This window comes from Paenibacillus sp. 01T443, assembly GCF_056398325.1.
On record NZ_JBFTPE010000033.1, the window covers coordinates 1 to 46,532 of the forward strand.

Annotated in this window: 40 protein-coding genes, 1 tRNA gene and 1 rRNA gene; 14 read left to right on the forward strand and 28 right to left on the reverse strand. The window is 47.8% G+C overall.

What is annotated here, in order from left to right; genetic code table 11:
* Positions 1-293: 293 nt before the first annotated feature.
* From AC1DLI_RS31535 to AC1DLI_RS31555, 5 genes are all read right to left on the reverse strand, one after another.
* Complete coding sequence (locus AC1DLI_RS31535; RefSeq protein ID WP_477609229.1) at positions 294-797, reverse strand: CYTH domain-containing protein; 504 nt, start codon at positions 795-797, stop codon at positions 294-296.
* A gap of 21 nt (positions 798-818) precedes the next feature.
* Positions 819-1,589, reverse strand: coding sequence for an AAA family ATPase (locus AC1DLI_RS31540; RefSeq protein WP_477609231.1), 771 nt, complete (start codon positions 1,587-1,589; stop codon positions 819-821).
* 50 nt (positions 1,590-1,639) lie between these two features.
* Positions 1,640-2,797: a YecA family protein gene (locus AC1DLI_RS31545; RefSeq protein ID WP_477609233.1), complete on the reverse strand. Its 1,158-nt coding sequence runs from the start codon at positions 2,795-2,797 to the stop codon at positions 1,640-1,642.
* Positions 2,798-3,012: 215 nt separating this feature from the next.
* Complete coding sequence (locus AC1DLI_RS31550; RefSeq protein WP_477609235.1) at positions 3,013-4,128, reverse strand: slipin family protein; 1,116 nt, start codon at positions 4,126-4,128, stop codon at positions 3,013-3,015.
* A gap of 526 nt (positions 4,129-4,654) precedes the next feature.
* On the reverse strand, positions 4,655-6,073 hold the full coding sequence (locus tag AC1DLI_RS31555; RefSeq protein WP_477609237.1) for an RtcB family protein: 1,419 nt from the start codon (positions 6,071-6,073) through the stop codon (positions 4,655-4,657).
* Positions 6,074-6,269: 196 nt separating this feature from the next.
* On the opposite strand from AC1DLI_RS31555, the gene AC1DLI_RS31560 reads away from it, so the two are divergent.
* From AC1DLI_RS31560 to katA, 3 genes are all read left to right on the forward strand, one after another.
* A complete protein-coding gene (locus AC1DLI_RS31560; RefSeq protein ID WP_477609239.1) occupies positions 6,270-7,583 on the forward strand; it encodes a helix-turn-helix transcriptional regulator in 1,314 nt (437 codons plus the stop codon).
* Entirely contained in the window at positions 7,570-8,373 is an 804-nt protein-coding gene (locus AC1DLI_RS31565) for a WYL domain-containing protein (protein ID WP_477609241.1), read from the forward strand. Before AC1DLI_RS31560 ends, AC1DLI_RS31565 begins: the two co-directional genes overlap by 14 nt.
* Positions 8,374-8,492: 119 nt before the next feature.
* Positions 8,493-9,950, forward strand: a complete 1,458-nt coding sequence (katA, locus tag AC1DLI_RS31570) for a catalase KatA (protein ID WP_477609243.1) — start codon at positions 8,493-8,495, stop codon at positions 9,948-9,950.
* Between the two features lie 91 nt (positions 9,951-10,041).
* On the opposite strand, the gene bshB2 is transcribed toward katA, so the two are convergent.
* Both bshB2 and AC1DLI_RS31580 read right to left on the reverse strand, forming a co-directional pair.
* On the reverse strand, positions 10,042-10,698 hold the full coding sequence (gene bshB2, locus AC1DLI_RS31575) for a bacillithiol biosynthesis deacetylase BshB2 (RefSeq protein WP_477609245.1): 657 nt from the start codon (positions 10,696-10,698) through the stop codon (positions 10,042-10,044).
* A 23-nt stretch (positions 10,699-10,721) separates the two neighbouring features.
* Positions 10,722-11,066: a YojF family protein gene (locus AC1DLI_RS31580; protein ID WP_477609247.1), complete on the reverse strand. Its 345-nt coding sequence runs from the start codon at positions 11,064-11,066 to the stop codon at positions 10,722-10,724.
* A gap of 162 nt (positions 11,067-11,228) precedes the next feature.
* Here AC1DLI_RS31580 and AC1DLI_RS31585 point away from each other — a divergent pair, with 162 nt between their 5' ends.
* The 3 genes from AC1DLI_RS31585 to AC1DLI_RS31595 all read left to right on the forward strand — a co-directional run bounded on the left by AC1DLI_RS31585 (position 11,229) and on the right by AC1DLI_RS31595 (position 12,636).
* Positions 11,229-11,453: a hypothetical protein gene (locus AC1DLI_RS31585; RefSeq protein WP_477609249.1), complete on the forward strand. Its 225-nt coding sequence runs from the start codon at positions 11,229-11,231 to the stop codon at positions 11,451-11,453.
* Positions 11,454-11,542: 89 nt separating this feature from the next.
* Positions 11,543-12,382 carry a DUF4358 domain-containing protein gene (locus AC1DLI_RS31590; RefSeq protein WP_477609251.1) on the forward strand — a complete coding sequence of 280 codons (840 nt, stop codon included), beginning with the start codon at positions 11,543-11,545 and terminating at the stop codon, positions 12,380-12,382.
* 116 nt (positions 12,383-12,498) lie between these two features.
* Entirely contained in the window at positions 12,499-12,636 is a 138-nt protein-coding gene (locus AC1DLI_RS31595; RefSeq protein ID WP_477609253.1) for an RNA polymerase sigma factor, read from the forward strand.
* 250 nt (positions 12,637-12,886) lie between these two features.
* On the opposite strand, the gene AC1DLI_RS31600 is transcribed toward AC1DLI_RS31595, so the two are convergent.
* From AC1DLI_RS31600 to AC1DLI_RS31630, 7 genes are all read right to left on the reverse strand, one after another.
* Positions 12,887-13,720 carry a carbohydrate ABC transporter permease gene (locus AC1DLI_RS31600; protein ID WP_477609255.1) on the reverse strand — a complete coding sequence of 278 codons (834 nt, stop codon included), beginning with the start codon at positions 13,718-13,720 and terminating at the stop codon, positions 12,887-12,889.
* A complete protein-coding gene (locus AC1DLI_RS31605; RefSeq protein ID WP_477609257.1) occupies positions 13,710-14,618 on the reverse strand; it encodes a carbohydrate ABC transporter permease in 909 nt (302 codons plus the stop codon). Before AC1DLI_RS31605 ends, AC1DLI_RS31600 begins: the two co-directional genes overlap by 11 nt.
* A 105-nt stretch (positions 14,619-14,723) precedes the next feature.
* Entirely contained in the window at positions 14,724-16,058 is a 1,335-nt protein-coding gene (locus AC1DLI_RS31610; protein ID WP_477609259.1) for an ABC transporter substrate-binding protein, read from the reverse strand.
* A 180-nt stretch (positions 16,059-16,238) separates the two neighbouring features.
* Positions 16,239-19,739 carry a galactose-binding domain-containing protein gene (locus AC1DLI_RS31615; RefSeq protein WP_477609261.1) on the reverse strand — a complete coding sequence of 1,167 codons (3,501 nt, stop codon included), beginning with the start codon at positions 19,737-19,739 and terminating at the stop codon, positions 16,239-16,241.
* A 277-nt stretch (positions 19,740-20,016) separates the two neighbouring features.
* Positions 20,017-20,754, reverse strand: coding sequence for a response regulator transcription factor (locus AC1DLI_RS31620; protein ID WP_477609263.1), 738 nt, complete (start codon positions 20,752-20,754; stop codon positions 20,017-20,019).
* A gap of 11 nt (positions 20,755-20,765) precedes the next feature.
* Positions 20,766-22,520 carry a cache domain-containing sensor histidine kinase gene (locus AC1DLI_RS31625; RefSeq protein WP_477609265.1) on the reverse strand — a complete coding sequence of 585 codons (1,755 nt, stop codon included), beginning with the start codon at positions 22,518-22,520 and terminating at the stop codon, positions 20,766-20,768.
* A 188-nt stretch (positions 22,521-22,708) separates the two neighbouring features.
* On the reverse strand, positions 22,709-24,064 hold the full coding sequence (locus AC1DLI_RS31630) for an FAD-dependent oxidoreductase (protein ID WP_364144984.1): 1,356 nt from the start codon (positions 24,062-24,064) through the stop codon (positions 22,709-22,711).
* Between the two features lie 161 nt (positions 24,065-24,225).
* Between AC1DLI_RS31630 and AC1DLI_RS31635 the strand changes: the two genes are divergently transcribed.
* A complete protein-coding gene (locus AC1DLI_RS31635) occupies positions 24,226-25,248 on the forward strand; it encodes a LacI family DNA-binding transcriptional regulator (protein WP_477609267.1) in 1,023 nt (340 codons plus the stop codon).
* Between the two features lie 122 nt (positions 25,249-25,370).
* Here the strand turns inward: AC1DLI_RS31635 and AC1DLI_RS31640 are convergent, their stop codons facing one another.
* Positions 25,371-26,153 carry a sugar phosphate isomerase/epimerase family protein gene (locus AC1DLI_RS31640; protein ID WP_477609269.1) on the reverse strand — a complete coding sequence of 261 codons (783 nt, stop codon included), beginning with the start codon at positions 26,151-26,153 and terminating at the stop codon, positions 25,371-25,373.
* Positions 26,154-26,296: 143 nt separating this feature from the next.
* Between AC1DLI_RS31640 and AC1DLI_RS31645 the strand changes: the two genes are divergently transcribed.
* The gene (locus AC1DLI_RS31645) at positions 26,297-27,139 is read left to right on the forward strand and encodes an AraC family transcriptional regulator (protein ID WP_477609271.1); all 843 of its coding nucleotides are present in this window, start codon (positions 26,297-26,299) and stop codon (positions 27,137-27,139) included.
* Positions 27,140-27,177: 38 nt separating this feature from the next.
* Here AC1DLI_RS31645 and AC1DLI_RS31650 read toward each other — a convergent pair whose 3' ends face one another.
* Positions 27,178-28,041 carry a helix-turn-helix domain-containing protein gene (locus tag AC1DLI_RS31650; protein WP_477609273.1) on the reverse strand — a complete coding sequence of 288 codons (864 nt, stop codon included), beginning with the start codon at positions 28,039-28,041 and terminating at the stop codon, positions 27,178-27,180.
* Positions 28,042-28,182: 141 nt separating this feature from the next.
* On the opposite strand from AC1DLI_RS31650, the gene AC1DLI_RS31655 reads away from it, so the two are divergent.
* Positions 28,183-29,298 (forward strand): glycoside hydrolase family 88 protein, encoded by a 1,116-nt coding sequence (locus AC1DLI_RS31655; protein WP_477609275.1) that lies wholly within the window; start codon positions 28,183-28,185, stop codon positions 29,296-29,298.
* 15 nt (positions 29,299-29,313) lie between these two features.
* Here the strand turns inward: AC1DLI_RS31655 and AC1DLI_RS31660 are convergent, their stop codons facing one another.
* Positions 29,314-29,523 carry a hypothetical protein gene (locus AC1DLI_RS31660; RefSeq protein ID WP_477609277.1) on the reverse strand — a complete coding sequence of 70 codons (210 nt, stop codon included), beginning with the start codon at positions 29,521-29,523 and terminating at the stop codon, positions 29,314-29,316.
* Between the two features lie 26 nt (positions 29,524-29,549).
* Here AC1DLI_RS31660 and AC1DLI_RS31665 point away from each other — a divergent pair, with 26 nt between their 5' ends.
* The 3 genes from AC1DLI_RS31665 (at position 29,550) to AC1DLI_RS31675 (ending at position 30,446) form a co-directional block, all read left to right on the forward strand.
* Positions 29,550-29,843 (forward strand): sigma-70 family RNA polymerase sigma factor, encoded by a 294-nt coding sequence (locus AC1DLI_RS31665; protein ID WP_477609279.1) that lies wholly within the window; start codon positions 29,550-29,552, stop codon positions 29,841-29,843.
* Positions 29,836-30,198: a hypothetical protein gene (locus AC1DLI_RS31670; protein ID WP_477609281.1), complete on the forward strand. Its 363-nt coding sequence runs from the start codon at positions 29,836-29,838 to the stop codon at positions 30,196-30,198. Before AC1DLI_RS31665 ends, AC1DLI_RS31670 begins: the two co-directional genes overlap by 8 nt.
* Before the next feature lie 62 nt (positions 30,199-30,260).
* Positions 30,261-30,446: a hypothetical protein gene (locus AC1DLI_RS31675; protein ID WP_477609283.1), complete on the forward strand. Its 186-nt coding sequence runs from the start codon at positions 30,261-30,263 to the stop codon at positions 30,444-30,446.
* 2 nt (positions 30,447-30,448) lie between these two features.
* Here AC1DLI_RS31675 and AC1DLI_RS31680 read toward each other — a convergent pair whose 3' ends face one another.
* From AC1DLI_RS31680 to AC1DLI_RS31690, 3 genes are all read right to left on the reverse strand, one after another.
* Complete coding sequence (locus tag AC1DLI_RS31680; protein WP_477609285.1) at positions 30,449-31,528, reverse strand: acyltransferase family protein; 1,080 nt, start codon at positions 31,526-31,528, stop codon at positions 30,449-30,451.
* Positions 31,521-33,290 carry a class I adenylate-forming enzyme family protein gene (locus AC1DLI_RS31685; RefSeq protein ID WP_477609287.1) on the reverse strand — a complete coding sequence of 590 codons (1,770 nt, stop codon included), beginning with the start codon at positions 33,288-33,290 and terminating at the stop codon, positions 31,521-31,523. The genes AC1DLI_RS31680 and AC1DLI_RS31685 overlap by 8 nt, the downstream gene beginning before the upstream one ends.
* 315 nt (positions 33,291-33,605) lie before the next feature.
* A complete protein-coding gene (locus AC1DLI_RS31690; protein ID WP_477609289.1) occupies positions 33,606-35,105 on the reverse strand; it encodes a DHA2 family efflux MFS transporter permease subunit in 1,500 nt (499 codons plus the stop codon).
* A 184-nt stretch (positions 35,106-35,289) separates the two neighbouring features.
* On the opposite strand from AC1DLI_RS31690, the gene AC1DLI_RS31695 reads away from it, so the two are divergent.
* Entirely contained in the window at positions 35,290-37,596 is a 2,307-nt protein-coding gene (locus AC1DLI_RS31695) for a hypothetical protein (protein WP_477609291.1), read from the forward strand.
* A gap of 53 nt (positions 37,597-37,649) precedes the next feature.
* Here the strand turns inward: AC1DLI_RS31695 and AC1DLI_RS31700 are convergent, their stop codons facing one another.
* The 6 genes from AC1DLI_RS31700 to AC1DLI_RS31725 form a co-directional block, all read right to left on the reverse strand.
* The gene (locus tag AC1DLI_RS31700) at positions 37,650-39,092 is read right to left on the reverse strand and encodes a family 43 glycosylhydrolase (protein WP_477609293.1); all 1,443 of its coding nucleotides are present in this window, start codon (positions 39,090-39,092) and stop codon (positions 37,650-37,652) included.
* A 20-nt stretch (positions 39,093-39,112) separates the two neighbouring features.
* Positions 39,113-39,955 carry a carbohydrate ABC transporter permease gene (locus AC1DLI_RS31705; RefSeq protein WP_309000034.1) on the reverse strand — a complete coding sequence of 281 codons (843 nt, stop codon included), beginning with the start codon at positions 39,953-39,955 and terminating at the stop codon, positions 39,113-39,115.
* Positions 39,956-39,985: 30 nt separating this feature from the next.
* Positions 39,986-40,876, reverse strand: coding sequence for a carbohydrate ABC transporter permease (locus AC1DLI_RS31710; protein WP_309000035.1), 891 nt, complete (start codon positions 40,874-40,876; stop codon positions 39,986-39,988).
* A gap of 92 nt (positions 40,877-40,968) precedes the next feature.
* On the reverse strand, positions 40,969-42,336 hold the full coding sequence (locus AC1DLI_RS31715) for an ABC transporter substrate-binding protein (protein ID WP_477609296.1): 1,368 nt from the start codon (positions 42,334-42,336) through the stop codon (positions 40,969-40,971).
* 282 nt (positions 42,337-42,618) lie between these two features.
* Entirely contained in the window at positions 42,619-43,608 is a 990-nt protein-coding gene (locus AC1DLI_RS31720) for a glycoside hydrolase family 43 protein (RefSeq protein ID WP_477609298.1), read from the reverse strand.
* Positions 43,609-43,636: 28 nt separating this feature from the next.
* Positions 43,637-45,016, reverse strand: coding sequence for a family 43 glycosylhydrolase (locus AC1DLI_RS31725; RefSeq protein WP_477609300.1), 1,380 nt, complete (start codon positions 45,014-45,016; stop codon positions 43,637-43,639).
* 167 nt (positions 45,017-45,183) lie between these two features.
* On the opposite strand from AC1DLI_RS31725, the gene AC1DLI_RS31730 reads away from it, so the two are divergent.
* Positions 45,184-45,918 carry a cache domain-containing protein gene (locus AC1DLI_RS31730; RefSeq protein ID WP_477609302.1) on the forward strand — a complete coding sequence of 245 codons (735 nt, stop codon included), beginning with the start codon at positions 45,184-45,186 and terminating at the stop codon, positions 45,916-45,918.
* A 282-nt stretch (positions 45,919-46,200) separates the two neighbouring features.
* Here AC1DLI_RS31730 and AC1DLI_RS31735 read toward each other — a convergent pair.
* Both AC1DLI_RS31735 and AC1DLI_RS31740 read right to left on the reverse strand, forming a co-directional pair.
* Positions 46,201-46,276 (reverse strand) — tRNA-Val (locus tag AC1DLI_RS31735).
* A gap of 146 nt (positions 46,277-46,422) precedes the next feature.
* Positions 46,423-46,532: ribosomal RNA gene (locus AC1DLI_RS31740) — 23S ribosomal RNA — on the reverse strand; the annotation flags it as partial.

A 46,532-nucleotide genomic window follows, 5' to 3' on the forward strand; every position in this document is an offset into this window, starting at 1 on the left:
TTAGGCACGCCGCCAGCGTTCGTCCTGAGCCAGGATCAAACTCTCCAAATTGGTGTTTGAAATGCTCATTACTTTTTATCGCTTTTCTAACGATCCGTTAGGATCGTAAGGGCAGTTATTACTCGTTGTTCAGTTTTCAAAGAGCAATCTTTTCTTTCGTTTGTTTCGCTTGTTTTGCTTGTCGTCCGCATGTTTCTCTCGGCCGGAATTAGAATATACCATGTATACGCCCAGAAGGTCAAGCGTTTTTTAAATTATTTTGAAAGTTAATGTTCGAATCTGTCGATTCATGTTTATAGGACTCGATTTTCTTGCAGCTCTCGCCATACTTTTTTGTTGCTATACTGCCGTTCGGAGCTGATATCCTTGCCAAACCAATCCGGCGCCTGGAATGTATTCGCAGCTTCTTCTGAGTCGAATTCAACCTCAAGGACAGAGAGCTCGATTTGATCATATGTATCTATCTCGATAACACGCCCATTCCACTCCGCCGTTATCCGGTTTTTCGTCAGCGGCACGAAACCAAAGGCTTTGATGACCTGTCCATAAATGCTTTCCGATATGGAGTACTCAATCTCCTCACGGAGCAAACCATTGCCGAGTTTAAACGTATGCGTATACGTAACCTCGCCGCTATCCAAATCAACGATGCGCCGAACGCGCAGCTCCTGGTTTTCGTCGATGGCTAAATAGGTTTGTTCGATTCGCTGCTCGGAGAGCACCTTCAACTTTGCTTCTTCTACTAAAGGACTTGGAAATTCCGGCAGCAGAAACTTGCGTTCAATTTCTAATGACATCCTGTGCAGCTCCTTTATTGTTTAGTGTTCATCCTCTTCCAAGAAAAGCTCATTCAGCATTCTTTCCCGGTTGTTAATAAATTGCTTCATCAATATAAAGTGATCGGTTTCCTCTAATGATGTACGCTCTATGCCCTCTGAGGTTAAATTATAAATCACCGCGTCGGGATAAGCCATTAGAATTGGCGAGTGTGTGGCAATAATGAACTGAGAGTTTTGCAAGGCCAACTGGTTAATCCGAGAAAGCATGGCCATTTGGCGAAAAGGAGAAAGGGCCGCCTCCGGCTCATCCATCATATAGAGACCATTCCCGCTAAAACGATGAAGGAACGCTGCAAAAAAAGATTCGCCGTGCGATTGCTGATGAAGCGACTTTCCGCCATAGGAATCGACTAATCTTGGCCCTCTTCTTGTCTCGCGGTCCATTTGATCAATATTGGTCGCCACATTATAGTAGCTCTCCGCACGAAAGAAAAAGCCGTCTCTCGGTTTATTCACGCTGCGGATTAGTCTCAAATAACGATGGAGCTCGGAATGCGTCGGTTCGGTAGAGAAATTGAAATTAATCGTCCCGCCCTCCGGATTAAACCCGAGACCAATCGCGATCGCTTCCAGCAGCGTTGATTTTCCCATGCCATTCTCGCCAACAATATAGGTTACCTTCGGATGAAATTCCAGCTCATCCAAGGTACGTATGGCATTTAAATGAAAAGGGTACGCATCGAAGGAGGGTACCGACTCCCGGAGGAGCTTTACGCCTCTTAAATAAAGTCCTTGTTGGCTTTGTCTCACGGCGCACACCCCCCAGCCCGATTAAATCTTGCTTTGCGCTGGCTGCTCTATTAACCGCAGCATTTTTTGAACTTTTTACCGCTTTCGCAAGGACAAGGGTCATTGCGTCCGATTTTTTTCTTCGACTGAAGATCGATAACCTCAGCTTGACGCACTTGATTAGGAACATGGTTCAGCAGCATGCTGGCGCTTGCTCTCTTCGCGGACAGCTCTTCAGGGGAGTACCCTTTGATGGCCCACTGCTTTGTGCTGTTCATTAAAGGAACCAACAAATTCGTTACCGCATTCACCGTTTCCAAGTTCGGCATATCGATAAATTCCTGCGCCAATTCGATTACGCCTGCCAGTGAGCTTCCGTTTTTGGTGGCATCCACAATTTCCTCTGCCATTAAATCCGCTTGTTCCCGGTCAATCTCATAACGATGAAGGACATAACGTACGAGATTCATATAGTGGCTGTTCCGCTCAACATACTCGGGCTCTCCGGCTTTGAGCAGCTGCTGCTTCGTAAAAGGACAAAAATCCAAATCATGTCTTAACGAACGCTCTTTCATAATCGCTTGGGGGTCTACAACCCGAGAGTCGGAGATGATATCGTCTGCATGGATTTCGAATTGCCCATAATATTGAGATGCGTCGATTACGACATTCATAAAATCCGTAGACGCTTCCTTACCGTCCTCCTCGGAAACGACAAACGATTTTAATTGTTCAACCGTCAACGTTCCATAATAGTAGAGCAATCCCTGCGTTATCCGAATCCATTCCATGCTGCGGCTGACGTTCGGCTGGTCTTGTACCGCATTGCCCTCTTTCAACGTCTCCAGTAATTCCATAGGCATGAGGACGACCTGCTTCCCCTCTACCGTTCCGGGAAAAAGAAGCCCGCGCTCGCGGAAATATTCATACTGCTTAAGCTCCAGCAGCGGCTTATCCCAAATACCGTCGTTCTTCGCTATTTTTTGAAGGAGCTTGATCCTGTTTTGGTCAAAGCCGCGTACAGCTTCCGAGAGATGCTCGGGAATCTTCACAGCCAGCTTTTCTACCAAGCCCTGCTTATTAAGCGAGCTTAGGTTGCTAATTTGCAAATTCGTACGAATACTAGTTAATTGCTGCTTTGATAATGTGCCCAGCGCATCCGCAAACGATAAGGGATAAGTTAGCTGCGGCCAAAATTTATCCAATGCTTTATCCTGCTTTGTAGTCATGGTATTCTCCTAAATCGTAGATGTATTTCATGCTTTTCTAGCAAATTAAAAGGTAACCCCAAAAGACATGCAGGTTCAAAGATAACAAAAATCGAAGCTGGAATCAAACAAAATAATTTAATCTATCCTCCATAATATGTAGGATCAACCTAAAAGTAGAGGCTGTCTCCGAAGGCAATCAAGCCTTTTCGAGACAGCCTCTTCAGCTGGTTCTGTCATGGTTTTTCCACGCTTTTTAAGCTAAGCAGCGAGTTTAACTGCTCTAGTAAATTACCGCCGCCCGTAAGTGAAATCGTGCCGATCTTCTCGCAAATTTTCTCAAGAAATTCAAGCTCCTTTAACCGGAACAGCGTAACATTCTCATCCATCAGCTTGGCGGTATTAAGGAGACTTCGGGTGGAGGCCGTTTCCTCGCGGCGCGTAATGAGATTAGCCTGTGCTTTCTTCTCTGCAAGCAGCACCGTATTCAATATATCCTTGATGTCGCCCGGCAAAATAATGTCTTTGAGGCCCGCAGATATAAACTGCACGCCGTAATGCTCCTTCTGCTCATTCAAACGAGAGAGCACAAACGTCGCGATTTCCTGCTTCATGCGCAGCAAATCATCCAGCTTCAGCGTTCCGACATACTCCCGCAAAATAAGCTGCAGCATAATGTACACCTGCTCCTCGAACGACTTGATTTGGAACGCTTTGAGCGGATTGACAACCTTATATTGGCATACAAAGTTGAGCCGCAGCGTGACCTTGTCCTCCGTCATGATTTCTTGGCCGGTCATGTCAAGCTGAAGCTGGCGCAAATCGACTGTTTTCACCTGCACGCTCGTCGGACCCTTCCAGAAATAATATCTGCCGGGACGAAGCTCCCTCTGCAATACATTATTGTAGAAAAGCAGGCCGGATTCGTGGCTGGCAACCTCGAACATCTGGATATAGCCTTGAAGCTTCGAGAGCAAAGAGCGGTCGATCTCCTCCGATATTTCGGGATTTCTAATATCAACGCGTATAAACGAGTGCTTCTTGATCGCATTCCAGAAAGCATACACCCCTGCTGACAGAAGCGAATTGAACTTCCCGTCCTCGAAATGAAGCGCGTACTCGTAATCCTGTACGTCTGCAACCGTTAGTTCTTCCAGCAGCTGCTTATCCTGAAGAAACATGCTAAGCTCCTTGTTCGGAACTGCGAAGCGCTTCGCTATATTTTGCAAAATAACGCTGTCATCTGAGAAGGAAGTATGCCGGTACACGCCCGGCTGCAATAGCTTGGTATAGCTGCCTTTTTTGAAAAGAAGACCGCGTTCATCGTTTTTGATAATTACTTTTTTGAACATGGATAAACACCTCTTTGCGGGTTTGGTAGCCTTGGTAACAGGAGCTCTCCTGCGGCTGGGCCGGAATCAGGCTTGAGTAAGGAGCGTGGCTGCTTTATGGCTTCGGCATGCTTAGACGAATTCGAATGCATGATCCATTCGTTTGCGGTCTATGCCCTGCTTGACAATAAGAGACAGCCGGCTCCGGACGGTATCCGCCGATTGCATAGGCTTTGCTGCAGCAAGCATGCCTAGGCATGCTTTGAGAGCTTCTGTTAAAAGGCAGAGTCTACAGAAAGTTCTCCTTGGAAGGGAGTTAGGGTGCTCCGAAGAGCATCGTCGCTTTGGAGGCGATTGTCAAAGAGAGGGGGATAAGCCCTGCTCCTTCATATGGGAGATTTTGCCGAAATGGACGATACAGCATACAGGCGCATAGGATGCGCGAGCACTGCGGGATTTTCGAAAATCCCAGCCAAGGTACGCCATTCGTACATGAACCTCATCTATTATTGAAGTTATCTTTAATAGCGAAAGTGATAGAGATAGATTAGATGCCTTTTATGGCTGCCATCGGCTTGCATTTGGCTACCACGGCAGCTAAGGATGCGCCAACGACGCTGTCAATGATTTGATCCACATCCTTGTAGGCTTGCGGGCAATCATCGAGAATCGTCTGCAAGGAAGCGTGGTTCACGAGAATTTCGTCATCGGTGCCAACCTTCAGCGATTGCTCGAACTCATCGACGGTCACCAGCTGCTTCGTTGCTTTACGGGATCTTGCCCGGCCTGCCCCATGGCAAATGGAATAGAAGTTTTTCAACCCTTCATCCTTCCCTACCATAATGTAGGACGACGTTCCCATAGAGCCGGGAATGAGTGCCGGATGCCCCGTTTTCTTATAGACCGCCGTATTCAAAAAATGTCCCGGCGGAAGCGCCCGCGTTGCTCCTTTACGATGAACGAGCATTGGCTGGTTGCGGTGAAATTCCTTCAGCGCGTAATTATGCATCAGGTCATAGAGAACGGGCATTTCCATGCCCGCTCCGAATAGGTCCCGGAAGGCTTCACGCACGCCGAAGGCAATCATATGCCGATTGCTTACGGCAAAGTTGAGCGCGGAATACATGAGATTCAAATAGGTTTGCCCTTCTTGGCTCGTAATCGGCGCATAAATCAAATTCGGGTCAGGATTGGTTACGCCCCACTGATTCATGGCTTCCTTTATGGCCTTGTTATGCTCCCGACCGACCATGCCGCCCCAAGAGCGGGAGCCGGAGTGGATCATGACGACAACCTGGCCGTCAAACAGGCCCCATTTTGCTGCTAATTCTGCATATTCCTCATTGATCTCCAGATACTGAATTTCAATGAAATGGTTCCCGCTTCCGAGCGAACCGAGCTGGCCCCGCGCATACTTCAAAATTTTCGGAGGAAGCTGCTTCAGATAAGCGGTATCGAATGCAAAATGCGATTGCTCCACATGCGTCAGCCACTGCTCATCAGGCACGTACTTTTCAGGAAGGCCCTTCAGGCCATGCTCCACTACGCTCATCACATCGATGTCGTCGTAGTTCGTATTTTTGCGCTCGTTCGTCGGCACGTATTTCTCAATGGCCGCAATCAGCGCTCTGCGAACATCCTTCTCCTTAAGATCCCGCTTATGAAGCGGAGTGGTGTGAACACGCATCCCGCAGCCGATATCCGAGCCAACGATCGAAGGCGAGACGCAGCCGTCCTTCATATTCCATACCGCCGTTGTCCCTATGCAAGTTCCGATACCGACATGCGCATCTGGGGTGTAGCTCATATATTGATTCCGCGGAATTTGCAGGTTATTGTTTGCCATTTCATATACTTTATCTCCGAACGTTTGGAATACCTCATCATTTGCGAAAACATGGAGTGGACCATGCTGCAGCTCCAGCTCATGGTGATTGCCGCCAAGCTTCTTATGCTTCAACAGCATTGTAAAACCTCCCTTAATTATTGCTATATTTCTTCCGGCGTGCCGTCTTCTTATGAGCCTTATTTTGCATGTTTTTGGAGACCGTGAACATGGTGAAAGTATGACGACAAAGGAAAATTTTCCTTTTTGTTCAAATACGTAATCTTCCTGATAAGATAGATAAAGAATATCGTTCAGGAACGGAGGAACCCCCTACATGGCGAGAGAAAGCTTCGATAAGGAAATCCAGTTTTTGCGCATGCTTGTCCTTACGAGCGGGGCATATAATCGTCAACAATACGCAGACAGACTCGGCATCTCTATTCATACCTTCGATAAAACCATCAAACGTTTGAAAGAAATCGCAAATGCGGTTTATCAGCAGCTCCCTGCGGACAAAGGAAAAGAGTTTGCGGATACGGTCCGCTACAGCTACCTCGGTTCTTCGGATCCCATGCTGCTGTTTTTATTCCGGGCCAAATCGCTAAAGGAATCGGAAAGCCAGCGGCTTTCTCTGCTGCTTGCTGCTATGCACGAGCAAGCTTTAACGGCCATGGAGCTTCTCGATCTCTGCTGCGGCAGTATGCCGGCGGAGCTCTCGCTTCCCGACGAGAAGACCATACGCGGCGATCTCAAATATTTGGAGCAGGTTGGGGTAATCAAAAGAGAGCCGGGAACGCGCCCGTTCCGGTACCGGACATACAATGATTTGGTCCGGGAGCTGTCCCCGGAGGAGCTGCTGGATTTATATGATTTTGTAGACATTATGGCCAATACGCAGCTGCCCTCGGTGCAGGGGTATTTGCTCCGCGACGGGTTGAAGAAGCATATGGCCCGCAAGCAGAATGATTACCGCCATCAGGAGTCCTTCTTATATAAGTACCACTACTATTCGCGCATATTGGACGAGGCTCATCTCTTTACGCTGCTCGGTGCGATCCGCAATCGGCGTTTCGTTCGTTTCCTTTATTTTTCGCCAAAAAAAGAAACAAGCTACGCCTCCAAAAACACTAATCCCTTGTTTGAAAGGGATACCGAAGGCCAGGAGGAGATGACGCTCCCGCTGAAGGTTGTCTATGATCATCAATACGGCAGATGGTACTTGCTTGGCCACCACGCCCGCTATGGCATAAAGAAATACCGCCTGGAAGGATTAACCCAAATTTCCGAAGAGGATCCCGCTGCCGAAGACGATTACGAAGCCAAAAAATCCGAGCTTGAGCAGCGTATCCAGCACAGCTGGCTGATCGATACAGGCAAGCTCGTTACGGTAAAGGTCCGCTTCTTCCATCCCGGGCCCGGCATATCTAATTTCGTCAAGGAGCGTGTGCTTCTGCAGGGGCAATGGGGAAGCATTACGGAAGAGACTGAGGACTCCTTTATTTACGAAATAGAAGTGAACGGCACGATTGAGATCAAGCCCTGGATTCGGAGCTTCGGCTCCAGCTGCGAGGTGCTGGCCCCCTTGAAATTCAGAGAAGAAATGATTGCGGAATGGAAGGAGATTAGAGGCTACTATGAATCCCTTTGAGAAAATATTCAATTACCAGATTCTATCCCGGCTGGAGGAGTCGGGCACCTTCATTATTACGGCGCATGAGCGGGGCTGGCTGAAGATGATGCTTCAGCATCCGGCTTCTGCCCATGCTTTTGCCCCGGAAACCCTTCGCAAACTGAACGAAGTATTAGTGCAAGATCAAAGCTTGGAAACAGACGGATTGTTGCACAAAGCCGCAAGCAAGGAACGTCATGTCTATCATCCGAACGTCCGGCTGCTAAGGCAAGCCATAACGAATAAGGCGATCCTGCGGTTAAGCTACCGTATGAAAAACGGACGAACATCCACGCTGCAAGGCGGCTTTCCCTACAAGCTTGAATATTCGATGGTTAAACGGGAATGGTATTTGCTCTGGTATCATATAAATAATCGGATGCTGATGAGTACAAGGCTGGAGAAGATCATAGAAGTTAGCGAGCAAGCGTGCCCCGTGGAAGATTTCGAGCAGTTGACCGCCGTGGTTCATGCTTTAATGAACAATCGAGGCATGAGTGCGGATATTCTCGTCGTGCCTGAATACAACGGGGAGCTTTCACGCATTTTATACGCTTTCTCTTGCTTTGAGAAGGAAGTGACCTATGCTCCGGAAGAGAACGAATACACGATTCGCTTATACTTTAACAGCAGCGACAGCGAATTCGTGCTTTCAAAAACCCGCTTCCTCGGTAAACGGGTTCGGATATTGGAGGGTGAGCAGCTAAGGCGCCGCATGCTGGAATCCGCGACAAAGTCGCTTGAGCGCTATGCGGAATCGCACAATTAATCACATTTTGACGAAAAATTTTATTTATAATGATTCCAAAATAATATTGATTTCCCTCCGGAAAGCGGTAACATATTAGTTGAGGTGCAATCATACAAAATCAATGAGGTGAAGCTATTATGAGTACAGAGAAGAACAAGCTTACGACTAGCTCTGGCGCTCCAGTTGGAGATAACCAAAACTCGATGACAGCCGGCTCACGCGGTCCCACGTTAATTCAGGATGTTCACCTTTTGGAGAAACTAGCGCATTTCAATAGAGAACGTGTTCCAGAACGCGTTGTTCATGCGAAGGGCGCAGGCGCACATGGTTATTTCCAGGTTACGCATGATGTCACCCCTTTTACCAAAGCCAGCTTCCTATCCGAGGTAGGCAAACGCACGCCGATGTTCATCCGTTTCTCCACCGTAGCCGGTGAGCTTGGCTCTGCCGACACGGTTCGCGATCCCCGCGGATTCGCCGTGAAGTTCTACACCGAAGAAGGAAATTATGATTTGGTCGGCAATAACACACCTGTTTTTTTCATCCGTGATGCCATTAAATTCCCTGATTTCATTCATACGCAGAAGCGCCATCCGCAAACCCATCTCAAAAATCCGAATGCGGTATGGGATTTCTGGTCCTTATCCCCTGAATCCTTGCACCAGGTTACCATTCTAATGTCTGACCGCGGCATTCCGGCTACGCTTAGACATATGCACGGCTTTGGCAGCCATACCTTCAAATGGGTAAATGATGAAGGGCAAGCCGTATGGGTCAAATACCACTTCAAAACCGAGCAAGGCGTAAAAAACTTAGCTCCCGAGGTTGCTGCGCAAATTGCCGGCGATAACCCTGACTATCATACCGAGGATTTATTTAATGCCATTGCAAATGGCGATTTCCCGGCTTGGAAGCTTTATGTGCAAATTATGCCGATTGAGGATGCAAATACATATCGTTTCGATCCGTTTGACGTGACAAAGGTATGGTCGCAAAAAGACTACCCGTTGATCGAGGTTGGACGTATGGTGTTGGATCGCAACCCAGAAAACTATTTTGCCGAGGTTGAACAGGCTACTTTCTCCCCAGGTTCGTTTGTACCAGGCATCGAGGCTTCTCCTGACAAAATGCTGCAAGGCCGTCTCTTTGCCTATTCTGATGCTCATCGCTATCGGGTTGGCGCCAACCACAACCAGCTGCCGATCAACCGTCCCAAATCTGAAGTGAACAACCATCAGCGCGATGGGCAAATGCGTGCCGACGGCAATGGCGGTGCATCGATTTACTACGAGCCGAACAGCTATGGCGGACCGACGGAGTCGCCTGAGAACAAGCCTGCCCCATTCGAGGTTTCCGGCCAGGCAGACAGCGTCTCTTTTGACCATAACGACCATTATACGCAAGCCGGCGATTTATACCGTCTGTTGAACGAAGAGGAACGAGTACGCCTCGTCGACATGATCGTCGGTGCCATGAAGCCCGTAGAGAAGGATGAAATTAAGCTTCGTCAAATCGGCCATTTCTACAAAGCGGATCCCGAATACGGACAGCGGGTCGCTGAAGGCCTTGGCTTATCCGTGTCACAGCAATCATAGACTTTTATTATTTGCAGCTTTTCTTCAGTTTTATATAGTGAAAATGACAAGGGGACGGCTATTATAGCCGTCCCCTTCTCGTTTGAATGCTTTAATTAAACGGATAAATCCAGAAGCGCTCTGTTCCAAACCGCTCTCTAATTTCCTCGTCCTCCAGCTTTTTATTACCAACCAATTCAGCAGCCTGGAACTGGGAACGGTGTGCTTCTATAGAGGCCATTTTTTGCCGCAAGTAATCCTTAACGTCATTCACTAGATGAGGCTTGCCTAATACTTGTTGATGATTTTTAGAAAAAGCTACGCAGTAGACCGTCGGCCTCTCCTCCGGAGGAAGCTTGCTGATGACTCGAATGACAGCCGCTCCGCATGCATCATGATCCGGATGTACGCTGAAGCCCGGATAGAAAGTATAGACAAGTGTCGGACGGAGTTCTTTAAGGAGCGCATCGATCTGGCCATCCAGCTGTACCTGATCCTCAAACTCAATCATTTTATCGTGAAAGCCGAGTTTTCTTAGATCCTGTATGCCAATAGCCTCACAAGACCTCTCCAGCTCCAATTTCCGTATATGCGGAAGGGTTACCCGATTTGCAAACGGCGGAATCCCCATATTTCGGCCCATCTCTCCTAGCGTTAAACAAGCATAGGTAACATGGGCTCCACTTTCTATATGCTTAGCCAGCGTTCCTGATACCGTAAAGGCTTCATCATCAGGATGCGGAAATATAACCAAAATATTTTGACTCATAGCTTCTCTTGTCTCCTCTCTCATCAAAAGGGTTCCCTGCTTAATTGCAGCGAAACGATCAGCTTTCCTTGACCGTCGTGACCGGCAAGAAGCAGCCTATCCGTCTCATTCTCTTCCCAGTGCGTCAAGCCTTCTGTATAAACCCAGCCCTGCTTCATCTTCAACCCTACCCGGTATGGCCCATTCCCTGCAATCGATCCATGGGAATAACGAATCATCGCATTGGTAATGAAGTTTGCTGCCGGATGCTTTGTGCTATCGAGATGGGAAGCATAGGCTCCCGTTGTCATTTCAAGATGAACGTAAAGCTCTTGCTCCTGCAAGCTATCAATAATATGCTGCACTTTCTCTACATGAATAAGCTGCATCAGTATCCCTCCTCTATCTCCTCAAGACCCTTAATATTTATAAGAATGCAATCATTTTAACACACTCAGCCAATTCAAAATACGTTAAGCCTTTTTGCACTGCTGCTCGTTCGGGATTTTGTGGTATACTGCTACAATATTAATATGCAGGAGGATCAGACAATGAAAATTTACGTCATTCAATCGTTTAATGAAGACGGCTTGGAAAATGTGTATGTAGGCTCAGATGAGGAAAAAGCGCTGTCGTTGAAGTCAGCCGACTTCGACCATTGCGACGCCCTGTTTGTTGAAATATGGGAGGATGGCGAGAAAACGGATGACTTCCGTCTCGTGGAGTCTCCTGAGGACGCTGAAGAGGAAGAGGAAGTCATTGWAAACGAGCAATAAGCTCCTTTTTAAATAATAGGTAAAATAAAGTCGAACACTAGACGGCAGTGTTCGACAAAAGGTTGCAAGGCTATAAGGAGAGAAATTAGATGTTACATATGAAAAAATCACTATCCAAAATGGCAGTGCTCGCGCTCACCGTTGCATTGCTCGCTGCAGGCTGCAACAATACTGAAAAAGAGCCTGCCAATAACTCATCGGCAGGAAATGCGACGAATGAGGCCGAGGTTACGGAGCAGCCTACCGTAAATCCTGCAACAGATGAACCTGCTGTTACGGAAGAACCTGCTATCACCGAGGAGCCTGCGACAGACACTGCAACGAGTGAACCGGCTGCTACGGAAGAAGCAGAAGTAGAGCCTGCTGCCACCTCGAAGCCTATAGGCAGACCATCCGGCGGTAAGCCTGCTCAGACAACGGCGCCAAAAGAAAAGCCAGCACTAAAGCCGGCCGCTACAGCAAAACCTACACAAAAACCAACCCAAAAACCGACGCAAAAGCCAAACCCAACGCCTAAGCCTACGGTTAAGCCGTCAGAGGATGTGAAGGTATCCGATATTTCCGATAAAATCTTAGCCGATATAGAGATGCCGCCCATGATCACTGCGGACGGAGAGCTCGTTAAGGATATATACGGAATTGAGGCAGGCGCTTTGCTGTCAGAAAGTATCTTCCTGCAAGCTATGATGAATACTAAAGCTACCGAACTTGTTATCGTAAAGCTGAAATCGGAGAAAAACTACGATGAGGTGGCTGAAGCTTTGGAAGCCCGCGCCGCACAAATTCAAAAAACATTTGAAACTTATTTGCAGGATCAATACGAGGATGCAAAAAACTATAAAATTATCCGTCACGGCAATTACGTAATGCTGTCCATCTCTCATGATCAGGACAAGGTTGTTGAGATTTTTAACGGTTTCTTTAAATAAACGGTACTCATTCTTATAAACAAAAAAAGTTCTGACCTTCGCCGGTCAGGATTTTTTTTTACCGTTGAAACATTTTGACCTGTAGGAACGTGTTACGGATGAAGGAGTCGACGCTAATGCCGAGTGAGACGCTATTTTCGAGAGAGGATTTAGCTGAGCTGGTCCATCGTTACGCGGATATGATGCTGCGTATTGCTTTCACCTATGTTAAAAACCGTGCTGACGCGGAGGATATTTGCCAAGAGGTTTTATAAAAATTGCTAAACAGCATAAAACCTTTCAGCATGCCGAGCATGAAAAAGCATGGATCATTCGCATAACGATTAATGCCAGTAAGGATACAAAAGACCTTAGTAAAACAGCTGAAAATGTAAATAAACCAATAATGAGTCCGATCTCCGCATCCGATCCGCCTTTATTTGCCGCAAACATAGGAAGCGTAAGAAGCAGCATCTCGAGCTACAAACGTCAGTCCATTAATGGGCTGACGTTCGCATGTGAAAATTATTTCAAGCCCGTATTGGCAATGCCTTCAATAAACTTATTTTGAGCTAGGAAGAAAACGACCAGAATCGGGACAGTTGCTATGGTCGAAGCGGCAAGCAGCAGCGGCCAGTCCACGCCGGCATCCGTAGTCAGTAGCGATAAGCCGATCGGCAGCGTGAACAATTCCTTCGTATTTAAATAAATAAGCGGTTCAAAAAACTCGTTCCAGCTATTCATGAATGTAAAGATGCTTACGGTTGCCAATGCGGGCGTGGCGATCGGGAGCATAATCGACCTGAACGTGCGCCACGGCGAACACCCGTCTACTTTGGCTGCTTCATCCAGTTCAATAGGAACTGTAATTAGAAACTGGCGTACGAGAAATACGCCGAACATCCCTCCCGCTCCAAGCATTGGCGGAAGAATCAGAGGAATATGCGTATCAATGAATCCGAGCTTTGATATCCAGCTGAATAAAGGAATGGCCGTAACTTCTGTAGGAATCATCATCCCGCTGAGCAGGAACAGAAAGATCACGTTTTTGAATGGAAAGTGCAATCTGGCAAACGCATAGCCTGCCAATGCGGACAAGAAACAAGTGCCTGCCGTGACGAGCACCGCGATATATATACTATTAAAAAAGTAGAGATGAAACGGCATTTCCGTAAACACACGAATATAATTGATCCATTCCCAAGCTTCGGGTATCCACAGGGGCGGAAATAGAAACACCTCKGAATCCGTCTTCAAGGATGTGCTGACCATCCAAAAAAAAGGGAACAACACGATGAAGGAAACGATTGTTAGAACCAGATAGGATGCAAGGTTGGATGTTATCTTTTTATTGTTCATAATGTACCCATCTCTTTCTCAGTTTCCACTGTATCAAAGTCAGAACCAGGATAATGCTGAACAAAATAAATGCCAGTGCCGATGCATAACCGAATTCGTAGGATCGGAACGCTTGTTTGAAAATGTAGAAGACCATCACGTACGTGCTTGTTCCCGGCCCTCCGCCTGTCATCACATAGATTTGTCCGAACACTTTTAGAGAACCGATAACGGTTATTATCGTTATCATGAATACGGCTGGCGTGATCATTGGCAGTGTAATGGATTTAAAGGTTTCCCAGCGCGAAGCACCGTCAATTTTGGAAGCTTCGTAATAATCCTTCGGCACATCGTGCAGAGCGGCCAGAAAGATGACCATGTTCATGCCCACGCCTTTAAGCGCACTGACCACTATAACGGTAGGCATCGTCCAAGTTTCCGAGAAAAGCCAGGAAATCTCCGTTCCGCCAAACGTTCGGATCAGCAGATTGACTAATCCGCCGTCCGTAGAGAAAATAAATTTCCATACGATCCCCCAAACCACGAGGGAAACGACTACCGGCGTAAAGATCGCGGTCCGAAACAAGCCGATGCCCCATATTTTCCGTTTCAACAGCATGGCCAGCAAAAGCGATAAAACAATGTTCAGCGGGACCAACCCCGCAGAGAAATACACGGTATTCACGACCGTATCCCAGAAGACGGGATCATCGCGCATGGCGTAAATATAGTTATCTAAACCAATATACGCTGTATTTCCAAATAACGACCAATTCGTAAAGCTCATCACGAAAGCGTAAACGATCGGGCCAAACAGAAAGATTATATATCCCGCCACAATAGGCAGTATAAATAAATATCCCATCCACATTTCTTTTGATTTCAAAGATGCTAAACCTGCAGACTTACCTCCGGCCATTCGCGCCTACCTCCTGTTGTCAATATGACGCAACCCTCCCTATAATTTACGAGATCGCCCTATTGTTCATATGGCGATCTCGCAATGCTCCATCGTTCTGGAGGGTTATTTCAATAGAGGATTAATGCTGTCTTCCATAATTTTCAACGCTTGCTCGGTTGTCGTGGAACCGAGCAAAATCGCATCCATGTTTAATGTCACCTGCTCGTCAATCTTGACCCAGTTCGGATGGGAAGGCCGGATTGTACCTTCGGCCAACCGATCGTACGCAGCCACTTTCATCGTTTCAACAGTCGGGAACGGGAACTTGTTAAGATACTCATCGGAGTACAGGACAGACTCTCTCTGCGGCACAAAAAACTGGGCTACTTTAGCTGCATTTTCCTTATTACTAATAAATTTTAAATATTCCAATGCTTCTTCCGGATACTCCGCGTCTTTGAAGATCGAATAGCCTCCAAAACCGATAGGTACCGTGACGCCATGGTCGCCTTTCGGAAGCGGAGCAATATCCCATTCGAAATCGACTTTGTCACGGTAAGCGCTTGTACGGGTAACGTTCTCAAACGCCATACCCAGCTTACCTGTATCGAAAGTTAACTGCTCACCGACGCTTGGATGCGCTTTCTTATCGAGCAGCCCTTTAAAGAGATTGATCGCTTTGGCCGTCTCCGGCGTGTTCATAGCGAATTGCGTTGTGTCTTCGTTGAAGACTTCGCCACCCATCGCCCAAATCAATGGAATCAGATTGTCGGACCAGTTGGAGGAACTTTGTATGAACTTCACGCCGTATACCCCTTCTTGCGGTTTGGAGATCGCTTCGGACGCTTTGACCATCTCATCGTAAGTCCAGTTGCCCTCTTCATAAAGCTGCATTGGCGACTTCAATCCATTCGCTTCAAACAGTTTTTTATTGTAGAAAACGACCAGAGGCGGCGTAGAGAATGGAATGCCGTAGAGTTTGCCGTCCTTTTCAAATGCAGTGAGCGTGGATGGTATTATATCATCGAACGCATAAGCCGCGTCCTCTTTCACGGACGAAATATCCAGCAGCTGGCCCCCATTCATAAATTGCGGAATCATGCGCTCTGAGATCCATACGATATCAGGCGAGGTTTTGGTCGCTGCCATGATCGCCAGTTTCTGCTGGTAGTCCGCCCACGGAATCACGGAAGTTTTGACTGTCACATTCGGATGGAGCTTCTTGTATTCCTCAGCAAGCTCGTCATACAACGCCACCTGGGCATCACTGCCCCAAACGGACATCTCAAGCTCTATAGGGTCTTTTGACTCAGCAGCAACTTTCGCACTCGGCGTATTGTTCGTATTTTCCTTGTTTGCCTTTGCGGCGCCATTATTGTTATTTCCTTTTCCTCCGCATGCGCTCAGCAAGCCGAGCAGCAATACAATAGACAGCAAGACTAACCCGTATTTCTTCATTTTTATGCCCCTCTCAATGTATGTAATCGCTTTCTATTACTAGTATAGATTTGATTGCTTCCAGAAAAAATAACACGAAATCGAGAAAAACTATGTAAATTCGAGTACTTTAATAGAACCAGCTGTATAACAGAATTTCGGCCTAAGCCCGCGTGACAAGGACTTAGGCCGAGATGGTTCCTAATCGTTGACGAAGCCGACAAACACCTCATTGATTCTGGCCATCATATCGTTTGAATTGCCATTGCCCCATGACGGACGGACAAAATGGAAGCGCAAGGCAGTCGTCACGACGGGGTTTTCCAAATTCAACGTCGTATACTGACCCAAAAAAGCGTCCTGATCATTATCTCGGACTTCGGCTATCGTCTTCCATTCTCCGTCTTCCAAGATCTGCAGATCAAAATCTCTGACATGCCAGTTGGCCGAGCCTATAACCGGCACATGTCCGCTCCACAGCTTCACTTGGTTGATCGTTTGCTCCGTTGTCCAGTCCAGCATCAGATAAGGCGTTTGAGAGCCGTTTGATATCCACCGGGTTTCCAAGCTTCCGTCAAGTACTCTATCTTTTGTATTTGTACCCAACGTGGAGTCGACCGACAACTGCGCAGTAATCGCCAGATTATTGGTTACATTAAGAACGAACGTTCCAGTGCGAGCAACGCCATCCAAGACGACAGTTGCCTGCAATGTTGCTTCTCCAGCTTGAAGCGCGGTAACCACGCCCGTATTATCAACAGTCACTAGATCCGGCGTCAGACTTATGAAAGATATGTCCGCATTTTCCAACGAAACGTCCGATCCTGTATTGTATGTGCCGGTCACATGCAGTTGGGTAGTCATGCCCGGCACCAGCTGCGAACGATCCGCCGTTACCGCTACGGCCTCAAGTTCGACGGGAGGGTAAGTTTCAACCCGCAGGTAAGGCCTATAGCTGGAGTCGGATCCATTGTATAAATGCGTCAAGTAACCGGTTTGATTGGCATTCTGGGCATAAGCAAGCGATATCGTCCGATCACCATCCAGACGTTCTTGCACGAGCACAGTCGCATCGAATACATACCAGGCGTACTCGCCTTTATTTTTCAGCTGCACAGTCGAGAGCTTCTGACCAAGCTCTGGCGGAGACTGGTACGTATTCCATTGCATTGTATCGCTGTCCCAGTCATTGCTATCCACTGCATAGAGAGAAGTTGCAGCTCCCGTCTCTCCAGCAGGGCTCTCCAGCGCTTGTCCATACACGTAGAGCCATGCGGTAGCCAGATTGCCTTCAATGGAATTCAGATCAAATTGCTGATAGCTTCTCACCGATTCGCTATCTTTTCCGCCTTTAATCTGTAAGAGATTCGCAACCGGGGCGTTCTGAGCATTTTGCTGTACGCTTGCCGCCCTGGTTGCCGGTATCAGTTCGGAAACCACCACTTGATTCTCATAATCCGTCCCGGTATTTCCACTGATCTCATTGCCGAAGAGACGAATATTCGTGCCGTGTGAGATCATAACGCCATTCGTATTCCCCGTAACATGATTGTCCTGAATGACAATATTCTCGGGTATGCCTGCGCCGTTCCCGGCGTTGGTCGGATCGCCGTCGTCTTTCATGGCAATTATACCCCAGAAGTCGGAAGCCGTATTGTTCACGATCTGATTGCCCTTCACAATCGTTCCGGGTGCATTTTTCAGACGTATTCCCTGGCTCCCCGCGTTCGTAAATCCGGTAATGGTATTATTCTCGATAATCGTATCGGGAGATCCCAAATACACCTGTACCCCATACCGTTTAACATTCTCGATTAAATTGTTATGAATGTAATTGCCTGGTCCAGCGGCATCATGCGTAGCGCCAGGATTGCCGACGCCGACAGCCGCTTCGCCGCCGCCAACGATATGATTGTAGCTTACTTCATTCATATACTCGTCTTCTCCGTGGAAATCGATAGCGTCTAATGCCGAGTTCAAGTAGTAGTTGTTTTCAATGAGATTGTTATGCGTGTAAGAATGCGCCATCGTTCCGTGACGCAGATAAGGACCGATAAACTCGTTGTTGCGAACGACATTGAAACGAGAGTCGTCCTCTCTGCCGAGCCGGCTTTCCTTGGACTTGCCTTCGATAGAAACGCCATATCCGTTTCCGCCCTCGGCTAAGTTCGTCGCGTTGCGAAAAAGCGAATTTTCCACAATAACATCATGACTGTTCGTAATGACAACGCCGATCCGTTGAAACTTCTCGATCGTCAGTCCGTCCAGCGTAATGTTATAGGACGGTTTGCCGGAAGCGGCGGTAATCATGATCACCTGCTTAGGTCCGCCCCGATCCGGATTCGCAACCGACGTATTCGTTGAATAATTCAAGTCCCAGCTGGACGTAATTGTCATGTTGCTGATCTTAATATTGTTTTGTCCGGCCATACGGAATACGATGCCTTCAACCGTGGCATATTCTTCCTGTTCATTAGCATGGTCGGAGACCAGCAGAACGCCATCCTGGCTCTCGCCGCGCATCTGCACGCCGGATTTCATAATGAAATGGGTAACTCCGTCCATATCTGTGCTCGTTAATTGATAGTGTCCGTTCGGAAGATACACTTCGTCCCCAAGCGCCGCTGCAGCCAGTGCAGCCCGGATAGCTTGAGCGTCATCTATTCCGTTGTCGGCAGGATCGGCGCCGAAGTCCAGGACATTATACGTAGAGCCGGTCACTGTCTGAGCCTCATGCGGCACATGAGGTGTGCCATCCGCATAATAGAGACCTGCTTTTGTCGGAATTGGGGAATCCGGATCCGGTCCCGTTGGCGGAATCTCCACATCACTTAATATAAACCCGTCCACATGGGGAGGGTAAACCTGAATTTCTGAAATGCTTGTCCATTCGCTTGCTCCGCGCCCGACCACCCGTACATAACGGGCGGTGACGGCTTCAAAACCAAAGGCCTCAACCTGGATCGTAGTGCCGCTGCTATCGCCGCTGTATACGCGGGTCCAGATGTTCTGGTCGTTCGAAACCTCGATATCAATGGTCTTGCTGCGATTGTCTCCCCGGTAGAAAGCGACTCCCAGATAAGAAACCAGYTGTTCCGAGCCCAGATCCAGTTCGACCCATTGCCCGTCATCATACGCCGACCACCTTGTCTGAATATCACCGTCAATGGCATATACCGGAATATTGGAATCGCTGCCGCTGGCCCGATAACCCGCGATCGTCAGCGGAGTTGCTGATTCTCCGCTAAGTGCCGGTGTGGATACGGTCACCTCATTGCTCGGCACAGTGGCAAGCTCAGTCGTCCTATGCGCTTTTATGGTAAAGGCATATTCGGTGCTTGGCTCCAGATTGAACACAAGCGCGCTATATAGACCGCCATTCGCATCATAAGTGGAAGAACTTACGGAAACCGCAGGGCTGTCGCCGTTATAGATCACATATTGGCTCACATCCGAGCTTGGCAACGGATTCCACTGCAGCTTGACAGTTGTGCTCGTCGTCTCCATGACGTGAACAACGAATGGCGGTTCCAGCGCAACACTGTAATCGTCCAGAGCGCCGTTCTCGATATCCTCGAATACGATTCGGTTGGCAGACTCCGCATCGGCTTCGGCCTGCACGCGGCTCGAGCCCATCAAACCCGTGAACAGCATACTCAGGATTAATAATAACGCTGTAGATCTTTTTGTAAGACTAGTCATTATCCACCACATCCTTTCTTTCATGTCATTTCATTTGCTCTTCACTTACAGCCTTTTTTGTATGCGCTTCCAAAAAAACTAGCCCAAGCTTCCACTTACACCTCCCGAACATCCGAATGTAATCATTCTGTCGCAATACATGAAGTCTCTGCAGCAATTGGAAGCGCTTAACAATAAGTATACAAGTCAGCCTGTCAGTGAAAAACAACGTATTTTCGAGAAAAACTACGATATTCATATCATCTGTTTTGTTTTGTGCTCAATGATCTGGCCGGCCTTAACTCAGCGGCCTTTTTCTATATTCGGTAGGCTTCGCTCCGCAATGCTGCCGAAACACGGCCATAAAGTGATTGGCGCTGGCATAGCCGCAAAGGTTGGCGATCTCGTATATTTTCAGATGTGTATGGGTCAGCAGCTCCCTAGCTTTACTCATCCGGCAGGCCGTCACATAATCAGAATAATTTTGTCCGGTTTTCACTTTAAACAATGTGGATAAATATTGATGATTCAAATGCACCTGCTCCGCGATGAATGGAAGTGAAACATCCTGATCCAGACAAGAGACGACCAGTTCCTTCACTCTTCGAATCGTCAGATCTTCATGGGCCGCTTCGGCGTTAGGCGTCTCTACCGCCCGCTCGCGGTCCAGCCGCGCTTTCAAATTCAATAGAAAATGGGAAAGCTCAATCCGGTCCACCGGCTTCAGGATGTAATCCGACGCATTGTGACGCATCGCCGCCTTAGCATAAGTGAAATCTTCATGCCCGCTAATGATTAATACAGGAAGGTTGGGATACAACCCCCGGACATGCCGCAATAACTCGATTCCGTTCATCTGGGGCATACGGATATCCGTAATCAGCAAATCCACCGATTGCATTCTGAGAAGCTCCAGCGCAGCGAAACCGTGCTCAGCTTCCGCGGTTACCCTGTAACTGCCGATCACTTCCTCGATCATTATCTTTAACCCTTCCTGAATTTTCTTCTCGTCTTCTACTAGCATCACATTGTACATTCCATTTCCCCCTATCGTAATGGCAGCCGGATTCTCCATTGTGTTCCGGAAGCCTCATCGCTCTCCACGCTTAAGCCGTATTCCACGCCATAAAGCAGTTGAATGCGCTGGTGAATATTTTTGATGGCATAGCCTTTCAGCGTATCTCCAAACTTTGGACGGCTGCCGTCCCGCTCCGGCTTGCACAACATCTGCTCTCGAACCTCCAATAAACGTTGCGGCGGCATCCCCACCCCATTATCCTGTACAGTCAGGAGCAAATCCTGATCCAGCACGGATGCCCTAATCGTTATCGTTAATCCGCTATTGCCCATTCCGTGCTCCAATGCATTCTCAACCAGCGGCTGAAGCAGCAGCTTTGGTACAAGACAAGATTCGAACGACGGATCCACATACATTTCCGAACTCAGCTTCTCGCCATGCCTGGATAACTGAATTTGCAAATAAGCGTTAACGAACCGTATCTCCTCCTTCAATTGCACCGGTCGTTCCTGCTTGTCAACCGTGTATCTCAGCATTTTTCCCAAACTGGCAACAATGTCGCTGATTTCGAGATTTCTCTCCTTCAGCGCCTGCATGCTTACCAATTCCAACGTGTTGTACAGAAAATGCGGATTAATCTGGCTTTGCAGAGCCGACAGCTCGGCTTCGCGTTCGCGCAGTTTCGTTTCATATACCTCCTTGACCAGCCGCTCCACTTCCGTCACCATCAGATTGAAACCCAGGGCCAATTGCCCGATTTCATCGCGATTCATCAAGCTCAAATCTGCCCGTTCGCTGAAAGCCCCGTCCTTTACCCGCCGCATGCGCGACTGAAGATAACGGATCGGCCTGACCAGCCGCTCTGACGTGAAAATCGCAAGCAAATAGGCAATGATAAGCGATATGACTGAAATGAGGATCGTAAATCCGACGATTTCCTTGCCGCCCCGTTGCAAATCGGCCATCGGGATAAGTCCGTGAATATTCACTTTCGTTGATTTGGAGTGCATGGTTGTGAACAGATAAGTCTGGCCGTTCCAATCTATCGTTCCGTCCCCCGGACCAATATCCGGGAAATTAACCGGTTCATCCGGAAATAACAGCTCGCCGTTATCCTTTGTCAAGTAAAACTGGCTGTTGTCGCTGAGCCATACTTCTGACAATAACGCTTCGAGCTCTTTCATGTTAAAATCAATTTTGACGACCCCAATGCTTTGGCCCGTTGCAGGGTGATTCAACGCTCTGGCAGCGGAAATAACCCGTTCCGATCGTTTGTAATAAGTCGTCTCGTGAGGTTCGATAATGACAAGCCTACCTTCCGCATCCAGCACCTCCTGCATCCAGCTATTCCCTTTCTCGTTCCAATAACGCTGCGTCAGTTTTTCTTGGACGCTGTACATAATGCCGTCGCGGGTGAAAAAGATCATTCGTTCAATTCCGGGCTGATCCAATGTGAGCGAAGCCGCTACTCTTGCCATTTTGGTAATTTCCGCCGACGGAATAAGCTTCTCCTCGCCTGGTTCTTCATAACTGTGCTTCTCCAAAATCCGCAGCACGTCTTCGTTATACAAGGGAGCCACAGTTATTCTGTCCGCGTCTTTTATCGTATTTTCCAAATTAATTTTCACTTGATTCATAATTTGCATGGAGTACGCCCTAGAGTTTTTTTCGGTTTCCTCCGCAAATTTATTGTAGGTGCTGATTCCGCTTATCAGGAATGGAATGGTGATAAGCAGAACGAACATGGTAATAAATTTGGCTCGTATTGAAATATACCGCTTCATTTCACCGATTCCTCCTGACAGATTCTAAACGCAAACAGGTACTATCACATGGTAAAAAAGGCCGCTCATCCGGTAGAATGTTTGTTTTCCAACAAACTTCCGATACGAGGCGACCTTATGAAAAAGTCTACCATGTCCCAATTATTACTTCAATTGAATTTGGCCGTTATCTTGCTGGCGGATGCGCGCTATACAGTCTGCCCACTACGCAGCAGCGCGCCGTTATGAATTAGCCGCTCCTGCAGCTGTCCAATGTCGATTTTCCCTGGTGATATACCCTGCTCCCATGCCATTGCTGCCGCCGTACCTGCAGCCTGTCCCGTCGCCATGCAGCTAGGTGTCAGACGCGTCGTTGCCAGCGCCTCATGCGTCGTCGAGATGCAACGGCCTGCCACGAGCAGATTGTCAATCCGCTTCGGCAGCAAACAGCGGTAAGGAATATCGTATGCCCCGTCTCCCTGGACCCATGCGGCCTGAACGCCCTTGCCGGACGGATCGTGAATGTCGATGGGATAGCCGCTTCGTGCAATGCAATCGTCGAACGCGCGTCCATCTACAACATCCTGTACCTGGAGTGAATAGCAGCCGTCTATTCTGCGGCTCTCGCGTATGCCGATTTGCGCTCCGACCGAAGAGATGGAAGCGTTCTCGAAGCCTGGCAAGCAGCGGGTCATGAAATCCGCGACCATGCGCACCTGCTTCCTGCCCTGCACCTCTCCTTCCGTCAAATCCTCCAGTTCAGTTCCGTCCAGCCCTTGAACACGAGTCGTATTGACAAGCACTTCGTCCGGTCCCGGACCTGTGAAGAAAAGGACCTGGTCTCTGTTAATGGGCAGGTCAGCCTCCTTCCAATGCTTGAAGTAACCCAATACGCCGGACAATGGCAGTTCCTCCAGCTCATCGAAAGGCGTCTTCTTATAAAACTCGTCCGGATGCTCGATCATATACCGTTTAACTCTCGCCAGGTCAACGCCTCTCATTCGGAACTTCATCGTCATCGGCTGCGTCAAATTATCGCTGTCGCGTCCTTGCAAGCACGGCGCGCCTGAGAGATAGGCCAGATCGGCGTCCCCTGTCGCATCGATGAACTGTTTCGCCGAAATTTCGTACTTCCCGGACTTGGTAGCCAATCGTACCGTTTCAATGAGGCCTTCCCTGGTCTGCACTTCGTCCATGAAGCTGTGCAGCAGCACCTTCACGCCCGCCTCGCGCAGCATATCGATAATTAACACCTTATAAACTTCAGGATCATAAGGGGTGATCGTCTTTACAAAGCCTACCGTATCGCGAACGTGACCGGGCGAAGCTCCCTCGGCCATCAAGCGGTCTACAATTTCCTGCGCCGTTCCGGCAATGACCTGCTTGCCATCCATCGTGTGAAAGGTCATCCATGGATAGACCAGAGCTGCAGTCGACATGCCGCCAAGAAAACCGTATCGTTCAATCAGCAGCGTTCGCGCCCCGCTTCTTCCAGCTGCCAGCGCCGCATTGATCCCCGCCGGCCCTCCGCCGCATACCACAATATCCGTCTCTATTTTTCTCATGCTTAACCCCTCCTCTGAAAGTACTTTCATTATAGGAGCCGGGGGACTTCTAAAGTAGTTTAACTTTAGTTTAAAATAGAGCTGTCAAGTGTTAGCGTGGACGATAGCTTTACGTTCGCATCCCCTAACCAAACAGAGAAAAGAGGAAGGCGGTTTTGAATTTGGGAACTCGTAAATCGATTACTCTGCACGATCTTTCCAAAGAACTTGGTCTTTCGATTCAGACCCTATCCAAGGCGCTGAGCGGACGAGCCGGCATGTCCGAGGAAACGCGGAGCCGCATTATTCGAACTGCCTTCGTACGCGGCTATTTGACTGTATCGCAGGCACGTGAGATGGTCAGCCGCGGCATCGCGCCCTATCCTACCTTCCAATTTCGGTTTGTATTGATACAATCCCGGCAATCTATGAATTACAACGTATTGTTGACAGAGGGGTTAAGAGAGAGGCTCGATCAATTGGAGCATCGACTGGAAAGCTATGTGCTGGATGAGGATGTGCCGGATCACGCATTCTCGGACTGGATGGAGCAGCGTAATTTGCCGACGGCGGACGGTCTGTTCATCGCGCCCCGGCTGCTCTCGGACTCCACGGAGCGCAAGCTGTTCGAGCTGCCTTTACCCAAAGTGCTGATTAATTATCCGAGACCGCTTTCCCGAATCGACAGCGTAATCTGGGATGTGTTCGAAGCCGTCTGCATGGCCGTGGACCGGCTCGCGCAGCTTGGCCATACCCGTATTATGTACGTAGGAGATATTCACAGCCAGCGGGGGTATACAAGAAGATGGCAGGCGTTTGAGGAAATGATGGGTGAGCTTCAGTTGGATCATGACGCAGAACTGCAAATAACGGACGTTTGGGACGAGTGCATGCTGATCGACAAGCTGCGCAGCAGCCAACCAACAGCAATCATTGCCGGCATCGATGAAGATATCGTAAGGCTGTACGACAACCTTACCTCCCTCGGCTATCGCATCCCGGAGGACATCTCCCTAGTCGGCTTGGCCAACGGACCGGTGGCGGCGCTACCGCATTTAAGCCGCCCCCAGCTTCTGATCAGGGAGACCGGATATAAAGCGGCTGACAAAATGCTGTGGCGCCTCGCCAACAATGGCGAGCCTTGCGAGCATATCCGTATTGCCGGCCCTTTCCATAACGGGCAAACCATCCGGCGCTTCAGCTGAGAAGCGCCGTTATCGTTTGATGTTCGGACGAGCTGTCCTCTCTCAACAAAAAAAGCCAGCAAAGCTATACCGGTTGTTCGATTCGCGGCTCACTGAGGTCCACCTTTTCCGCAGTCGCGTTCTTAGGCTTCACCGAACAGATTCGGTTGCAGATTTGACATTAAATGATATAGATTGGTAAAGCTAGTTTGCACGCAGCCCATCGGTGCTGTTCTGCAAACATCCTGTTCTACTACGTACCATTCGACTCCGTTCTCCTCTCCCCAGCGAATAATCGGTTCGAATTCAATCAATCCTGTACCGATTTCCGCATATGCCTGCTCAGCGTCTGCGGTCATATCCTTCATATGGATAATCGGCATCCTGTCCGCATAGGGCTTGAAGAATGATGCAGGCTCAAAACCGCCCTTCTTAAGCCAATATACATCCAGCTCTGCAAGGATTTCATTGTCTGCACCAGCCTCAAGCAAGTACGAAAGCGCATCCTGCCCCTCTATCACCGTTTCAAATTCAAAAGCATGATTGTGATAGCTGATTCGGAAGCCTTCACCCTTCAGATGCTTCGCAATACCGTTCAAATCTTTCTTCAGTTGTTTGTATCCACCTTCATTTCGCAGCTCAGCGGGAATACTCGGGCAAATAATATCCCGTGTGCCAAACAGCCTGGCGTCCGAGACCACTTTGCCCGTGTTCGCAACAATGTCATGGAAACCAACATGCATGCCTGCGGTTTTCAATCCAACTTCGTCCAAAACCGCTTTGAGTTCCTGCGGGTCATAGCCTTGAAAGCCCGCAAACTGTACGCCGCCATAGCCAATTTGACTTATTTTACGAAGAACTCCCGGGAAATCTGCAAGGCATTCCTCGCGAAGCGTATACAATTGAACCGCAATCTTATCCTTCAACAAACTACCATCTCCCTTCACTTCATTAATCCCCAGTATAGTGACAACTGATTTAGAAGTGAATATCCGATTCTCTGCTTGTTGACTTATTTTGCAACATTTATGATAGTAGAAATAGTTTACTCACTAGGAGGTGGCAGCAAATGATGGACGCATCGTGGATCGATTGCCTGTTGATCGGTTATTCTCATCATACTTCTCCGTTCACCGGCTCCTTGCAAAAGGGCACAGCCGACAATCGATTGCTCCTGCGCTTCCAGGTAAAAGGGACATGCCGTGTCGAGATTAATGATGAGACACATGTTGTGCAGCCCGGTGATCTGATCATCCGCAAGCCAGGGGAATATTACCGGTTAGTGGTTGAGGCCAATAAAGACGCTGACGCCTCTCAGCCAATTGAGAGCGCCGATTACTACTTATCCTGCAGCGGAGTATGGGCTCAGCAGTGGTGCAGCAGGAACGATTTTCCAAGCAAGGTTCATCTGGATACGGCGGAAGACTTCTTGGCATTGTGGAGAAAACTGATTTATGAGAAGCGGAATATTCATGGGGATAATGCGGAAATGATGGACGCTTTGATCAAAGTTTTATGTTTAACTATCGAGAGGGATGTAAGGAAGCAGATGGCGGCGGCCTCCAGACCGGAGCTCAACATCCCTTACAAAATGAAGCAGTATTTGGAGAAGCATGCTACCGATCCGCTGACGCTGACCCATATCGCCGAACGTTATGGCATCAGCGTATCGACAGCCTCCCACTTGTTCAAGCAAGCGTTCGGGCAATCTCCAATGCGTTATGTCATTGAGATCAGGCTGTCTATTGCCTCGGAGAGAATTCTATACAGCGACATGAAACTGGAAGATATCGCCGAAGCCTCCGGGTTTCGCAGCTATCCTTATTTCAGCCGCGCCTTCCGGAATCATTTTCACACCAGTCCCAGCAAATACCGCGTTCGGAACCAGCTTCGCAAGGTAGAGAATCCTTAATTGGAACGAAGCATCTATTCTATTACCGCTGCTCCCCGCTACAGCCTTAGGCGGTATTGATGCGGAGACACGCCCATAATCCGTTTGAACAGGCTAATAAAATAAGAGGTGCTCGTAAACCCTACCTGCTCGCCGATCACTTCTACGGATTTGTTCGTCGTTTGAAGCAGACTGCAAGCCTGCTGCATTCTGCGGGCTGTCAAATAACCGGTAATGCTGCTACCCGTCTCTTGCCGAAACAGCCGGGACAAATAAGATTTTGACATATGGAGCTCGTCCGCAAGCAACTCCAGCTGAAAGGGCTCCCCGTAATGGTTTTCAATCCATGCCATAACACGTTCCGATTGGCGAATCGGCTTCATATATTCCTCCTGCTTGGGCCCCGGAATAACCTTTCGTTTAATTAACGACAACACCTTTAACAAATAAAGCGCGCTCTGCTCTTCTTTGCTGCTGGCGGAGGAAGCGAGCAGGCTATTCTGGAATGCGGAGCAAGCGGCATTCAACTCTTCATTGTAATCGATCATATCTATGCCCTGCAAAGCGATAAGCCCTTGAAGCATTCGTTTATAGACGTCATAAAGAGCCGGAAACGTTCTTAAGTAGCCCTTCATAAATACAGGGTCGAAATGAAAGACGCTGCGTTCATACGGCCGGCTTTCACCCACTTCTACATAAACATTATGTAGCTGATAGGGTTGGAAATAAAACAGCATGCCTGGCTTAAGCTCGTACGTCTTCTGATTGACGGTAACCGAGCCGTGTCCCTGATGCACAGCCAGCACCTCGAAACCCCTATGCCAATGGTAATACCCCTCGAAATCTTGCTGCGACCAGTTGCGGTATGACCAAAGAAAAGACAGTCCCCCGTAGTCCATTTCCTGAAACAGCGTCCCCTTCACTGACAGCACCCCTTTATTTCAACAAGTCAACAGAACAACATTTTTAACCATTGTAGCGTAACTTTGTCCATTTGTCAGAGACTATAATGATAGCAAGCAGCTTAACCACAATCATGGGTCAACGAGGAGGCTTACTACAAAATGAATCAGGCATACAAAGAAAAAATATTGGTGCAATTAACCGAAAAGGTAGAGCGCATGATAAACCAAATTGGAGATAAAACGCCCCATGTGGCAAGAGCCAACGGCATCTATGACAGCACAGACGATAACTGGTGGACGTCCGGCTTCTGGCCCGGCATGCTCTGGGTTATGCATGATGCAACAGGGAAAGAGTCATTCCGGGCAGCTGCTTGGGAATGGGACGCCAAGCTGGAGCACAGCTTCTGCGAGCATCCCGTACAATTGCATCACGATGTCGGCTTTCAGTTTCTGCCGACTGCTGTCATCAAATACGAATTAACGGGCGATCAGGAAGGTCTACGAATCGGTTTGGAGGCGGCAAACTTCCTCGCAGGCCGCTTCAACGTGAATGGCGAGTTTATTCGTGCGTGGAACGGGCAAGAGGCTCTCGGCTGGGCCATTGTTGATTGCATGATGAATATCCCCCTATTGTTCTGGGCAAGCCGCACGACCGGCGACCCGCGTTACAAGCATATCGCGATACGTCACGCGGACACCTTCCTCCGTTGCGCCATTCGCGAGGACGGCTCGGTATGTCATATTTTATCTTTTGATCCGGAGACAGGCGCGTTTATAGAACCGCTGGGCGGTCAAGGCTTTTCCGGCTCTTCGGCGTGGAGCCGAGGCAATGCCTGGGCGCTTTATGGCCTCGCGATTGCTTACCGATGCACTGGGCTTGAGCGTTATTTGCACGCGGCGAAGCGGGTAGCGCATTACTTTGTCGCAGCACTGCCGGAAGACTATGTGCCGTATTGGGATTTCCGCGTAGAAAACATAGAAAACGAGCCGCGCGATACTTCCGCTGCCTCCATCGCAGCATCCGGTCTGCTCGAACTTGCTGAGCTGGTTCCATCCGCGGAACGCCGGATCTATAACGCGGCTGCCGAGAGAATCCTGTATTCACTAAGCGTGAATTATTCGACCTGGGACAATCCGGACCATGAAGCGATTCTTCTCCAAGGCACCGGACATAAGCCTGAAAACGCCAACATCAACGTATCGCTTATTTACGGAGACTATTACTTCGTAGAGGCATTCGCCAAGCTTAACGGATGGAGCCATCGAATCTTTTAGCCTGCCTCATGCCGTTTATTTTAGAGTCATTTTTTGATCTTTGCCCACTATGGAATACGAATCACAAGAAAATATAGCCTCCATCACAACTCTTACTGAGGTTTTGGAGGCTTTCTCATTACATATTTGGGCTTGGTAGCTTTCGTCTTTGAGCTTGTTGATGAGTTTGGTTATTTTATCAAGGCTCATCCCATCGATGGTTTTTCCTTCAATTTCTTTGGTCATAGAAGGCCACGGACGAAGCTTCTTAATTGCAAAATAAGAGCCATCCGGCTGCGCTGCGAAGCCCGTGGAAAAAACTATTTAGACCGATCAACGAAGCATCGCTTCCTATTCTGCATCAAGGGAATAACGAAGTTGTTGCCTGCGTGCTGGAGCTGCCGAAAAAATACCGCATCGTCATCTACCTCTATTATTTCGAAGGCTACAGCACCGCGGAAATTGCCGAACTCGTACGCCGAAATGAGAATACCGTTCGAACGCATCTCCGCCGTGCCCGTGAACTGCTAAGAAAAAGTATGATCGGAGGATTCGTAAATGAATAAATATATCGAGGGAATGGCAGAAATAACAGCCGGCGAGGAGCTGAAGCAGCAGTTCATAAACCGGGCACTGCAACGGCAGCCGTTAAAGAGGAACAACCTCCGAAGAGCCGCCCTATTCGCTGCTGCCTGCACAATTATTGTAGTAATGGTGTTTGGGGCCTCGTTCTTACAGCCTGACAACAAATCAGCATTCACCGGCTTTGTTATTACCGCTTATGCGGCGGACGGCGCCCCCGTTGTCATGAAGCCAAACGTTCTGCTTCCTCTTGGGACATACAGTCCGTTTATGAGCAGCGTACCCGGCTTTCCGATCCGCATCGACGCAGAAGACGCGGATCGGTCGAAGTCATCGTAACAGAAGGATACCTGTTGACATGGTCCCCCCCGTCTTCGAAGGTTGTGCACCAGGGGAAAAGCATGCAAACTGCATCCGGTACCACGCTATACTGGTCGCCAAACGATGAGAATAACGGAAATCCGATTGCAAAGAAAAGTATCGTCTCCGTTATCGCCTACAAAAACAAGCAAGAGCTTGGCCGCCGGGTTATTGAAATACAAAGCACCGATAACCTCCATTACAGCGGGGTGCTAAAAGAAGAATAATCTTATAACGCAGCGCTTCTCGTTTTCCTAGCGGACAATGTATTGGCAAACATGCGTAAGAATGCCGTAGCCGTAACGCATTCAAGCAAGGTCAGAAGCAGCATCGTGAAATCCTGTCCTGCGTTCATACGCTCGATGTTCCAACCAAGCAGCCACAAATTAGCCAGCATGAATAAGATGTGTCCGAAAAACGTTACCATGCTGAACAAGCCGATGACTTTGTTATATTTATGGACGGCCTCGCTCCGGATACGAAGAATGCCGTAAAAAATCAAAAGCGTATTCGGCAGCACGCTGAAGGTAAGCTTGTATTCTGTCGTCCATTCACTAAAAAGCAGCAAAAGCAGCGTCTCTGCCAAAGTAAGAATGACCGTAAAAATTAAAACCGGCTTCACCTTTATTTGTATAAGTTTATCCTCGTACTTCGCAAGCATCACGCCCGCGGTAACAAAGGTTAAGCCAAAGCCGATATAACGAGTCGTAAACAAATTCAAGTAGTCGAGATACGCGGGATCTATGGACGGAAAGCTGTGTGCCGTGACACCTAACACATTTTTCAGGCTCCCGGATACGAATTGAATGCCCACAAACCCCGTCAACGCCAAAGTAACGGCAAGCCTAACGTATTGCTTTTGGAATAGCCAGTAGGCAGCGAGCAAACCGAAAACAAGCGGAGGAATGAACCAAAATTGAATAAAGGGACCATTCAGGACAATTGCCATAAACAATATCTTAGCTTGCAAAACGAGATTGCCGGCTGTCAGACCCGCGCTGATCAGCTTCGGCACGATGCTTTGCGCAATAAAAATGACGCAAAAAAAACAATAGATGATCGCGATACGTTTGAAATATTTTTGCATATACAGTCTCGGGTCAGCCGCATGGCTCCAGCTTTTATAGGCAAGAAAACCCGATACGACATAAAAGCAAGGTACGACTACCCTGGTCGCCAAGGAAGTAAACTGAATAACCGACTGTCCCGGCATAAGCGCCATGTATTTGATGAGCATAAGGTGAGCAACGAGAACAAGCAAAGAGCCCGCCAGCTTAAAAATAGTAATACCGGGATAATATTTACGCATTTTTCCTCAGCTCTCCCGTCCCGTTCAATACCATCGACTTGATTTCCGCAATGGATATTTTGCCTGTCGGCGAAAGCGGGAACATGGGCAGGAATACAATGTGACGCGGCAGCTTAAAGGCCGACAAATACGGCGCTAAATCATTTTTTAGCTTTTCGGAGGTTATGCTTGATCCTTGCTTGGTGACAATACAGGCGCAAACCTGCTCTCCGTAAAGCTCATCCGGAACCCCAATCACGAGAGCCTCGTCCACATCCTTATGCCTTAGCAGCACATTTTCAATTTCCACTGGAGAAATCTTCTCGCCGCCGCGGCTAATCATTCGGTGCAGCCGCCCCGTAATCGTTAAATGGCTTCGATCGTCCAGAAAGCCGAGGTCTCCGGATTTGTACCAGCCATCAGCCGTGACTGACGTTTTGTCATAGATCTCATTGGTATAACGCATCACTCGATGGCTTCGAATCGCAATTTCGCCATGCTCATGAGGAGCCAGCGCTTGTCCCGTCTCGGGATGTAATATCCGCACCTCTACAACCTTATCGACCTTTCCCCCAATGCTGTAGGCGCCTTTCTCAAATTCCTTGTAATGAATTAATCCGCTTAATAGATTCGTATGACTAAGCAGCTTGTACAGCAATAGTAACAGCAAGCTGTTCTTGCGATTAATAAAGCAGGTTCCATTGGCGACAGAGCCCGCTTCCGAAGAGCCGTAGCTGACCATAAAGAAATAAAGGTTCAAACTTTTCATGATTTTTTGCAAAATCGAATTGTTCACCGCCGCAGAAGTAAACGCAACGCCAAGCAATGATTTCAAATTATATTCATTTCTTTTTGGGGACAGCATCATCTGCTGAATCATATAAGGCGTTCCGATAAGCACTCTGCACTTTTCCTTTTCGATAGCTGATAAAGCGTTTAGGGGATTGAAATGGCTAAGCATGACAATTCGAATGTTACAGGCCTTCAAGCTTGTAAACAGCGTAGCAAACCCTCCAAGGTGGTATAAGGGCAGCAGATTCATAACCGAAAAATACCGCGTAATTTTATCGCTTAGCATCATAAGTAAAGAGCTGCTTTTCCCTGGCTTATCAACCAAATTAGACGATAGCAAGAACGAAGCCGTGGAGCGCATAACGCCCTTCGGAAGTCCCAGCGTACCTGAGGTATAGAGCAGAATGAGCGGGTCTTTGGGACAATTCGCTTCACATGCAGCTTCGAAAACGGGTTCCTCCACAGCGGATCCAAGCACTCGCAATTCCGAGTAGGTCTGGAAAAGCTCGGCTCCCCTGCCCTCTTCGTCCAGCACAAAAATATGCTCCGGCATCCAGTCGCCGTCTGCGCCTTCCTTGCTGCAATCCAAAATGATTTCCTGCATCATCGTTGGAAAATGGTTATGCTGCACCTCGCTCCCCATAATCATGGCGACCGGCCGGGAGTCCTTCAAATAATGCTGAAGCTCCTGTTTCTTAGAATAAGTATTAATCGGCACAATAATCGCACCGACGCAGGCAGCTGCAAATATCGATATAACCATTTCCGCTCTGCCCGGCATGAGCACCGCGATGGAATCTCCTTTCTTAATGCCAAGCTGCAGGAGACCTTTAGCGAACAGCCGCGACTCTTCCCAAACCCTCTGCCACGTATAGTGCTGATCGAGAGCCGGAAAGCTGTAAGCCACATCATGCGTGCTTTCGCTTGCTCTTTTTTGAAGAAAATACGGAATCGTATTCCTATTCCAGGTGCTCTTATTCTTATTCTTCATCTACCTTAACCCCCGCATTTGTAAAATAAACGGTACAAGCCTTTAACAACGTTAATCATTCTTCAAAAAGAACAAATTAGATAAAAAAATTCATTCATCACGATCGTTAGCAGTTAATATGTCTAATATAACACCTAGTTAGTTCTTAATAAAGAACATTTATTCAAGCGTAAACGGCTGATGTCATCCTTAGCGGCAAAAGCTCGTTTCGCAGTAAAATATAAGCATAGTATAAGGTTGAAATTTATACTTTCTTATATTTCAAAAAAAATACGCCGCAACAGCTTTTAACAAGCTCTTGCGGCGTATGCTGTATTATTTGCCCGAAACGGTGGCTGTTACGGGTTTAACAGCCGTTTTTTCTTTCCCGGCCTTTGGTTTCGATTCTTCTTCCCGCTTCGTCTTACCGATGAATAAGCTGAGCGGAAGCGCAACGACTGCAACCAAGGTAGCAACGACGTATACATCATTTACGCTCATCGTAAATGACATGATTCCAATGTGAAGCTCACTGGTATCACCGGCTTTCATTAAGTTCGTCGCGTGTGTTACCGATCGCGATGCGAGCATCGTGGTGAAGATCGCGATGGCGAAAGAGCCGAATACGTTCCTCGTCCAGTTCGTGATGGCGGAAGCATGCCCCGAAAGCTCTGCTGGAATTTGTTCCATCGCCGCATTGCTTGAAGGCATAACGACAAACGCGATCCCGATATTACGAACGATCATCCACCATATAACGTAAGAATGTGAAACATCGACGCTTAACCAGCTTAATGCCAGCGTACCGATCGTGAGCAGGACGATTCCGCCGGACATGAGCCAGCGCGGTCCGATAATGCCGTAAAGCTTTCCTACAACGGGCATGAGCAGCGCCATGGCCAGTGAAGCTGGCAGCAAAATCATCCCAGTATCTATTGCCGAAACATGCTGTATTCTTTGAAGGAATATCGGCGTCAGCAAAGTGCCTGAATATAAGCTGATCGTAATAATATTTGAAATAACCGCATTCAAGGTAAAGCGTTTGTTCTTAAACACTTTCAGGTTAAGCAAAGGCGTTTCTGTTGTAAGCTCGCGCCATATGAATAGAAGCAAAGCAATCACTCCGATGACGAACAAGGAAACGATCTTCCAAGATCCCCAGCCCCAGTTATGGCCTTGGCCAAGCGCAAGAAGCAAGGATGAGCTGCTTATAATTACCGTCAAGAATCCGAGTCCATCGAAGCTTTTTGGGATATTCATCCGATAATAAGGAATGTAGGCATACACGAATCCTATTGCAATCAGTCCGATTGGGATGTTCATAAGGAACAGCCACTGCCAATTCATGTTTTCCAGTATCCAGCCGCTGATGGTAGGTCCAAAAGCGGGTGCCAGCATGGCGGACAAGCCCCAGAAGGCAACAGCCATCGCCTGCCGCTCTCTTGGAATGATTTGATAAATAATAGACATCGTTGCCGGAATGATCAAACCGCTGAATGCGCCTTGCAGTACACGGAACAAAATGAGCGAGCCTTCGCTCCATGCTGTTGCGCACAATATCGATGCCAGCGTGAAGCCTATCAATGAAAACAGATAAAGACGTCTGTAGCTGAACCTCTCGCCTAAGTAACCGGCTACAGGTGCTGTTGTCCCCATCGCAAGCATAAAGCCGGTTAATGTCCACTGCACCGAGCTCAGCGTTGTATCAAAATGATCTGTCAAAATTTCGAGCGCCAAGTTAATCGTAGCTGACGCCAATACGCATAAAAACGATCCGATAAAAATAGCAACCATTATAGGCCAGAAACGCACCTTTTGAACTTCTGCTTGATTCATTTGATTCTCCCACACCCTTTGAAATTACTTTACAGCTTAACTATTATATTTTAGTTCTAAACTATTTTCAATGGTATGCTAAGGCTTTTTCTAACGTCTTCAAATGAAAGCGCAACTATTCTTCTACACCGCTCAAAGCTATAATAAAAGTGGGATTATGAAAATTAAGGAAGTGAATAATAGCATGGCATTTCATTCTCATGAAAATACTTCTCAAACGGCGAATAAGACCAAGCAGAAGCAAGAGCAGCCCTCTCAGGAGCAGCATACATCCGCTGCCAGCGAGCATTCGGCGGCAGGCGTATCCTCTGCAAACCTCTTACACTTACAAAAAAATATGGGCAACCGCGCAGTTGCCCAGCTTATGTCATCGCAAAGCGTCATTCAAAGAAAAATTGCGATAGAGGATAATGCAGGCAGCGATGATATTTTGGAATACTGCAAATCTAAAATGCTCTACTTTGTCTCTCCTTCCGAAGTGATGGATGAGGTGATGAAGGAGAAGCCTCCACATGTAAAGGAGCAATTGGAGCAGGAGCTGCTGCTCGGCTTCAGCTTCTCCAAGCTGAACAGCTTCTTGGAGGATTGGCATAAGGATGGCAAATCGTTCACCTACAGCAATGACGGCAGGGGCTTCAATAAGCTTGCCAAGGATGCCATTAAATATCATTTGAACAAACATTACAATTGGCGCAGTATCGGTACGGCCGAGTATATGACAGGCGATGCTACCGGACTCGCGATGGTTCCGTTAGTCGATCCCAGCCTCACGGTCAAGGTGCTCACGGGAGACCAGAGAAAAGCTCCCTCACACCCGGAAAAAGCCGAAAACTTTCTAAAGGACCCTCCTACCCAGACAGAGAAAAACAAACGGATTCAGGGACCTTCATTTCTAAAGAACCGTCAGCAGCTCCCTGAATACTTTGATGCAGCGCAAAAAGCCGGGGGGATCGCATTCAGCTCCACCGACGAAAACCGCGAATACCAGGGCACCTCGGACCGTTATTCAACCGTCTATAACGAGCATACGCCTGGCGTTGTAAAACCATGGAACAAAGAAACCTATGAGGCAACGAGAGTGATTGGAGACGCCTTGTATGATCCCGAGAAAACAAAGGTGCTGCGGGAACAAATTCAACTAGGAGGCTCCGAGGGGGATCAAGCGTTAAAGCTGAAAATCGAGGAATACAAAAGAGTAAAGCTTGACCCTATATTGAACAACAAAAAATGCCTCATTCTATGGGGACGCAACAGCGGACAGAAAGGCGGCGCGCATAAAGAGCTGGACTCGCACCAGCTCATGGTTATGCAGCTAGCCGCTAAGCTGAAGGCATCCTTTCCCGACCGTCAGCTCGTTTTTGTCGGTGACGAGGTCATATCCAAAGAAGAGCTGGGTGCCCGAAACGAAGTCGTTTATCTCGGCGAGTTCTGGAAGCCGCAAAACTCCGGTGAGGAGTACGCGCCTTCTCTCCGCGACCGCAACGCGCAGCGCTATTTGTTCCAGCTGCTGCATCAAGAAAACAGCGCAGTATCCATCGGTATGCGGAGCGGAAGCTTGGAAGGCATGGCGCTGCTCGGCCTGAATGTCATTTATATTGATGACAAAGACAATAATGCAGCGGGACGAATGGAGTTTTGGGCTGGAGATGCCGCAGATGAACGGGCAGCCGCTCTCTCGGAGCATGATGATGATTTTGAAGAACAGGCTGCATGGGAGAAGTCGAAGGAAGGGCCTTTGCCGAACTACAAACGTATCTCTACGGTGCAAAAGCTGGGTGATGAGATCGATAAACGATATGCTGTTTTACAAAAGGGCTTAACGTTCTATACAAAGCTATTATTAGAAAGAGACCATACCGATTTACCGGTTTGTACGCCTAAAGGTACTGATTCCGGCATAAGCATGACTGCTGACATCTTGAACAAGAAAGCGTATGCCGATACGTTTTTCGCGAACAAAATGACGGACAAGCCAGCTGTTATCTCCGCTTTTCTTAAAGAATACGAAAGCTTGGTCAACACGCTATCCAGCGTGAATTACAAAGGAAATGCCCCTGCTATGAAACCAAGCAGCTTTAAATTTAATGAGGCTAATATTCGAAAAATGATTGCAAATGTTGACCAATTGGATGATAGCTTAGAAAAAGCGGCCGCTCTGGACCATTTAAAATATATATTGAATAAAAAGGACGTTACGCTTACGAGTTTGGCAGGCGAATGGGTCGACTCCCCGGGCGCGGGGACCCTTCTGAAAAACATTGCGGCGGATGCTCCTTCATCTAAGCAATTGCAAGACTTCAACGCTTCATTCGATAAGGTGAAGGGCGGCTTTGACGGAAAGAGCGAGGCTGCTGCCGCAAGCAAGATTAAATTTAAAATAGCGGATATCAACGCGCTGCTCGCTGCTTCAGAGCTGCTGGTCAATCACAACCAACTGCAAACGAATGAAAAGGATCAAGTCGCTTTTCTCGTTAATTATTTAAGCCCTTAATCATAAAACGAACAAGCCTCGGTAAGAGAGTACCGAGGCTTGTTCCTATGTTATTACTTCTTCGCGCCGCGCGAGATTTGTTTTCCCCACACCGCAGTGCCCTGCTCGTTCAAACCCGTGAAGACAAGCGTAGGCTTATTGAGCTCCCAGTCCCATGCAGGCAGCAGAAGTGCCGTTTCCTTTGCGATAACGGATCCATCGGCATCATGCCAAAACAAGGTTATCGTATGGTCGCCGTCAAACTCCCAATAATCTTTTTCCTCGCCGCTTCCGATCTTTCCGTTCTTCAGCAGCGTTAACGGCTCCGAGTCAACTTGGCCGTCGATCAGCTTCTCGTGAACGATTTGTTCCCATTCGCCCGCGATGCTTCCCTTCGGAATCTTCTGCACGGTTTCGCCATCATATCTTTCAGGAGAAACGACAGGCCAGCCATCTTGTGTCCATAGCATTTTCCTTACATGGAGATACATCCAGTTGGAATCCTGCTCCGGTCTTGCATGATGAACCAAATAGTAGTCGTTCCCATCCTGCAGGACGGAATTATGACCTGGAGACATCCAGCCCTCTCCCTCTGAAAAACGGTACCCGCCGATCAGCTTGTTCCCAATCTCAAACTGGGCCTCGTACTTGTCATCAAGCATATCGCGGCCGTTTGCATCCAAGTAAGGACCGGTAATGGAATCTGACCGCCCAACGCGTACATTGTAATCCGAGGATAAGGAGTCATAGGAAACGAATAAGTAGTATTTCTTTTGCTCCGGATTATAGACCACGTAAGGGCCTTCAACCGCGCCTTGTTCCATGGCCTGACTGCGCTTGGCAATTTTCGTGCCGTAGCCGGATTCCGCCAGCTTGCCTGTCTTCTCATCCAGCAGCGATACATAAATCCCGCCGAAGAATGAACCGAACACGAACCAAGGCTTGCCATCCGCATCCGTCACAATATTAKGATCGATGGCATTTGGCTCGTCTGCTCCGGAGGTTTTGACAACCTCGCCCTGATCGGTCCAAGGACCTTCAGGAGATGGGCTTGTCGCTACGCCGATATAGGAGGTATTTGAGCCGAACGTAGATGCCGAATAATACAAATAATAGGTATCGCCGAGCTTCTCAATCTCGGGAGCCCATAGATTCGTTGCGCCAGTCCATTCCTTCGCTTCTGCTGGAATGCCGTCAAACGCATAGCCTACCCATTCCCAGCTGATCAAATCCTTCGATTTGCGCACCATAATACCCGGCGTGCTGCTTCCTCCGACCTTTACGTCCGTGGAATAGATATAATAAGTGTCCCCGTCCTTCAAAATGGAAGGGTCATGCACGTTGCTAATATTCCAGTTTTTCTCGTTATGGATATTGGCCGTATCATACATCGGATAAGCCGGCGGCGCAGAAGGTTCTTTCACCGCCGTTTCCTGCTTCGAGCAGCCGGCGAGGAGAACGGCTGTCACTAGACTTATCGCTGCGAATTTTTGTAAGCCGGATCTAGTCGGTCTCATATGCGCATTAGCCCTCTCTGCTAGCCCTTCACGCCTGAAATAGCGACAGACTCGATAATTTGCTTTTGGAATACTAGGAAGATGATAAGCATTGGCAGCAATGCCACGAAGGATGCAGCCATAATTAACGGATAATCAGTTTGAATCGCATAGGTCGCATTAAAGTTTGCGATAACGAGTTGGAGCGTTTGCTTCTCCGGCGAGTTCAAATAAATAATCGGTGCCAAATAATCGTTCCAGATTCCCATGAACCAAAGGATGACCTGAGCGGCGACCGCTGGACGAATTAACGGAAAGACGATCTTTGTGAAAATGCCGAAGTAAGAGGCACCGTCGATTTTCGCCGCTTCAATAATAGCCCCAGGCACGCTGGTTAAATATTGGCGCAGGAAGAAGATCATCATAATATTTCCGAACAAGCCCGGTACGATCAGCGGCTTTAACGTGTCTACCCAGCCAAACTCAGAGAACATGATAAACTGAGGAATCATGATGGCCGGGTATGGAATCATTAAGGAGGATAGCAAAAGCATGAAAATTTTGTTTTTGTGATTGAAACGAAGCTTAGCAAACGAGTAAGCAGCTAGGCTTGAGGTAAACGTGCCGATAATCGTCACGCATAACGTAATCAGCAAGCTGTTCTGAATACCGCTGAGCAAAGGTCCTTTTTCCCAAATTTCCACGTATTTAATGAAGTCAAATTTCTCAGGTATCCAAACGGGCGGCAAAGCGAATACTTCCGCCTTCGTTTTAAACGATGTGGAAACCGTCCAAGCAAGCGGAGCAATCATGAATACAGCGCCGATACTGATTAGGATAAAGATCAATACATCTGATAGTTTGAATTTTTTGGCCGATAGCATAGTCAGGCTCACTCCTTCCCTCTGTTGTCGTTATTCCAGGTCCTTCGACGACTTTTCATTCATCTTAAATTGAACGAGCGTGATAACGAAGATGAATATACCAAGCAGCATCGCCATTGCGGAGGCATAACCCATTTGCAGGTTACCGAACGCTTTTTGCCAAACATAGAATACGACAGAGGCAGAGCTGTACTCCGGACCGCCTGTTGATGTCATAATGTTGATTTCCGTGAAAATTTGCGCACCGCCGATCACCTTTGTTACGACAATGAAGAATGTAACTGGTTTAACCATTGGGAACGTGATGTGCTTGAAGATTTGAAAGGCATTTGCACCGTCAAGCTGCGCGGCTTCATAATAGTCTTTCGGAACGCTTTGCAGCGCTGCCAAATAAAGAAGCATCGAGTAACCAAGGTTTTTCCATACCATCATTATAATGAGTGCCGGTTTCACCGTATATTTATCAGTTAACCAGTTAGGGCCCTCAATACCAAATAGAGCAAGAAACTGGTTCACTAAACCATAGTCGCCGTTATAAGCCCATTGCCACAAAATCGAAATCGCCGCTAGCGAGGATATAACCGGGATGTAGTAAACGACGCGAAACGTTGTTGTACCTAACATTTTCCGGTTCAAGCCTAGAGCAAGCAGCAGAGCTAATACAATCTCAATTGGTATACCGATCATCATGAATAGCGTATTGAAGCTGGCTTTATGAAATTGTTCATCCATAAATATTTCTTTGAAGTTAGCAAAACCGATAAAATCCATGCGGCCAAGGCCGTCCCAATCAGTGAAGGAACCATAAAATGAGTATAAAAGCGGATACAACGTAAACAAGAGAAATCCAAGTACGGGAGCAAGTACAAATAAATACCCGTAATAGCTTTCTTTGCGATAGAGATTCGACTTGGTTTTCATCTTCCACCCCTGATTCACCCGGCATAAGAGTGATGCTAGCTCTACGAGAGAACTAACATCACTTCTTGCGGGTTAAAAATGATTAGCTTTTATTATTTCTTTGATTTGGCTTCTTGTTCGATCGCTTTATCAAGCAAGCTTTGCATTTTTGGCTGTTGCGATTTCACGTAATCCGCTGCCGTAACTTTACCGTCAAGCACCGGCTGAACGTCTGTGAAGAACAATTGGTACCATTCTGCATTGTAAGTCAATGTGTTAGGCATTGGTTTACCGTAATCTTGAACGATATCAAGGAATTCTTTCTTGTTCGCTGGTTTCGTTTCCGAATTAGCAGCCCAAGTTTCAGCCATGTCGATCAGGTTAGGAATTTGAACCTTTGCATCAACCAGTTGTTGTTGACCTTCTGGCGACGCTGTCAAGTAAGTCACCAGCTTAGCTGCAAGCTCAGGGCTCTTCGAAGTGTTAGATACGCCGATTCCGAGCGATCCAACGAAAGTAGCCGATTTGCCTGTAGAACCAGCAGGGTAAGGAATCAGATCATAATCGAAAGGCAATGTTTCGTAAGTCGCTAGATCCCAAGGGCCTACAGGGAAGAATGCAAGCTCGCCTTTCATCCAGCGTTGGTAAGTATCAAGTGTTGCCGCATCTTCAATAGAAGGAGTAATTTTGTAAACATTTTGCATGTCAGCGAAGTATTGCAATGCTTCAGCAAACTTAGGATCGTCGATGGTTACTTTTGTGTTTGTTTCATCAAGCCAGTCAGCACCGTTGCTCCATACGAAAGCTTGCAATGCCCAGTTTACGTTAAAGCCTGTACCGTATTGGTCGATTTTACCGTCACCATTATTGTCTTTCGTCAGCTGTTGGTTAACTTTGATGAATTCATCCCATGTGTAAGGCTTGTCTTTATCCGGCAACGGAATGCCAGCAGCCTCAAACATTGCTTTGTTGTAACCAAGTGCGAAAGGACCTACGTCTTTCGGCAAGCCGTAAATGCTGCCTTGGCCTACGGTTTCACCGTCGTAACGGTAGCTATCAACACCGTATTTCCAGATGTTATCGAATTTTACATCAGACACGTATTCTGTGATATCTTTAAGTACGCCGCCGTTTGCATACGCTCTCAGATCGCCCGGGTCAAAATAAAATACGTCTGGAACGCTTTTTCCTGTAATAGCAGCTTTCAATTTTGTTGCGTATTGATCGCCTGTTGTTGTAATGATTTTAACTTTAACGCCAGGGTTGTCGGCTTCGAATTTCTTAACGGTTGCCTCATAAGCCTTTTGCTCTTCAGGTCCGCCTCTAAACATGAATGAAATTTGTTTGGATTCTGTTTTTTCGCCTGTGCTGCCTGTGTTACCAGAATTGCCTGCGTTGTCTTTGCCACCGCATGCGGATAATACTACGACTAATGACATCATGACTGCGAACACTGAGAATAAACTCTTTTTCTTTGCCAACTTGAACCCCTCCTAAATGTACTACGTACTGCGTTCACAAGAGTCATTAATTAGCAGCAAATATATCAAGTAAGCATATTTGTTAAATAATTAATACTTTTGTTAAACTCATAATAGTGCAAAGCGCTTTCATTGTCAATACATGTCGAATGGATATTTGAAAACGTTATCCACATCTGGTTTTACAGCGTAAAACAGCTTTTCTGCTCTCTTTACATCAAATAATTGATTATTCACTGAATAAACCAGATGTCATTAACATAACCACGAACTATTAACTTTCTATTCAACAGCCTCCGCTGCGTCTGCAACAGGGATACCGAAATCCGGCGTACCGTCAGCATGCCAGCCAAATACCTGCGCACGAGTATGACGATTCGGATCATAAAGAGGATCTCCCTCAATTTCTTTGTAATTACGGGCATGATACACAATAATATCTTGTTCTCCGTCCGGGCTTACCGTAAAGCTGTTATGGCCAGGTCCATACTGTCCCGTTGTTTCATTGGTTTGGAATACGGGCTCCGCTGTTTTGGTCCAAGATGCCGGATCCAGCAAATCGCTTGTTTCATCAGCTGTAAGCAGGCCCATGCAGTAATTATGGTCCGTAGCGCTCGCCGAGAAGCTAATGAAAATTTTCCCGTTTCGTTTCAACACGGCAGCACCCTCGTTAACGAGGAAACCTATCTTCTCCCAATCATATTCAGGGGTTGCAATCATAACCTGCTTACCGCTTATGGTCCATGGGTTGCTCATTTGCGCGATATATAAATTCGAATTGCCAGTTATAGCAGGGTCCTGCTGCGCCCATACCAGATACTGAACACCTTTATGCTCGAATGACGTAGCATCAAGCGAGAACGACTCCCAGTTTGCTATAATTTGCCCTTTTTCCATCCAATTACCCTCAAGCGGGTTAGCAGATTCATTCTCAAGGACGAACATCCGATGATCAAATAATCCATCTACCGTTTCGGTCGTTCTTGCCGCTGCAAAATAGATATACCATTTGCCTCCGACAATATGAATCTCCGGCGCCCAAATGTTTGCGCTCATTGGACCCGTATCGTATTTTCTCCAGACAACGACCGGCTCCGCCGAGCCGAGCTCTCCAATTGTCTTTGCTCTTCTTACTTCAAGGCGGTCATACTCAGGCACGGAGGCTGTAAAATAATAATAGCCGTCTGTGTGCTTGTAGACCCAAGGGTCTGCCCGCTGCGGAATAACCGGATTCGAGAATTGCTGCGTTGTCGCTACTTGTTTGCTTATCATGTGATAAAACCCCTTTATGATTGACTTATTATGCTTCTAAATTTCTGATTTGCTTGCCCCATAATGCAATTCCATTTTCCGTTAATCCGGTGAATACGAGTGCTGCTCTATCATTCTCCCAATCCCATGCAGGTCGGATTGATCCTCTGCAGGAAGAAAGTTTTCCTGATTCCCCGCCGCCAAACCGATGATCGGAAAGCCGAAGCTCCATCATTTCTTGATCGGCGATGCGCCATGATTGCCCTTCACTTGGTCCGCTTATGCTTCCGTCTAGGAAAAGCGAAAGCGGGATGGCATCCACTATTGAATCTGCATCCGGATCATGTACGATCCACTCCCAATCCCCAGGGATCTCCGATGGGGAAACGATACGGAGCGGCTCTCCCGCATATCTCTCTGGAGATACAAGCGGCCAGCCATCCTCCGTCCAACTTATTTCGCGTACATGCAGATGGAAGCAGCTTTTTTTCATCTCCTCACGGGCATGATGCACCATATAGTAAACGCCATCGTCCTGAAGAACAGAGTTATGGCCTGGAGCCAGCCAGCCTGCGCCGGAACTGAAGCGATAGCCTCCCATCAATTTCATGCCGATTCGAGACGGTTCAGCATGCTGCGTATCCGTCATCGACATACCCAAATAATCGGTATAAGGGCCGGTTATCGTACGAGATCGTGCCACTCGCACATTGTAGTTAGTAAAGAGCGAATCATATGAGACAAATAGATAGTAATAATCAAATTGCGGATGATAAACGATATAAGGGCCCTCTATTGCGCCGTCCCTTACGTTTCGATCGCGGCGGGCTAATAACGTTCCCGTTCCGCCGACGAGCGGCTTTCCTGTCTGCTGATCAAGCTCTAGGATGTAAATGCCCCCGAAAAAAGAGCCATAGGCCATCCACAAACGTCCATCTTTATCAAATAGCACATTAGGATCAATCGCGTTAACCTCGAGATCATCACCTTCTGCTGTCTTTATGACCTCTCCTAAGTCTGTCCACGGGCCTTCTGGACTTAACGCCGAAGCGACGCCGATAAAGGATTGTCGTGTTCCAAACCGAGAAGCGCAATAATAAAGCAAGTAGGTATCGTTAATCTTAATAACATCAGGTGCCCAAAGCCCATCGGCCCCGGTCCATTCCTTTGCTTGCTCCGGCACGCCGTCAAACGCATGGCCCACCCATTCCCAATCAATCAAATCCTTAGATCGTCTAACTTGTACGCCTCCGCGAAAAGGCGGCCTTTCCTCTTCCCGATACATCGCGTCTGTAGAAAACGAGTAGTAACAGTCCTCGTCTTTGAATATGCCAGGATCATGCGTATTCAACGTTTTCCAAGTCGTCTCATCCTCAAAGGTTCTCGGATCAAACAGTCGCTGCTCAGGCGGTTTTCTCGGATGCTTCATATCATTTCCTCCACGAGTTGTTAAAAGCTTTTCTTAAAACATTGAATCGTTTATATATTTATTCATTAATTCATGTTAAAGTGAATTTTATCAACTGACCGCTACTGCTGTCAATTGATAAATTTATTAATGATTATATTAACATCGTAAAGAACTAAGGGGGATCTATGTCAAACAAAGTCAATCAGCGCAGCAACAATGCTAACAAGAAGCGATTCAAGGGGCAGCTCTCGCCCCGAAGTAAGCTAGTAATCACCTTTGCGATTATTCTATTGGGACCGGCCTTCCTTATTAGTACGCTCTCCTACCAGACATCCAAAAAAGAGGTGTCCAAGCAGGTGATCAACGGGGCGGAACAAAACGTGCAGCTCCTGAGCTCGGTCATTACGCAATACACCACCGCTGAATCTGCCAATACCGACTACTTAGCTTCGCTCATTAATGAAACCGTATGCACGGGCACATCGCAAACGCTGCAAAGCAAAATATTAGATCCGTTTTACCGTACGCACCCGATGATTTCCAACTTGGAATTCGGCGGAAAATCGGGCTATTACCGTAATGTGAAAGGAACGCCTTGGGCACAGGAAGGAAACCACCTCACACAGGAATGGTATCTCTCTGCCATGGAAAACTCAGGTACGATCGTGTCGGCACCTTATGTATCTGCTGTAACCGGTGAATTCGTCATCGGTATTTCGAAAGCGGTATCAGATGGAAGCGGAGTTATTCGATCAGAGGTGAACATTGAAGAGTTGACCGGACTGGCTGATGCCGTTCAAATCAATGAAGCTGGGGACGCCATTATTTTGGACAATGACCATAAGGCTGTTTATCATCCATCGCTTACGGAAGGAGAGCTTGCTGAAGGCGGTTGGGTCGATCAAAATGTTCGAGGCTGACAGTGGAAAATTCAATTACTTGCTCGGCGGTAAAGACAAAATGATGACATTTACGACGAACACGTTGACAGGCTTGAGGAGAGGATCAGCGGAACGCTGTACACGAGTGAGTTCACTGAGCAAACAGGGCTGTCCTATTATCCATTACACTGGATGAACGGAACAGCCCTTTTGTATGCGATTATAAAATTAAGGCTCGGAATTCATAACCTAAGTATAAATAATTGTCGCTGAAAATAAAAAAACATTGTTCATAATGAACAATGGCTTCGGTTGAAAGTATGGTGGAGGCTGACGGGATCGAACCGCCGACCCTCTGCTTGTAAGGCAGATGCTCTCCCAGCTGAGCTAAGCCTCCGCGAAAACAATAAAACCCACGGGCTGTGGGGTTGTTTCTTGGCACTTGTGAAGCATTTGCGCCCTGAAAACTGGATACGAAAGTTAGGTTTGCTGAAACCTTTTTAGCTGCTGTCTGCTGGATGTATGGGTCCATGCAAACGTGTTTAGGATAAGCCCTCGACCGATTAGTATTCGTCAGCTACACACATTGCTGTGCTTCCACCCCGAACCTATCAACCTCGTCGTCTTCAAGGGGTCTTACATACTGGGAAATC

Coding starts and splice junctions, on each gene's coding strand:
- AC1DLI_RS31535 (WP_477609229.1), bottom strand. CDS start 797: ATGTCATTAGAAATTGAACGCAAGTTTCTGCTGCCGGAATTTCCAAGT.
- AC1DLI_RS31545 (WP_477609233.1), bottom strand. CDS start 2,797: ATGACTACAAAGCAGGATAAAGCATTGGATAAATTTTGGCCGCAGCTA.
- AC1DLI_RS31550 (WP_477609235.1), bottom strand. CDS start 4,128: ATGTTCAAAAAAGTAATTATCAAAAACGATGAACGCGGTCTTCTTTTC.
- AC1DLI_RS31555 (WP_477609237.1), bottom strand. CDS start 6,073: ATGCTGTTGAAGCATAAGAAGCTTGGCGGCAATCACCATGAGCTGGAG.
- AC1DLI_RS31560 (WP_477609239.1), top strand. CDS start 6,270: ATGGCGAGAGAAAGCTTCGATAAGGAAATCCAGTTTTTGCGCATGCTT.
- AC1DLI_RS31565 (WP_477609241.1), top strand. CDS start 7,570: ATGAATCCCTTTGAGAAAATATTCAATTACCAGATTCTATCCCGGCTG.
- katA (WP_477609243.1), top strand. CDS start 8,493: ATGAGTACAGAGAAGAACAAGCTTACGACTAGCTCTGGCGCTCCAGTT.
- bshB2 (WP_477609245.1), bottom strand. CDS start 10,698: ATGAGTCAAAATATTTTGGTTATATTTCCGCATCCTGATGATGAAGCC.
- AC1DLI_RS31580 (WP_477609247.1), bottom strand. CDS start 11,066: ATGCAGCTTATTCATGTAGAGAAAGTGCAGCATATTATTGATAGCTTG.
- AC1DLI_RS31590 (WP_477609251.1), top strand. CDS start 11,543: ATGTTACATATGAAAAAATCACTATCCAAAATGGCAGTGCTCGCGCTC.
- AC1DLI_RS31595 (WP_477609253.1), top strand. CDS start 12,499: ATGCCGAGTGAGACGCTATTTTCGAGAGAGGATTTAGCTGAGCTGGTC.
- AC1DLI_RS31605 (WP_477609257.1), bottom strand. CDS start 14,618: ATGGCCGGAGGTAAGTCTGCAGGTTTAGCATCTTTGAAATCAAAAGAA.
- AC1DLI_RS31610 (WP_477609259.1), bottom strand. CDS start 16,058: ATGAAGAAATACGGGTTAGTCTTGCTGTCTATTGTATTGCTGCTCGGC.
- AC1DLI_RS31620 (WP_477609263.1), bottom strand. CDS start 20,754: ATGTACAATGTGATGCTAGTAGAAGACGAGAAGAAAATTCAGGAAGGG.
- AC1DLI_RS31625 (WP_477609265.1), bottom strand. CDS start 22,520: ATGAAGCGGTATATTTCAATACGAGCCAAATTTATTACCATGTTCGTT.
- AC1DLI_RS31630 (WP_364144984.1), bottom strand. CDS start 24,064: ATGAGAAAAATAGAGACGGATATTGTGGTATGCGGCGGAGGGCCGGCG.
- AC1DLI_RS31645 (WP_477609271.1), top strand. CDS start 26,297: ATGATGGACGCATCGTGGATCGATTGCCTGTTGATCGGTTATTCTCAT.
- AC1DLI_RS31655 (WP_477609275.1), top strand. CDS start 28,183: ATGAATCAGGCATACAAAGAAAAAATATTGGTGCAATTAACCGAAAAG.
- AC1DLI_RS31660 (WP_477609277.1), bottom strand. CDS start 29,523: ATGACCAAAGAAATTGAAGGAAAAACCATCGATGGGATGAGCCTTGAT.
- AC1DLI_RS31670 (WP_477609281.1), top strand. CDS start 29,836: ATGAATAAATATATCGAGGGAATGGCAGAAATAACAGCCGGCGAGGAG.
- AC1DLI_RS31675 (WP_477609283.1), top strand. CDS start 30,261: ATGCAAACTGCATCCGGTACCACGCTATACTGGTCGCCAAACGATGAG.
- AC1DLI_RS31680 (WP_477609285.1), bottom strand. CDS start 31,528: ATGCGTAAATATTATCCCGGTATTACTATTTTTAAGCTGGCGGGCTCT.
- AC1DLI_RS31685 (WP_477609287.1), bottom strand. CDS start 33,290: ATGAAGAATAAGAATAAGAGCACCTGGAATAGGAATACGATTCCGTAT.
- AC1DLI_RS31690 (WP_477609289.1), bottom strand. CDS start 35,105: ATGAATCAAGCAGAAGTTCAAAAGGTGCGTTTCTGGCCTATAATGGTT.
- AC1DLI_RS31695 (WP_477609291.1), top strand. CDS start 35,290: ATGGCATTTCATTCTCATGAAAATACTTCTCAAACGGCGAATAAGACC.
- AC1DLI_RS31705 (WP_309000034.1), bottom strand. CDS start 39,955: ATGCTATCGGCCAAAAAATTCAAACTATCAGATGTATTGATCTTTATC.
- AC1DLI_RS31710 (WP_309000035.1), bottom strand. CDS start 40,876: ATGAAAACCAAGTCGAATCTCTATCGCAAAGAAAGCTATTACGGGTAT.
- AC1DLI_RS31720 (WP_477609298.1), bottom strand. CDS start 43,608: ATGATAAGCAAACAAGTAGCGACAACGCAGCAATTCTCGAATCCGGTT.
- AC1DLI_RS31725 (WP_477609300.1), bottom strand. CDS start 45,016: ATGAAGCATCCGAGAAAACCGCCTGAGCAGCGACTGTTTGATCCGAGA.
- AC1DLI_RS31730 (WP_477609302.1), top strand. CDS start 45,184: ATGTCAAACAAAGTCAATCAGCGCAGCAACAATGCTAACAAGAAGCGA.